Source organism: Streptomyces sp. JH14 (assembly GCF_029428675.1).
GTDB lineage: Bacteria > Actinomycetota > Actinomycetes > Streptomycetales > Streptomycetaceae > Streptomyces.
In genome coordinates this window covers 4,521,605-4,577,360 of the sequence record NZ_JAJNEL010000001.1, presented here as the reverse complement: position 1 = coordinate 4,577,360, position 55,756 = coordinate 4,521,605, and the positions used below count along the sequence as shown (strand labels likewise).

General features: G+C 71.0%; 53 protein-coding genes (2 of these 53 cut by a window edge). 25 read left to right on the top strand and 28 right to left on the bottom strand.

Annotated elements, in window-relative coordinates; all coding sequences use genetic code 11:
• The 4 genes from LRD69_RS20790 to LRD69_RS20775 all read right to left on the bottom strand — a co-directional run.
• Positions 1–477 carry the start of a gluconate:H+ symporter gene (locus LRD69_RS20790; RefSeq protein ID WP_277328059.1) on the bottom strand. It extends 999 nt beyond the left edge of the window, so only the first 477 of its 1,476 coding nucleotides appear in the window; the start codon lies at positions 475–477; its stop codon lies off the left edge, out of view.
• Between the two features lie 135 nt (positions 478–612).
• Positions 613–1,023, bottom strand: a complete 411-nt coding sequence (locus tag LRD69_RS20785) for a RidA family protein (RefSeq protein ID WP_277328058.1) — start codon at positions 1,021–1,023, stop codon at positions 613–615.
• A 6-nt stretch (positions 1,024–1,029) separates the two neighbouring features.
• Complete coding sequence (locus LRD69_RS20780) at positions 1,030–1,794, bottom strand: IclR family transcriptional regulator (RefSeq protein WP_277328057.1); 765 nt, start codon at positions 1,792–1,794, stop codon at positions 1,030–1,032.
• A complete protein-coding gene (locus LRD69_RS20775; protein ID WP_277328056.1) occupies positions 1,791–2,978 on the bottom strand; it encodes a sugar kinase in 1,188 nt (395 codons plus the stop codon). Before LRD69_RS20775 ends, LRD69_RS20780 begins: the two co-directional genes overlap by 4 nt.
• A gap of 136 nt (positions 2,979–3,114) precedes the next feature.
• Between LRD69_RS20775 and LRD69_RS20770 the strand changes: the two genes are divergently transcribed.
• Together LRD69_RS20770 and LRD69_RS20765 are read left to right on the top strand one after the other, a co-directional pair.
• Positions 3,115–4,419, top strand: a complete 1,305-nt coding sequence (locus LRD69_RS20770; protein WP_277328055.1) for an alanine racemase — start codon at positions 3,115–3,117, stop codon at positions 4,417–4,419.
• A 121-nt stretch (positions 4,420–4,540) separates the two neighbouring features.
• A complete protein-coding gene (locus LRD69_RS20765) occupies positions 4,541–6,154 on the top strand; it encodes a D-aminoacylase (protein WP_346771916.1) in 1,614 nt (537 codons plus the stop codon).
• Between the two features lie 275 nt (positions 6,155–6,429).
• Here LRD69_RS20765 and LRD69_RS20760 read toward each other — a convergent pair whose 3' ends face one another.
• From LRD69_RS20760 to LRD69_RS20750, 3 genes are all read right to left on the bottom strand, one after another.
• On the bottom strand, positions 6,430–8,523 hold the full coding sequence (locus LRD69_RS20760) for a glycosyltransferase (RefSeq protein ID WP_277328054.1): 2,094 nt from the start codon (positions 8,521–8,523) through the stop codon (positions 6,430–6,432).
• Positions 8,520–8,978: a hypothetical protein gene (locus LRD69_RS20755; protein WP_277328053.1), complete on the bottom strand. Its 459-nt coding sequence runs from the start codon at positions 8,976–8,978 to the stop codon at positions 8,520–8,522. The genes LRD69_RS20760 and LRD69_RS20755 overlap by 4 nt, the downstream gene beginning before the upstream one ends.
• Before the next feature lie 83 nt (positions 8,979–9,061).
• Positions 9,062–9,931, bottom strand: a complete 870-nt coding sequence (locus tag LRD69_RS20750; RefSeq protein ID WP_277328052.1) for a serine protease — start codon at positions 9,929–9,931, stop codon at positions 9,062–9,064.
• A gap of 279 nt (positions 9,932–10,210) precedes the next feature.
• Here LRD69_RS20750 and LRD69_RS20745 point away from each other — a divergent pair, with 279 nt between their 5' ends.
• Positions 10,211–10,576, top strand: a complete 366-nt coding sequence (locus LRD69_RS20745) for a DUF1801 domain-containing protein (protein ID WP_277328051.1) — start codon at positions 10,211–10,213, stop codon at positions 10,574–10,576.
• A gap of 12 nt (positions 10,577–10,588) precedes the next feature.
• Here the strand turns inward: LRD69_RS20745 and LRD69_RS20740 are convergent, their stop codons facing one another.
• The gene (locus tag LRD69_RS20740) at positions 10,589–11,464 is read right to left on the bottom strand and encodes a DUF3626 domain-containing protein (protein WP_277328050.1); all 876 of its coding nucleotides are present in this window, start codon (positions 11,462–11,464) and stop codon (positions 10,589–10,591) included.
• A 98-nt stretch (positions 11,465–11,562) separates the two neighbouring features.
• Here LRD69_RS20740 and LRD69_RS20735 point away from each other — a divergent pair, with 98 nt between their 5' ends.
• The 7 genes from LRD69_RS20735 to LRD69_RS20705 all read left to right on the top strand — a co-directional run bounded on the left by LRD69_RS20735 (position 11,563) and on the right by LRD69_RS20705 (position 19,382).
• Positions 11,563–12,396: an arylamine N-acetyltransferase gene (locus LRD69_RS20735; RefSeq protein WP_277328049.1), complete on the top strand. Its 834-nt coding sequence runs from the start codon at positions 11,563–11,565 to the stop codon at positions 12,394–12,396.
• Positions 12,397–12,716: 320 nt separating this feature from the next.
• Complete coding sequence (locus LRD69_RS20730; RefSeq protein WP_277328048.1) at positions 12,717–13,928, top strand: pyridoxal phosphate-dependent aminotransferase; 1,212 nt, start codon at positions 12,717–12,719, stop codon at positions 13,926–13,928.
• Between the two features lie 89 nt (positions 13,929–14,017).
• On the top strand, positions 14,018–14,437 hold the full coding sequence (locus tag LRD69_RS20725) for a hypothetical protein (RefSeq protein WP_277328047.1): 420 nt from the start codon (positions 14,018–14,020) through the stop codon (positions 14,435–14,437).
• A 383-nt stretch (positions 14,438–14,820) separates the two neighbouring features.
• On the top strand, positions 14,821–15,930 hold the full coding sequence (locus LRD69_RS20720) for a substrate-binding domain-containing protein (RefSeq protein WP_277328046.1): 1,110 nt from the start codon (positions 14,821–14,823) through the stop codon (positions 15,928–15,930).
• A gap of 29 nt (positions 15,931–15,959) precedes the next feature.
• Positions 15,960–17,150, top strand: a complete 1,191-nt coding sequence (locus LRD69_RS20715) for a toxic anion resistance protein (protein WP_277328045.1) — start codon at positions 15,960–15,962, stop codon at positions 17,148–17,150.
• Complete coding sequence (locus LRD69_RS20710) at positions 17,147–18,763, top strand: substrate-binding and VWA domain-containing protein (protein ID WP_277328044.1); 1,617 nt, start codon at positions 17,147–17,149, stop codon at positions 18,761–18,763. The genes LRD69_RS20715 and LRD69_RS20710 overlap by 4 nt, the downstream gene beginning before the upstream one ends.
• A 16-nt stretch (positions 18,764–18,779) precedes the next feature.
• Positions 18,780–19,382 carry a hypothetical protein gene (locus tag LRD69_RS20705; protein WP_277329810.1) on the top strand — a complete coding sequence of 201 codons (603 nt, stop codon included), beginning with the start codon at positions 18,780–18,782 and terminating at the stop codon, positions 19,380–19,382.
• 218 nt (positions 19,383–19,600) lie between these two features.
• On the opposite strand, the gene LRD69_RS20700 is transcribed toward LRD69_RS20705, so the two are convergent.
• Positions 19,601–21,427, bottom strand: coding sequence for a phosphoenolpyruvate carboxykinase (GTP) (locus tag LRD69_RS20700; RefSeq protein WP_277328043.1), 1,827 nt, complete (start codon positions 21,425–21,427; stop codon positions 19,601–19,603).
• Between the two features lie 212 nt (positions 21,428–21,639).
• Here LRD69_RS20700 and LRD69_RS20695 point away from each other — a divergent pair, with 212 nt between their 5' ends.
• Positions 21,640–22,398, top strand: a complete 759-nt coding sequence (locus LRD69_RS20695) for a hemolysin III family protein (protein ID WP_277328042.1) — start codon at positions 21,640–21,642, stop codon at positions 22,396–22,398.
• 66 nt (positions 22,399–22,464) lie between these two features.
• Here LRD69_RS20695 and LRD69_RS20690 read toward each other — a convergent pair whose 3' ends face one another.
• Positions 22,465–24,504, bottom strand: coding sequence for a thioredoxin domain-containing protein (locus LRD69_RS20690; RefSeq protein WP_277328041.1), 2,040 nt, complete (start codon positions 24,502–24,504; stop codon positions 22,465–22,467).
• A gap of 161 nt (positions 24,505–24,665) precedes the next feature.
• On the opposite strand from LRD69_RS20690, the gene LRD69_RS20685 reads away from it, so the two are divergent.
• Positions 24,666–27,923, top strand: a complete 3,258-nt coding sequence (locus LRD69_RS20685; protein ID WP_277328040.1) for a tetratricopeptide repeat protein — start codon at positions 24,666–24,668, stop codon at positions 27,921–27,923.
• 67 nt (positions 27,924–27,990) lie between these two features.
• On the opposite strand, the gene LRD69_RS20680 is transcribed toward LRD69_RS20685, so the two are convergent.
• Both LRD69_RS20680 and mca read right to left on the bottom strand, forming a co-directional pair.
• Positions 27,991–28,230, bottom strand: coding sequence for a hypothetical protein (locus tag LRD69_RS20680; protein ID WP_277328039.1), 240 nt, complete (start codon positions 28,228–28,230; stop codon positions 27,991–27,993).
• A 1-nt stretch (position 28,231) separates the two neighbouring features.
• A complete protein-coding gene (gene mca / locus LRD69_RS20675; RefSeq protein ID WP_277328038.1) occupies positions 28,232–29,113 on the bottom strand; it encodes a mycothiol conjugate amidase Mca in 882 nt (293 codons plus the stop codon).
• A 153-nt stretch (positions 29,114–29,266) separates the two neighbouring features.
• On the opposite strand from mca, the gene LRD69_RS20670 reads away from it, so the two are divergent.
• Both LRD69_RS20670 and greA read left to right on the top strand, forming a co-directional pair.
• Positions 29,267–29,680 (top strand): DUF4307 domain-containing protein, encoded by a 414-nt coding sequence (locus LRD69_RS20670; protein WP_277328037.1) that lies wholly within the window; start codon positions 29,267–29,269, stop codon positions 29,678–29,680.
• Positions 29,681–29,883: 203 nt separating this feature from the next.
• A complete protein-coding gene (gene greA / locus LRD69_RS20665) occupies positions 29,884–30,381 on the top strand; it encodes a transcription elongation factor GreA (protein ID WP_277328036.1) in 498 nt (165 codons plus the stop codon).
• 66 nt (positions 30,382–30,447) lie between these two features.
• On the opposite strand, the gene LRD69_RS20660 is transcribed toward greA, so the two are convergent.
• The 3 genes from LRD69_RS20660 to ilvA form a co-directional block, all read right to left on the bottom strand.
• Positions 30,448–31,299 (bottom strand): ABC transporter permease, encoded by an 852-nt coding sequence (locus LRD69_RS20660; protein WP_277328035.1) that lies wholly within the window; start codon positions 31,297–31,299, stop codon positions 30,448–30,450.
• Positions 31,296–32,321 (bottom strand): ATP-binding cassette domain-containing protein, encoded by a 1,026-nt coding sequence (locus tag LRD69_RS20655; RefSeq protein ID WP_277328034.1) that lies wholly within the window; start codon positions 32,319–32,321, stop codon positions 31,296–31,298. Before LRD69_RS20655 ends, LRD69_RS20660 begins: the two co-directional genes overlap by 4 nt.
• A gap of 97 nt (positions 32,322–32,418) precedes the next feature.
• Positions 32,419–33,648, bottom strand: coding sequence for a threonine ammonia-lyase (gene ilvA, locus LRD69_RS20650; protein ID WP_277328033.1), 1,230 nt, complete (start codon positions 33,646–33,648; stop codon positions 32,419–32,421).
• A gap of 156 nt (positions 33,649–33,804) precedes the next feature.
• On the opposite strand from ilvA, the gene LRD69_RS20645 reads away from it, so the two are divergent.
• The 3 genes from LRD69_RS20645 (at position 33,805) to LRD69_RS20635 (ending at position 35,151) form a co-directional block, all read left to right on the top strand.
• Positions 33,805–34,332: a MarR family transcriptional regulator gene (locus tag LRD69_RS20645; RefSeq protein WP_277328032.1), complete on the top strand. Its 528-nt coding sequence runs from the start codon at positions 33,805–33,807 to the stop codon at positions 34,330–34,332.
• 76 nt (positions 34,333–34,408) lie between these two features.
• Positions 34,409–34,903 (top strand): sigma factor-like helix-turn-helix DNA-binding protein, encoded by a 495-nt coding sequence (locus LRD69_RS20640; protein WP_277328031.1) that lies wholly within the window; start codon positions 34,409–34,411, stop codon positions 34,901–34,903.
• Positions 34,900–35,151, top strand: coding sequence for a hypothetical protein (locus LRD69_RS20635; protein WP_277328030.1), 252 nt, complete (start codon positions 34,900–34,902; stop codon positions 35,149–35,151). Before LRD69_RS20640 ends, LRD69_RS20635 begins: the two co-directional genes overlap by 4 nt.
• A gap of 297 nt (positions 35,152–35,448) precedes the next feature.
• Here LRD69_RS20635 and LRD69_RS20630 read toward each other — a convergent pair whose 3' ends face one another.
• Positions 35,449–36,594 carry a cystathionine gamma-synthase gene (locus LRD69_RS20630; protein ID WP_277328029.1) on the bottom strand — a complete coding sequence of 382 codons (1,146 nt, stop codon included), beginning with the start codon at positions 36,592–36,594 and terminating at the stop codon, positions 35,449–35,451.
• Positions 36,595–36,661: 67 nt separating this feature from the next.
• Between LRD69_RS20630 and LRD69_RS20625 the strand changes: the two genes are divergently transcribed.
• Both LRD69_RS20625 and msrA read left to right on the top strand, forming a co-directional pair.
• On the top strand, positions 36,662–37,765 hold the full coding sequence (locus LRD69_RS20625; protein ID WP_277328028.1) for a hypothetical protein: 1,104 nt from the start codon (positions 36,662–36,664) through the stop codon (positions 37,763–37,765).
• Positions 37,766–37,939: 174 nt separating this feature from the next.
• Positions 37,940–38,605: a peptide-methionine (S)-S-oxide reductase MsrA gene (gene msrA / locus LRD69_RS20620; protein WP_277328027.1), complete on the top strand. Its 666-nt coding sequence runs from the start codon at positions 37,940–37,942 to the stop codon at positions 38,603–38,605.
• A gap of 286 nt (positions 38,606–38,891) precedes the next feature.
• On the opposite strand, the gene LRD69_RS20615 is transcribed toward msrA, so the two are convergent.
• From LRD69_RS20615 to LRD69_RS20590, 6 genes are all read right to left on the bottom strand, one after another.
• Positions 38,892–39,248, bottom strand: coding sequence for a DUF1330 domain-containing protein (locus LRD69_RS20615; RefSeq protein ID WP_277328026.1), 357 nt, complete (start codon positions 39,246–39,248; stop codon positions 38,892–38,894).
• Between the two features lie 122 nt (positions 39,249–39,370).
• The gene (locus LRD69_RS20610; protein ID WP_277328025.1) at positions 39,371–39,883 is read right to left on the bottom strand and encodes a hypothetical protein; all 513 of its coding nucleotides are present in this window, start codon (positions 39,881–39,883) and stop codon (positions 39,371–39,373) included.
• Between the two features lie 111 nt (positions 39,884–39,994).
• Positions 39,995–40,678, bottom strand: coding sequence for an ABC transporter ATP-binding protein (locus tag LRD69_RS20605; protein ID WP_277328024.1), 684 nt, complete (start codon positions 40,676–40,678; stop codon positions 39,995–39,997).
• Positions 40,679–40,723: 45 nt separating this feature from the next.
• A complete protein-coding gene (locus LRD69_RS20600; RefSeq protein WP_277328023.1) occupies positions 40,724–42,166 on the bottom strand; it encodes an ABC transporter permease in 1,443 nt (480 codons plus the stop codon).
• Between the two features lie 180 nt (positions 42,167–42,346).
• Positions 42,347–43,618, bottom strand: coding sequence for an Ig-like domain-containing protein (locus tag LRD69_RS20595; RefSeq protein ID WP_277328022.1), 1,272 nt, complete (start codon positions 43,616–43,618; stop codon positions 42,347–42,349).
• 218 nt (positions 43,619–43,836) lie between these two features.
• Entirely contained in the window at positions 43,837–44,223 is a 387-nt protein-coding gene (locus LRD69_RS20590; RefSeq protein WP_277328021.1) for a hypothetical protein, read from the bottom strand.
• A gap of 109 nt (positions 44,224–44,332) precedes the next feature.
• Between LRD69_RS20590 and LRD69_RS20585 the strand changes: the two genes are divergently transcribed.
• Positions 44,333–44,623, top strand: a complete 291-nt coding sequence (locus LRD69_RS20585; RefSeq protein WP_277328020.1) for a hypothetical protein — start codon at positions 44,333–44,335, stop codon at positions 44,621–44,623.
• A 121-nt stretch (positions 44,624–44,744) separates the two neighbouring features.
• Here the strand turns inward: LRD69_RS20585 and hutH are convergent, their stop codons facing one another.
• The 5 genes from hutH to LRD69_RS20560 form a co-directional block, all read right to left on the bottom strand.
• A complete protein-coding gene (gene hutH / locus LRD69_RS20580) occupies positions 44,745–46,295 on the bottom strand; it encodes a histidine ammonia-lyase (RefSeq protein ID WP_277328019.1) in 1,551 nt (516 codons plus the stop codon).
• A 100-nt stretch (positions 46,296–46,395) separates the two neighbouring features.
• Positions 46,396–47,589 (bottom strand): GGDEF domain-containing protein, encoded by a 1,194-nt coding sequence (locus LRD69_RS20575; RefSeq protein ID WP_277328018.1) that lies wholly within the window; start codon positions 47,587–47,589, stop codon positions 46,396–46,398.
• Between the two features lie 85 nt (positions 47,590–47,674).
• Complete coding sequence (locus tag LRD69_RS20570) at positions 47,675–48,487, bottom strand: enoyl-CoA hydratase-related protein (RefSeq protein ID WP_277328017.1); 813 nt, start codon at positions 48,485–48,487, stop codon at positions 47,675–47,677.
• 73 nt (positions 48,488–48,560) lie between these two features.
• Positions 48,561–49,733, bottom strand: a complete 1,173-nt coding sequence (locus LRD69_RS20565) for an adenylate/guanylate cyclase domain-containing protein (RefSeq protein ID WP_277328016.1) — start codon at positions 49,731–49,733, stop codon at positions 48,561–48,563.
• A gap of 436 nt (positions 49,734–50,169) precedes the next feature.
• Positions 50,170–51,036, bottom strand: a complete 867-nt coding sequence (locus LRD69_RS20560) for a biotin--[acetyl-CoA-carboxylase] ligase (protein ID WP_277328015.1) — start codon at positions 51,034–51,036, stop codon at positions 50,170–50,172.
• 190 nt (positions 51,037–51,226) lie between these two features.
• Here LRD69_RS20560 and LRD69_RS20555 point away from each other — a divergent pair, with 190 nt between their 5' ends.
• The 4 genes from LRD69_RS20555 (at position 51,227) to LRD69_RS20540 (ending at position 54,020) form a co-directional block, all read left to right on the top strand.
• The gene (locus LRD69_RS20555) at positions 51,227–52,810 is read left to right on the top strand and encodes an acyl-CoA carboxylase subunit beta (RefSeq protein WP_277328014.1); all 1,584 of its coding nucleotides are present in this window, start codon (positions 51,227–51,229) and stop codon (positions 52,808–52,810) included.
• Between the two features lie 14 nt (positions 52,811–52,824).
• A complete protein-coding gene (locus LRD69_RS20550) occupies positions 52,825–53,031 on the top strand; it encodes an acyl-CoA carboxylase subunit epsilon (protein WP_277328013.1) in 207 nt (68 codons plus the stop codon).
• 183 nt (positions 53,032–53,214) lie between these two features.
• Positions 53,215–53,343, top strand: a complete 129-nt coding sequence (locus LRD69_RS20545; protein ID WP_277328012.1) for a hypothetical protein — start codon at positions 53,215–53,217, stop codon at positions 53,341–53,343.
• 65 nt (positions 53,344–53,408) lie between these two features.
• A complete protein-coding gene (locus tag LRD69_RS20540) occupies positions 53,409–54,020 on the top strand; it encodes a nucleoside triphosphate pyrophosphatase (protein ID WP_277328011.1) in 612 nt (203 codons plus the stop codon).
• Between the two features lie 177 nt (positions 54,021–54,197).
• Here LRD69_RS20540 and LRD69_RS20535 read toward each other — a convergent pair whose 3' ends face one another.
• Positions 54,198–54,665, bottom strand: a complete 468-nt coding sequence (locus LRD69_RS20535) for a hypothetical protein (RefSeq protein WP_277329809.1) — start codon at positions 54,663–54,665, stop codon at positions 54,198–54,200.
• A gap of 412 nt (positions 54,666–55,077) precedes the next feature.
• On the opposite strand from LRD69_RS20535, the gene LRD69_RS20530 reads away from it, so the two are divergent.
• Positions 55,078–55,756: the beginning of a biotin carboxylase N-terminal domain-containing protein gene (locus LRD69_RS20530; protein ID WP_277328010.1), read on the top strand. Its footprint extends 1,076 nt past the window's final position; 679 of the gene's 1,755 nt are visible here — the first part of the coding sequence; its start codon is at positions 55,078–55,080; its stop codon lies beyond the right edge, outside the window.

Sequence of the window (55,756 nt, the reverse complement as noted above, 5' to 3'; positions counted from 1 at the left end):
CGGCGCGAGGACGAAGATGCCGACGTCGAAGAAGACCGGGATACCGAAGATGAGGCCGGTCAGGCCCATGGCGAGCGGGGCGCGCCGCTCGCCGAAGAGATTCAGCAGCCGGGCGCTCAGCACCTCGGCACCGCCGGAGACTTCCAGGATCGCGCCGAGCATCGTACCGAGGCCGATGATGATCGCGACATGGCCGAGGATGCCGCCCATGCCGGACTCGATGACGGAGACGGCGGCGGATTTCTGCACCGTGCCGAAGAGCTCGGTGACGGAGAGGCCGGTGCCCAGGCCGACGGCTATGGAGACGGCGAGCAGCGCGACGAACGGCTGCAGCCTGATCTTGATGATCAGGAAGAGGAGGAGCGCGATACCGAGGGCGGCGACGGTCAGCAGACCGCCGGTGCCGTCGATCAGCAGGAGGAGTCCACCGGTGTGGGGTGGTATCTCGACCGGAGGTGGCGTGGCGGCGAGCAGCATGGGACGGCTCCGTGGTGGGGGGATCCTTCGGGCAGGGTGGAGCGCGGCACGGCGCCCCGGTCGTGCGGGGCGCCGTGCCGTACGGCGTGGTGGTGCGGTGCGGCAAGCGGATCAGCTGTGGACCGGCCGCCTCGTTCAGCTCAGGACGGCGAGCGCGTCGATCTCGATCAGCAGGCCCTTGGGGAGGCCGACGTAGACCGTCGTACGGGCGGCGGGGGCCTCCTTGAGGTTCTGCTCGCCGAAGTACGCGTTGTAGATCTCGTTCATCTCCGCGAAGTGGTCCACGTCCGTGAGGTAGACGCGCATCATCATCACGTCGTCCCAGCTCGCGCCGCCCTCCTCCAGGATCGCCTTGACGTTGGCGAACGTCTGGAGGGTCTGCTCACGCAGCGTCGGACCGGCCGGGGTCGGCGCCTGGCCCTCGACGGCGGGCAGGAAGCCGACCTGGCCGGCGACCTGGAGGATGTTCCCCTTCTTCACGCCGTGCGAGAACTTGGCGGGCGGGGTCGTGTGGGTGCTGGGGGTGAGCGCGGTCTTCTCGGTCATGACGGTTCAGGCCTTCTTGGGTTGGGGGGTGGGCGTGCCGGAGTACTCCCGGCTGATGGCGTCGGCGGTGCGGCGCACCAGCGGGAGCAGGGTGAGGAGTTCCTCGGCCGTGACGACGACGTTGGGTGCGGACACCGACATGGCGGCGACTACCCGGCCGTCCGCGCCGCGGATGGGGGCGCCGATGCAGTTGATGGACTCCTCGTGGCCGCCGAGATCGGTGGCCCAGCCCTGTTCGCGGACGGCGGCGAGCTCCTTGAGGAAGGCGCCGGCGTTCGGGATCGAACGGGACGTGTACATGGGGTAGTCGAGCTTCTCGGCGATCGCGCGCCGCTCGGGCTCGGCCAGATCGGCGAGCAGCAGCTTGGCGACGGCGGCGACCGTGATCGCGACGGGCTTGCCGACCCGGGAGTACATCCTGACCGGGTAGCGGCTCTCGACCTTGTCGATGTAGAGGACCTCGTGCTCCTCGTACACCGCGAGATGGACGGTGTGCCCGCACTGCTCGTTCAGCCCGACGAGGTGGGGGTGCGCGATCTCGCGTACGTCGAGATTCTCGACGGCCTCCTGCGCGAGGGCGAACAGTCGGGCGCCGAGGCGGTAGCGCTGGTCCTCCTGGCGGTAGACGAGCCCGTGCTCGTGGAGCGTACGGAGCAGGCGCAGCGCGGTGGACTTGTGCACACCGAGGCGGTCGGCGACCTGGCCGAGGTCGGCGGGGCCCTGGGCCAGGAGCGGGAGGATGCTCAGCGCGCGGTCGACGGTCTGGCTCATGTCGGTTGTACCTCCTGCGTGACCGGGGTCCGGGTGACCGGGGCCTGGCCGGCTGCCGTCCAGCCGGGGCCGAGACGCAGTCTCCCCCAGGCGTCGTCGTCGAGAGCGACGAGGCGGTCGGCATGTGCGCGGGAGGGAGGGGCGGTGAGGTCGCCGGGGACGGTGAGGACGGCGGCGGCCATGAGGTGGCCGTGCCGGGTGCGCTCGCGGACGGGGAGGTCGCGGAGGGTGGCGGAGAGGAAGCCGGCGGCGAAGGCGTCACCGGCGCCGACGGCCGCGACGACGTCCACGTGGAGCGCGGGCACGGTGGTGACGGTGTCGGGGGTGGCAGCGGCGGCGTCCTGGGCCTGCCCCCTGCCCGCCCCTTCCCGGCCCGGGGCTCCGCTCCCGGTGGCTTCGGCCCGTCCGGCGGTCGCGGACCGGGGTTCGGGGCCGGCCCCCGAGAAGACCGTAGCGCCGTCGCTGCCCCGCTTGACCACCAGCAGAGACGGCTCCGGCAGCGCCGCACGGATCGCGTCCGCACCGCACAGCCCCCACGCCTCCTGCGCCTCGTCCTCACCGACGAAGACCAGATCGGCGCGGCGCGCCAGGTCGAGCAGGACCTGCGGGCCGGCCTCGCTGCCGCGCCACAGTCCCGGACGGTAGTTCACGTCGAACGAGATCAGCGGGCGTCCCGGGCGGGGCTCGGTCAGGAAGTGGAGCAGGGACAGGCAGTCCTCGGACAGGGCCGCCGTGATGCCGGACAGGTGCAGGATGCGGCCGCGGAGCACGTCACCGGCCGGGACGTTCGCCGGGGACATCGCGGACGCCGCCGAACCGGCCCGGTAGTACGCGACCTCGTGCGTGTCCGTCGCCCGGTCGGCCGCCGTACGGAAGTAGATGCCCGTGGGGCGGGCCGGGTCCCGCCGGACGGCCGAGGTGTCCACTCCGTACGCGGAGATCGCCTCGACCAGATGGTCGCCGAAGCCGTCCGCCCCGACGCGGCCGACCCACTTCGCCCGGTGGCCCGCCGCCGCCAGCGCGCAGGCGACGTTGGACTCCGCGCCACCGATCGCGCGGCCGAAGGACGGCACGTCGGCGAGGCGGCCGGGCTGCGAGGGCAGGAACGTCACCATGGACTCGCCGAGGCAGACGACATCGCTGGCCGTGACGGCGTGGGCCGCCCCCGCTCCGGGTCCGGGCACACTGGGCTCCTCGCTGATCTGCGTGCAGCGCCGGCTCATCATTGACCCGGCGTCGGCTCGGATGTTAGACAGCGTTGAGCGATATGCGCAATGACTGTTGCATATGTTGCAACGCATACTTCTTGAGGAGGCTCCCTTGGCCGCCGACCACCCGGGCACCCCGGCTGAACCCACCGCACTCGCCGGACTCGCCGACGAACCGGTCGACCACCGTTTCAAGTCGCTCCCGCCCGACGCGGAGGGCCTGACCGTCGGAGCACTCGCCGCCGAACGCCGCAACCTCTTCACGGGCGGGTTCACCACCCCGGTCCTCGCCCTCTCCGCCGACTCCGTCGAGCACAACCTCGCTCTCCTGGAGACGTACGCGGAGCGCCACGGCCTCGCGTTCGCCCCGCACGGCAAGACCTCGATGTCCCCGCAGCTCTTCGCGGACCAGCTGAAGCGCGGCGCGTGGGGCATCACCGCGGCCGTGCCGCACCAGGCACGGGTCTACCGGGCGTACGGCATCCAGCGGATCTTCCTCGCCAACGAGGTCGTCGACGCGGTGGCCCTGCGCTGGCTCGCCCGCGAGCTGGAGGCCGACCCGGAGTTCCGCTTCGTCTGCTACGTGGACTCGGTACGCGGTGTCGAGCTGATGGACGAGGCCCTGCGCGCCGCGTCCGCCACGCGTGCGGTGGATGTCGTGGTGGAGCTGGGCGCGGGCGAGGGCGCGCGCACCGGTGCCCGTACCGAGGCCGACTGCACGGCCGTCGCCGACGCCGTCGCGGCGACGGAGACCCTGCGACTGGTGGGTGTCGCCGGCTACGAGGGCGAGGTGCCGAACGCGTCGCCCGAGCGCGTACGGGACTGGCTGCGCCGGCTCGTCGCTCTGGCGGCGGACCTCGACAAGGCGGGCCGGTTCGCCGGTGCGGACGAGATCCTGGTCAGCGCGGGTGGCAGCGCGTGGTTCGACGCGGTGGCCGACGTCTTCGCGGAGATTCCCGAACTCTCCGCCCCTGTGGTGAAGTTGCTGCGTTCCGGCGCGTACGTCTCGCACGACGACGGTCACTACCGGCGGATCACTCCGTTCAACCGGACGCCCGAGGAGGGGGCACTGCAGCCGGCCTTCCGGCTGTGGGCGCAGGTCGTGTCGCGTCCCTCAGCCGAGCAGGCGTTCCTCAACGCGGGGAAGCGGGATGCGGCGTACGACCTCGACCTGCCCGAGGCGCAGGTGATCCGGTCGGGGCGGGACGGCTCGGTGCGGCAGGCGTCGGGAGTCACGGTCACGGGGCTGTCCGACCAGCACACGTGGGTGCGGACCGAGGCGGGCGCGGAGCTGGAGGTCGGCGACTGGGTGGGGATGGGGCTTTCGCATCCGTGCACGAGCTTCGACAAGTGGCAGTTGATTCCGCTGGTCGAGGCGGACGGCACGGTCACGGACTACATCCGCACGTTCTTCTGATCCCTGCGGGGCAGATTCCCCGCCCCGCCCCTTCCCGTGACCGGGGCTCCGCCCCGGGGGCAGCGCCCCCGGGGCGGGAGGGCGGGGCGGGGAACGCGCACCGCCTGAAAGGCAACCCACCATGGACCTGGTCGTCCGCAACGCCACCGTCATCGACGGCACCGGCACCCCCTCCTACCGTGCCGATGTCGCGATCGACGACGCCCGGATCGCCGAGATCCACCCCAGCGGTGCCCCCGGCCCCCGCCCCACCGCCACCCGCACCCTCGACGCCACCGGGCTCGCCCTCGCCCCCGGCTTCATCGACATGCACGCCCACAGCGACCTCGCCCTCCTCCGGGACCCGGATCACAGCGCGAAGGCCGCCCAGGGCGTCACGCTCGAAGTCCTGGGCCAGGACGGCCTGTCGTACGCCCCGGTCGACGACCGCACCCTCGCCGAGGTGCGGAAGGCGATCACCGGCTGGAACGGCGACGGTTCGGACCTCGACCTCGACTGGCGCACCGTCGGCGAGTACCTGGACCGCCTCGACCGCAACTTCGGCGGCCAGGGCATCGCGGTCAACGCCGCGTACCTCATCCCGCAGGGAACGGTCCGCATGTACGCGGTCGGCTGGGACGACCGCCCCGCCACCGACGCCGAGCTGACCCGGATGAAGGAGCTCGTCGCCCAGGGCATGGCGGAGGGCGCGGTCGGCATGTCGTCCGGCCTCACCTACACCCCCGGCATGTACGCCAAGGACGCCGAACTCACCGAACTGTGCCGGGTCGTGGCCGAGCACGGCGGCTACTACTGCCCGCACCACCGCTCGTACGGTGCGGGCGCCCTCGCCGCGTACGAGGAGATGATCCAGCTCACCCGGGACGCCGGCTGCCCCCTCCATCTCGCCCACGCCACCATGAACTTCGGCGTCAACAAGGGCAGGGCTCCCGAACTGATCGGCCTCCTGGACGACGCCCTCGCGGCCGGCGCCGACATCTCCCTCGACACGTACCCCTACACCCCCGGCTCCACGACGCTCGTCGCGATGCTGCCGAGCTGGGCGAGCGAGGGCGGCCCGGAGTCGATCCTCACGCGTCTCGCGGGCGAGGCGACGGCCGAACGAATCCGGCACCACCTGGAGGAGCTCGGCTCGGACGGCTGCCACGGCGTGCCGATCGAGTGGGACACGATCGAGATCTCCGGCGTCAGCGTGCCGGAGCTGGCCGAACATGTCGGCCGTACGGTCGCCGAGTCCGCGCGGCTGCGCGGCGAGGAGCCGTGGGTCACCGCCCGCCGCCTGCTCCTCGACGACCGGCTCGGCACGACGATCCTCCAGCACGTGGGCCACGAGGAGAACGTCCGGCAGATCATGCGTCACCGCGTCCACACGGGCGGCAGCGACGGCATCCTCCAGGGCGACAAGCCGCACCCCCGCGCGTACGGCACGTTCCCGCAGTATCTCGGCCGTTACGTACGGGAGTTGGGCATCCTCTCGCTGGAGGAGTGCGTCGCCCACCTCACCTCGCGCCCGGCGGCGCGGCTGCGCCTGGCCGACCGGGGGTACGTCCGCGAGGGCTACCGCGCCGACCTCGTCCTCTTCGACCCGCAGACGGTCGCGGCGGGCTCGACGTTCGAGAACCCGCGTACATTGCCGGTGGGCATCCCGCACGTGCTGATCGACGGCCGCTTCGTAATCGAGGACGGCAGGCGGACGTCCGTACTGGCGGGGCGGGCGGTCCGGTCGACGCCGTAGCCCTCCATTGAGGGGTACCGATCGACCGACGGCCGTCCGGTTCGAGGAGTTGCTCGCTCCGGCCCAGGCGGCCGACAGGTATCCGCCCGAACTCGAGGGAACGCCGCTCGACGAGTGGCCGCATGCGGTGGACCGGCGTGTACGTCGTCCTGTACACCGACCCCACGCCGACCCGCCTGGGGATCTCCGGGCGACCGGCGATCGTGGGCCGCGCCGCACACGCGCTTGTGCTGTGTGCCTGACATGTGACGTCAGCTCCTGGAGCCCGGATCCGTTCAACTGCCAACCGGTTGGCGCTCGAGCGTGTCCGCGGCGGAGCCGGTGCGGTGCATGCGCTGCCAGCCCAGGCGGTTGCCGAGGAGCGCCGTCACCACCGACTGGACCACGACCAGATACATCAGTTGCCGGTACACAAAGATCTGGAGCGGAAGGCTCCACAGCGGTTCGAACTTCTCCCGGTCGAGCCGCAGCGCGTACACCGCGCTGAAGACCTGGACGGCGGTGAATCCAAGCCACACCAGGCCCGCCTGCCCCGCGGACTGGAACAGGAGACCGTACAGGGCGAACACATCGACCAGCGGGGCCAGCAGCGGCAGCAGCGTCTGGAAGAGCGCCAGATAGGTCAGCCCTCGCCGGCCCAGCTTGCCCGCAGGACCCCGTTCGACCAGGGCCCTGCGGTGCTTCCACATCGCCTGAAGCGTCCCGTAGCACCAGCGGTAGCGCTGCTTCCAGAGCTGGCGCACGGACGCGGGCGCCTCGGTCCACGCGACGGCCGACTCCTCGTAGACCACCCGCCAGCCGGTCCGGCAGAGAGCCATCGTGAGGTCGGTGTCCTCGGCGAGCGTGTCCTCGCTGACCCCGCCGACGCCCATCAGCGCGTCCCGGCGGAAGGCTCCGATCGCGCCGGGCACAGTCGGCATGCACTCCATGACATCGAACATCCGACGGTCGAGATTGAAGCCGATGACGTACTCGAGATGCTGCCAGCGGCCCAGGACACCCTGCCTGTTACCGACCTTCGTATTGCCGCTGACCGCGCCGACGCGCGGATCGGCGAGCGGCTGGATCAGATTGCGAATCGCCTCGGGCTCGAAGACCGTGTCGCCGTCGATCATGACCACAATGTCGAAATGGGCCCAGGCCAGGCCGGTGTTCAGAGCGCTCGCCTTGCCGGCGTTGGGCTGGCGGACCACCATCACCCGAGAGTCGGGTATCGACTCGGCGATTTCGTACGTACGGTCGCTGGAACCGTCGTCCACCACGATGACCTGGACGTACTCATGGGTGGACGCCAGCAGCGAACGCACGGTCGCCTCGATGCCCGCCTCCTCGTTGTACGCGGGGACGATCACCGAGACCGGCTCGGTCAGGGGTGGCAGACGCTGCGCACCCCGGCGCCTGCTCCGCTTCGCGCGTACGCGCAGCACATGCATCCGCGCGACGGTCAGCAGCAGGACGAGCCGCAGCACGGTGATCGCGCCGGCGACGGCGAGCAGCCAGGTCATCGCATCGGTGAAGGCCCGGGAGACCTGCTGGGCCAGGACGACCGCCCTGCCCTTCCAGTAGGTCGGTCCGGACACCTCGTACATGGCCGTGGGCCGGCCCAGGCCCATACTGACGGTCGTGTATGCGGGTGCGCCGGCCGCTTTCCGGAACAGCTCGGCCGTCTCCGTCACCGCCTCGGCCGAGCCGCTGAACTGGCGTACGGCGCCCTGCTTCGGTTCGCGTCCGGCGCCGTCCGCGGCCACCAGGACATAGCCGTCGATGATGGCGCGCCGCCCGGCCTCCCACTGCTCGCCGCAGAAGCTCGCCGTGGTCGTCGTGTGGGGCAGGCGCAGCAGCGGAGTGCCGATGCCCGCGGTGCCGGCCAGGGTGTTCTGGGCGAGGGAGAGTTCGAGTCCGGCGCGGATCCCGGAGACGGAGCCGAGGTCGGCATCGGTGTAGGTGTGCGAACCGATCTCGTGACCCTCGTCCTTGATCCGCCGTACGAGCTCGGGATGGGCGGTGGCCTCGGTGCCGGTGAGGAAGAAGGTCGCCTTGGCGTGGTGCGCACGCAACAGGTCGAGCAGGCGTGGGGTCCAGGCAGGGTTCGGGCCGCCGTCATAGGTGAGGGCGACCGTGCCGGGCGGCATCTTCGAGCTGCGGACTCCCCCGGTCTTCGGATCCAGTTGGACCACGGGCCCGCCGGAGAAGATGTCCGCCGGCCCGGGGGTGGCGCAGGCGGTGGAGCCCCGGCCGGGGCCCGGGGTCGGGGCTATCTCGTGGCGGCCGTATCCGCTGAACAGCAGGGCTGTCGCCGCGGCTGCCAGCGTGAGGGAGAGCAGCACCCAGTGGGCTCGGGGTTCGCGACGCTGCGCGTGCCGGGTCACGGGCGGTTCCCCTTGTTGGTGGCCGCGGGGGCCGGCGTGCCGTGACCGTGGTTGCCGTCCGATTTACCTGGCGCGGATGTCGCGCTCGCGCTCGGTGCCGGGGCGGGCGCCGAGCTGCCGACCGTCGCGTCGGAGGAGCTGGGTGCGGGACCGCCGGACTTGGCTTCAGGACTCCGGGAAGCGGTGACCGGGTCGACGGACGCCTTGCGGCGGGAGGCGTCCGTCGACGAGGGCGAGGGCGAGGGCTCGGCCCGCGCGGGCGGCTTCTCGCCGCCGCTCCCGTCCCAGGGCAATGGGCCGCCCACCGGGCCGGAACCGAACAGTCCGGCGACGACGACGCCGACGAAAAGCAGACACACGACACCGATCAGTGCTGCCGCGTACCTCATCCGACGCCCACGACGCCCGGAGGCGTCGACGAAGACCGCGCTGTGCTGACCGCTGGGGTGACTCATGGCCGTGGATTGTACGGAGCGCAGCCCTCCGGCCGAAAACCGACTCCGATACCGCCACATATTGCCGGATCGTGTGCGTTTCTCTACGGCTTGGGCAGAGTGCACCCGGCCAGGTTGAGGTCGATCTTGCTCGCGGTACCGATGCACGGCACGATGCCGTACGTCTCCTGGGCGTAGTTGATGCCCTGGCGGACCGTCACATTGCCGTTCTCATCGACCTCGCACGGGTTGTTGTCCGTGCACCGCTGCCCGTCCTCGTTACCGGTGTTGTTGACGGCGACGACCTTGCCGGTCGCGTTGTCGATCACCGGGGAGCCGGACGTGCCGCCGATGGTCTGGCAGGCGGAGGTGTAGCGGACGGAGTCCTTCCAGGTCCACTCGCCCTCCTCGAGGCGGTAGACGAAGCCGTCGACGCTGCAGCTGTACGTGCGTTTCCAGTAGCCGGAGACGACCGTGATCGCGGTGCCCTGGACCGGGTGCGCGGCGTTGAGCTCCAACGCCTTGATGCCGTAGGTGCTCTCGATCTGGGCGTAGGTGCGGGTGAGTTGGTACAGCGAGATGTCGGTGTCGGTCATCGTCCCGTACGCGATCTTGCTGGCGCGCAGGGTGCCGACGCCGCTGCCCGCCGCGTTCAGCAGGGTGAAGCTGCGGGAGGACGACCGGTTGAGGACGACCTCGCCCGGCCCCGGGAAGCCGGTCTCCATGCAGTGCCCGTTGGAGAGCACGAGGGCCGGGTCGGACGGCAGCGAGCCGGGTGCACGGACGACGGAGCCGGAGCAGTTGCTGAGCGCGACTGTCCCGGCGAAGTTGACGGCCTTGGCCTTGACCGCCTGCGGCGCTGCGGCCCTGGTGGTGGGCGCGGCCGCGTCGTGGCTCGTGGCCGCGACCGCGGGGGCCGTTCCCGCTCCGAGGAGCAGAACAGCAAGGAGTGCGCCGACGAGAGGCTTTTTCATGTGGGGGTCCCCTCTGTGACCTCTGCGACCGAAGGGTTCCTTCGGTTTTGTCATGCGCATTGTTAGGGGCGCGCCCCTGCCGGGCAAGAGCCTGTTTTCGGCCTGAGGGCTGTCCCGTCATCCCTGGTGGATCAGCGCGCGGCGTCGGATGCGGTGCATCGCAAGGCGGAGGGGCGTCCTCATACCGGTTGTATTCGGGCGTTCCGACAACGCGGCGAAATGCCGTAGCTGTCGCCGTGCGCCCGCCAGGGATTAAGGGAGAGCCCTTAGGGTCGTCGCATGGTGCAGAGCAGGGCTGAAGATGTCGACGGCTACCTGGCCGAGATCCCGCAGGAACGCCGCGAGGCCCTGACCAGGCTGCGGCAGATGTGCCGTCAGGAACTGAAGGGCTACGTCGAGAAGACGGCGTACGGGATGCCCGCCTACGAGCGGGACGGCGTCGGCGAGATCGCCTTCGCCAGCCAGAAGAACTACATCTCCCTCTACCTGATGCGCTCCGACGTCCGCGACGCGTTCGAGGAAAGGCTGGCAGGACAGGACATGGGCAAGGGCTGCCTGCGCTTCCGCAAGCCGGAGACCATCGACTTCGACCTGGTGCGCGACCTGCTGGGGGCCACCGCCGCCGGGCCGGGCACGGTCTGCTGACGGACCGTCCGGTCAGCGGCACGCCGGGACGGAATCCGGTGCCGGAGTCCCGGCCGGGGCGCCGAAGCGGGCCAGGCAGTGCCAGACCATCTTCAGCGACTGCGTCTCGTAGCGGCCCGTGCGGGCGGCGTCCCCGATGATCCGCGGATCGAGCACGCCGCCCTGCGCGATCTCCGCGCCGAGAGCGACGAACTCCTGCCCCCGGTAGTCCGGATGGCGGCGCAGCTCGTCCACCGTCAGCCGGAATCCGGCGTGCCACTCCGTGGGGCACGGCAGCCGGCGGGCCGCGGCCTCGACGTCGGTGCCCCGGTAGCCCGGATCGAGGACCAGGGCTTCCATGTCGCGGTCCAGCACGACAGGACCGTGCACCTGCGCCTCGATGTAGTCGTTGAGCGCGTCCTGGGTGTCGGCCTCGGCCAGCTCGATGAGCCGCATACGGGCCGCGACGCCGAAGTCCGACGGTTCGGCGGCGCTGTCCGGGTAGCAGAAGGTGGCACGCCGCAGGGCTGCCGCGGACAGCCGGAAGTGCGCGGAACCAAACCGCGGGGCGGCGCCGACTCCCTTGCCGCGGAAGTTCAACGCCCCGTACACCGGCCGCTGTTCACCGGGCATGGCGTCGTACGCACCGCCGAAGATCCGGCTCTCCCAGCGCCACCGGTCACCGCCGGGGTACGCCGTCAGACCGCCGTTGCCGGTGCCGGTGACGAACTGCGAGCGGTAGACGCCGTCCTCGGCCAGCGCGACCAGGATCGGGCGGTCCCCCGCCATGCGGTCGGGGTGGAAGTTCAGGGTGAGCGGCAGGGCGGGGTCGAGCGGCGGTCCCGAGGACAGCGAGGCGACATGGTGCAGTGCGCGCGCCTGGGCCGACGAGACGTCGAGGTCGGTCACCGGTGCAGTCTGCCGGAAGGCGATCCGCCGTCGCACGCGGATTGTGCGGCGCGCCGCGCCCGTGGCAGCCCGCCGCCCCGATTGCGTACGGTCGGACCATGACCACCGACAGCGCCCGCGCTCTCGACCTCGACGCGTACGCCGCCCGCATCGGCTGGACCGGTGAGCGCCGCCCCACCGCGGAGGCGCTGCGCTCCGTGCACCGCGCCCACGCGCTGGGCATCCCGTTCGAGAACCTGGACCCCGTGCTCGGCAGTGCCCCCTCGCTCGCGCTCGCGGATCTGGAGGCGAAGCTCGTACGCAGTGAGCGCGGCGGGTACTGCTACGAGCAGAACACCCTCCTCGCCGCCGCGCTGACCGCGCTCGGTTTCCGGATCACGCTGCTCTGCGCGCGCGTGCTGCTGGGAGCCGCGCCCGGGGACGTACGGCCGCGCACCCACATGCTCATCCGGGCCGAGGTGCCGGGCGAGCCGACCCCGTATCTCGCCGATGTCGGATTCGGTGCGAACACGTCGCTGCTGGAGCCGATCCCGCTGGTGGCGGACGTGGAACTGCACGACGCCCCGCGCCGTCACCGGCTCGTGCACGCGCCGTACGACGGCCCGCTGGAGCTGTGGAAGCTGCAGGCCAAGGGCGCGGGCGGGGAGTGGGAGGACCAGTACGCGTTCACGCTGGAGCCGTTCGAGGCGCCGGACTACGAGGTCATCAACTGGCACATCGCGACCAACCCGCGCTCCCCGTTCCAGCACCGGCCGTACGTCCAGCGCACCACCCCGGACGCGCATCTCGCACTGATGGGCCGCAGGCTCGTGGAAACGGCGGCCGACGGCACGCGCAAGGAGCGTGAGCTGGCGGACGGCGACGAGGTGCTGCGGGTCCTCGCGGCCGACTTCGGCATCCGGCTCCCGGAGGGCGCCCGCCTGCCGGACTGAACGTGCCGGTCGGCGGCGGGCCGAGGCCGCGCCCCGTCGGGACCGCCGCCCGCCCGGCCGGACGGCTCGTTCTCCGGTGATCGGCCAACCGGTCGGGGCCCCGGCCGCGGCCACCACCCCCTCACGTGGCGCATCTCACCGGTCCGGTCCGCCACACCCCCATTCCAAGCCCCTCCCCGCCCATGACCGGCGTTCCCACTGTCCAGGGGCGGGGCGGGCATGGCGATGGAAGACGGGGCAGGCACGCGGCGCGACCCGGGTGGGTCAACCTGCGGGCGAACCCCGCGCAGCCGGTGAAACACCGCCGTAAGCTCGCAGACATGCAGGTGATCCAGTCCACGAAGCTCGCCAACGTCTGTTACGAAATCCGGGGCCCCGTGCTCGAGGAGGCGATGCGGCTGGAAACAGCCGGGCACCGCATCCTCAAGCTGAACACCGGCAACCCTGCCGCGTTCGGGTTCGAGTGCCCGCCCGAGATTCTCGAGGACATACTGCGCAACCTCTCCGGGGCGCACGGTTACGGCGACGCGAAGGGGCTGCTGTCCGCCCGTCGCGGGGTGATGCAGCACTACCAGACCAAGGGCATCGACCTCGATGTCGAGGACATCTACCTGGGCAACGGCGTCTCCGAACTGATCCAGATGTCGATGCAGGCGCTGCTCGACGACGGCGACGAGGTGCTCGTGCCCGCGCCGGACTACCCGCTGTGGACCGCCTCCGTGTCGCTGGCCGGAGGTACGGCCGTGCACTACCGGTGCGACGAGCAGGCCGACTGGATGCCGGATCTCGCCGACATCGAGCGCAAGATCACCGACCGCACCAAGGCGATCGTGATCATCAACCCGAACAATCCGACGGGCGCGGTCTACGACGACGCGATGCTGCTCGAGCTGACGGAGATCGCCCGCCGGCACAACCTGGTCGTCTGCTCCGACGAGATCTACGACCGGATCCTGTACGACGGCGCCACGCACACACCGACCGCGGCCATTGCGCCCGATCTGATGGTGCTGACGTTCAACGGGCTCTCCAAGAACTACCGGGTGGCCGGCTACCGGTCGGGCTGGCTCGCGGTCTGCGGCCCGAAGGCCCACGCCGCCTCGTACATCGAGGGGCTGACGATCCTCGCCAATATGCGGCTCTGCGCCAATATGCCGTCGCAGTACGCGGTGGCCACGGCGCTCGGCGGGCGGCAGTCGATCGACGACCTGGTGCTGCCGGGCGGCCGGATCCTGGAGCAGCGGGACGTCGCGTACGACCTGCTGACGCAGATCCCGGGGATCACGTGCGTGAAGCCGAAGGGGGCCCTGTATCTCTTCCCCCGGCTCGACCCCAAGGTCTACAAGATCAAGGACGACCGGCAGATGGTCCTCGACCTGCTGCGGGCCGAGAAGATCATGGTCGTGCAGGGTACGGGGTTCAACTGGCCGGAACCCGATCACTTCCGGATCGTGACGCTGCCGTCGACCAAGGATCTGACGGACGCGGTCGGCCGGATCGGGAACTTCCTGGACGGGTACAGCCAACCCTGACCAGGGCGGCGGCGCGCACTTTCGGATCACAGACAACTTTAGACTGAATCCAAGCTAGGATGGTCCCAGGCAACACCAGGAGGCCATCCATGTACGAACCGATCCGCACCAAATCGGTCCACACACCGGCCGACCACGCCGACGACTTCCCGCACCGTTCCCGCGAGGAGGAGCTGGACATCCAGCTCGCCGGACACCTGGCCGCGCTCCTCGCGGTCACCGACGAGCTCGGTCTCGGCGAGGCGGGCGACCGTATCGCCGGCCAGGTCGCCAGACTGCGCGGCACGCCGCCCGCCCGGCACGCCGGCCGGACCGGCGCACCCGCACTCGCGCTCCACCGCCGTGCCCATGCCCTCGCGGGCCGCGCACTGGTGGTGGCCGCGTCCCGCGCCGACACGACGGCCGCGATCCTCGCGGCCGAACAGATGGACACGCACACGGCGGCGGTCACCGCTGCCACCACCCCCAACGCGCCCACCGGCCCCGTCCGGCTGGTCGGCGCCCTCTGACGGCCCCGGTCCGCGGGCCGCCAAGGCGCGTGGACCGGGCGCCAACCACCTGCGGCGCTCACGGGGCCGAGCCGGCCCCCGGGCCGGTCCGGCTCGTGGCGGGAGACGTCGCAAGCGCGGCGCCGGCAGGCGCGTGCGACGGGGGCCGGTTCCATGGCCCCCTGGTTCTCCGTACCGCGGCTCCCCGCGCGTACCGAGGAAGGGAGCGCCGCCCCGAACGGCGTCACGGCGAGCATCACGATGACGGTGTTCCGGGGCGCCCCGCGACGTTCGGTGGCGCACCGTGGACCGCCACGCGATCGACACACCGAAGAGAACCGGCCGTTCCCGTTGCGTACTGGGATGCGCACTTCACCTTCCGTCCACCCAACTCCGCCCGGAATGTGGGTTTCCGCGAGCACCCTGCTTCCGTGAGACGCATCGTGGGAATCGTCCTGGCGGTGCTGCTGATCGGCGGAGTGGCAGCAGCCGTCGCAGCAGGCCGCAACAGCAGGGACACGAGCACGGCAACGAAGACCGTGCGTGGAGTGATCGGATCGGAGAAGGCGGAGTTCTTCGCCGATCCCGAAGTGGTGAAGGCCCTTGCCGCCAGGGGATTCACCGTGAAGACGGAGACGTCCGGATCCTGGGCCATGGATCAACTGTCCCTGAAGGGCTACGACTTCGCCTTCCCCGGCTCGAAGGCACCCGCCGACGAACTGCAGCGCAGGTCCACCGTCAAGGGCGGGCCGATCCGGCCCTTCTACTCGCCGCTCGTCGTCGTCGCACACCGCAGCGCCGCACAGGTGCTGGCGGACAACGGGCTGGCGGCGCTGAGCAACAGGTCCAGCGGGAAGCTGCTCATGGCCCCGTATCTGAAGGCCGCGCAGGCGGACCGGACCTGGCAGCAACTCAAAGGGGCTCAGAAACACACCGAGTTGACCGGCACGGTGTTCATCGCGAGCACCGACCCCGTCGCGTCCAACTCCGGCGCGCTCTACCTTGCCGCCGCCTCGTACGTCGCCGACGGCGGCCGGGTCGCCGCCGACAAGGCCGCGATCGACCGCACCGCACCGCTGCTGAAGAAGCTGATCCGGGTGCAGGGGGCACAACAGACGAGCAGTGACGCGCCGTTCCGCGACTTCATCAGCGGAGTCGGCAACCCGCTGGTCCTGGTGTACGAGTCGCAGGTCGCCTCACTGCTCCTGCAGAACCAGCAGCAGGAACTCGGGGATCTCGTCGTCCTCTACCCCGACACCACCGTCTCCAGCGACCACACCCTCGTACCGCTGACCGACTCGGGACGGCAGCTCGGTGAGCTGCTCTCCACCGACCCCGGACTGCGCAAGCTGGCCGTGCGCCACGGCTTCCGGCCCCAGGGCGCGGCGGCCGAGTTCATCGCCGCGACCGCCGGCCACACCGACTACATCGACCAACAGCTGACCGGGATCCGCCAGGCGCCCGTGCCCACCGCAACGGTGCTGCGCACGATGGCCCAGCGGACCCGCGGCTGACGACATACGCCTTCCGGGAGACCTCACCCATGACCGAAGCCGAGCCGCAGCCGCTCGTCCTCACCCCGCCCGAACCCGTCGCCCCCGTCCGCACCGAACAGGCCGCCGGACTCGTCCCGGTCGACGACGCCGTCCGTACGGAGATGACGCGGCGCGCCACCGAGTACGTCGGCGGTCTCGCCGGCCTCGACGCCCGCTCCCCCGAGTTCACCACCAGGATCGGGGAGATCGCCGCCCTCGGGCAGGGCGACATCCGCAGCGCCGCGCAGCAGTCCAACCGGATGCTGGACCGCACGGTCCGCGAGCTCTCCGCCGGGCGCTCCGGGGACGCCGACGCGCAGTCGCGGGTCGGCGCCTCGCTCGTCGAACTGCGCCGCACCGTCGAGGACCTCGACCCGCGCGACACCCCCGGCCGCGGCGCCCGCCGGCTGCTGGCGAAACTGCCCGGCGGCAACCGGCTCCGCGACCATGTCGCGAAGTACGCGTCCGCTCAGTCCACCCTCAACAGGATCGTGGGCTCGCTCCGCGGCGGCCAGGACGAACTGCGCCGCGACAACGCGGCCCTCCACACCGAGCGCACCCGGCTCTGGGAGACGATGGGCAAACTCCAGGAGTACGTGGTCCTCACCGAGGCCCTGGACGGCGCCGTCGAGCAGCGCATCCGCGCGACGGAGACCGCCGACCCCGCGCAGGCGGACGCGTTGCGGGCCGATGTGCTGTTCCCCGTACGGCAGAAGCACCAGGATCTGCTGACCCAGCTCGCAGTCTGCGCGCAGGGGTATCTGGCCATGGACGTCGTACGCCGCAACAACGAGGAGCTGATCAGGGGCGCCGACCGGGCCGCGACCACGACCGTGTCCGCGCTGCGGATCGCCGTGATGCTGGCGTCGGCGCTGGAGAGCCAGCGCAAGGTCACGGAGCAGGTGCAGGTGCTGCGCTCCACGACCGAGGACCTCATCCGCGGCAATGCGGAGATGCTCGCCACGCAGAGCGGGGAGATCCAGCGGATCGCCGCCGATCCGGCGGTGGGCGCCGAGACGCTGCGGACGGCGTTCCAGCAGATCTACCGGACGCTGGACGCGATCGACACGTACAAGGTGCAGGCGACCGAGTCGATGGCGGCGACCGTCGAATCACTGACCGCCGAACTCCAGCAGGCGAGCACCCACTTGGCGCGCAGCCGGTCCGCCGGGGTGCTCGAGGGCGGCGGTCTCGGATGACGGGCCGGCCGAGAGGGCTGCGGCGCCGGCTCTCGCGCACACTGGCGTCGCTGCTGGCCGCCGCGGTCCTCGGACCGGTCGCGGCATGTTCGGCGGCGGACGGTCCCGCGGTGTCCGGCAAGAAGGACGACGGCGCCCCCCGCACCGGGACACTGCGCGTGCTCGCGTCCAGTGAACTCGCCGACATGAAAACCTTGTTGGAGCAGGCACGGCGGGCGACCGGGATCACGGTCCGGCCCACCTGGACCGGGACGCTCGACGCCGTCCGGCAGCTGGGGTCCGGAGAGGCGGACGGGGCGTACGACGCGGTGTGGCTGTCGTCCGACGACTATCTGCGGCTTCACCCCGACGCGGCGAAGCGGATCACCTCCGAAACCCCGCTGATGGCTTCACCGGTCGCCCTCGGCGTCAAGCCGTCGGTGGTGGAGCGGCTGGGCTGGAACCCGTCGGACGTCACCTGGTCGCAGGTGCACCGGGCGGTCGCCGAAGGACGGCTGACGTACGGGATGACCGACCCGGACCGCTCCAACTCCGGCTTCTCCGCCCTGGTTTCGGTGGCTTCGGCCCTGTCCGGCGCCCAGTCCGCGCTGACCGACGCCGACGTCCGCAAGGCAAGCGGGAAACTGAAGGAATTCTTCGGCGGGCAGCGGCTGACCTCCGGGTCGTCCGGCTGGCTGGCCACCGCGTACGCCCGGCGCGGCACCGTCGACGCGCTGATCAACTACGAGTCCGTACTGCTCTCCCTCAACCGGGACAGCCACACCGGACTGACCGTGATCCGCCCGCGCGACGGCGTGGTGACGGCCGACTACCCGCTGAGCCTGCTCGCCTCCGCCTCGCCCGAAGCGAAGGATTCGGTGCGCGCCCTGACCTCGTACTTCCGCTCCCCCGCCGTGCAGCAGCAGCTGACCCGGGAGACATTCCGCCGTCCGGTCGTCGCCTCCGTGCGGCCGGCGTCGCCGCTCGCCGCCGAGCCCCGCCGGGAACTTCCGTTCCCCGGCACGCGATCCGTCGCGGACGGGCTGCTCCACAGCTACGAGAACAAGCTCCGGCGGCCCTCACGCACCGTGTACGTCCTGGACACGTCCGGGTCGATGCGGGGCGAACGGCTGCGGAAGCTGAAGGCGGCGCTGACCGGGCTGACCGGGGACTTCCGGGAACGGGAGGAGGTCACCCTGTTGCCGTTCGGGTCGTCGGTGAAGCGGGCGCGCACCCATACGGTCGATCCCGCCGATCCGCAGGCCGGGCTCGCGGCCATCAAGGCGGACACCGCCGCCCTGACCGCGAGCGGCGAGACCGCGATCTTCTCGAGCCTGGAGTCGGCCTACGACCGGCTGGGGCCGGACACCGAGTCCGCGTTCACGTCGATCGTCCTGATGACCGACGGCGAGAACACGACGGGCCACTCGGCCGACGACTTCACCGCCTTCTACCGCTCGCTCCCCGTGGCGCGCCGTGTCACCCCCGTCTTCCCGGTCGTCTTCGGCGACTCGGACCGTGCGGAACTGGACGCGATCGCCACCCTGACCGGCGGGCGGCTCTTCGACGCGACGAAGGACCGGGGGCCGGGCTCCCTGGACGGGGCATTCGAGGAGATCCGTGGCTACCAGTAGAGCGCCGGGCCGGGTCATGGCGTACATCGAGTCCCGCAAGAACCTGACGGGGAGCGCCTGCGGGATCGTCGGGCTCGCCCTCACCTTCACCGGACTCGCGGGCGCGTACTGGCCGGTGGTGATCGCCGGACTGTATGCCGCGGGCGCGCTGATCGCTCCGCCCGAGCGGCTGCCCGCCCCCGAGTTCCCCGACCCGTCGTCCCGGCTGGCTTCGCTGCGGACCGACTTCGCGACCCTGCGGGAGTATCTGGGCGGGGTGGACCTGCCGCCCGCCGCGTCCGGGCGACTGGTCGAGCTGACGGAACTTCTGGAAGGGCTGCTCGCACCCGGCTGGGTCTCCGAAGCCCTCGCCACCGACCCGGAAGGAATCCACGCCCTGGCGCGCGCCGTCCACCAGGACATCCCGGAGTCCGTCGACACCTACCTGCGCACCCGCTGGTGGACACGGCTCACACCGGGCACCGAGCCGCCCGAGCGCGCCCTCGAACAGCAACTGTCCCTGCTGCACCGGGAGGCTGAGTCGCTGGCCGCGGGACTGCGGGAGGCCGAGGCGCGCAGGCAGCAGACGCACACGCGGTATCTGGAGGACCGGGGACGGTCGGACCGGGGCGGCATGTGAAGGAACGGTGAAGCGCTGCAAAGGTGTTGTGCGCAGGCATCTGGCGATGCGTGGACGTTCCTGATAAAAGGGCCGGGAAAGGGCGGCCCCCGGAACCGTAAGGGGATTCCGGGGGCCGTACCGCAGCGGGCCGTTGACCCCACAGGTCAGGATGGATGTCGGGAGGCCCGGCCGCGGAGTGTGCGGGGGCGCACTCCAGGAGTGCGCCCCGGTGGGTGTCAGCCCAGGCGCTGGACCAGCGCGCGGTACTCGTCCCACAGCTCCTTCGGCGTGTGGTCACCGAAGGTGTTGAGGTGCTCGGGGACCAGCGCCGCCTCCTCGCGCCAGACCTCCTTGTCGACCGTGAGCAGGAAGTCCACCTCGGACTCGGACAGGTCCAGGCCGTTGGTGTCCAGGGCGCCCTTGGCGGGCAGGATGCCGATCGGCGTCTCGACGCCCTCGGCCTTGCCCTCCAGACGCTCGACGATCCACTTCAGGACACGGCTGTTCTCGCCGAAGCCCGGCCACACGAACTTGCCCGCCTCGTTCTTGCGGAACCAGTTCACGTAGTAGATCTTCGGCAGCTTGGACTGGTCGGGCTTGTCGGCGCCGACCTTGATCCAGTGGTTCATGTAGTCGCCCATGTTGTAGCCGCAGAACGGCAGCATGGCGAACGGGTCGCGGCGCAGCTCGCCGACCTTGCCCTCGGCGGCGGCGGTCTTCTCGGAGGCCACGTTGGCACCGAGGAAGACACCGTGCTGCCAGTCGAAGGACTCGGTGACCAGCGGAACGGCCGAGGCGCGGCGGCCACCGAAGAGGATCGCCGAGATCGGCACGCCCTTCGGGTCCTCCCACTCCGGCGCGATGATCGGGCACTGCCCGGCCGGCACGGTGAAGCGGGCGTTGGGGTGGGCGGCGGGCGTGTCGGACGCGGGCGTCCAGTCGTTGCCCTTCCAGTCCGTGAGGTGGGCGGGGGCCGTCTCGGTCATGCCCTCCCACCACACGTCGCCGTCGTCGGTCAGCGCGACGTTCGTGAAGACGGAGTTGCCCCACATCGTCTTCATGGCATTGGCGTTGGTGTGCTCGCCGGTACCGGGCGCGACACCGAAGAAGCCGGCCTCCGGGTTGATCGCGTAGAGGCGGCCGTCCTCACCGAACCGCATCCAGGCGATGTCGTCGCCGATGGTCTCGACGGTCCAGCCGGAGATCGTGGGCTCCAGCATGGCGAGGTTGGTCTTCCCGCAGGCGCTCGGGAACGCGGCGGCGACGTACTTCGACTCACCCTGCGGCGGCGTGAGCTTGAGGATCAGCATGTGCTCGGCGAGCCAGCCCTCGTCGCGGGCCATCACCGACGCGATGCGGAGCGCGTAGCACTTCTTGCCCAGCAGCGCATTGCCGCCGTAGCCCGATCCGTACGACCAGATCTCGCGGTCCTCGGGGAAGTGCGAAATGTACTTGGTGGAGTTGCACGGCCACGGAACGTCCTCCTGGCCCTCGGCCAGGGGCGCGCCCAGCGTGTGGACGGCCTTGACGAAGAAGCCGTCGGTGCCGAGCTCGTCGAGGACGGCCTGGCCCATGCGCGTCATCGTGCGCATCGACACCGCGACGTAGGCGGAGTCGGTGATCTCGACGCCGATCGCGGAGAGCGGCGAGCCGACGGGGCCCATGCAGAACGGCACGACGTACATCGTGCGACCGCGCATGGAACCGCGGAAGACACCGTTCTCACCGGTGAATATCTCCCGCATCTCGGCGGGGGCCTTCCAGTGGTTCGTCGGGCCCGCGTCCTCCTCCTTCTCGGAGCAGATGAACGTGCGGTCCTCGACCCGGGCGACATCGGTCGGGTCGGAAGCGGCGTAGTAGGAGTTCGGCCGCTTCGTCTCGTCGAGCTTGATGAACGTGCCGTTGGCCACGAGTTCCCCGCACAGGCGCTCGTACTCGGCCTCGGAACCGTCGCACCAGACCACCCGGTCCGGCTCGGTGATAGCTGCGATCTCGTTCACCCAGGAGACGAGCTCCTGGTGCTGGGTGGGAACAGTGAGGGGAGCCGCGATGTCGCGCGCCACGATCGCTCCTTGGTGAGGGTGTCTTCTGGGCAAGTGCCCCGTGGGGGCTACGACCCGGATGCTTCTACCCCTTTTAATTCCCTTGGCGCTCATCCGGTGCCGACCTTACTCATTTGATCATCCGACCGATCCGCCCATATGTCCAGGGGGCCGCACACGTGAGCATCGCCACTCATGTCGGTTACCTACGGTTGCGTAGGTAGCATGCCGACATGACTGCTGCCGACGCCTCCGCGCACGAACCAGCCGAAGCCACCACAGCGGGAACGGCGCACGAGAAGGCCACCGACGCAGCGGTGTCGGCCGAGGTCACACCCGGCGACGCGGCGTCACTCCCCGTGAAGCCGCGGCTGCGCGGCTGGCTGCACGCCGGAATGTTCCCCGCGGTGCTCATCGCCGGCATCACGCTCATCGCCCTCACCGACAGCACCGTCGGCCGCATCGCCTGCGCCGTCTACACCCTCACCGCATGCATGCTGTTCGGCGTGAGCGCGATCTACCACCGCGGCACATGGGGACCGCGCGGCGAAGCCGTCCTGCGCAGACTCGACCACGCCAATATCTTCCTGATCATCGCGGGCACCTACACCCCGCTGACGCTGCTCCTCCTCCCCGAATCGACCGGACGGCCGCTGCTCTGGGCGGTATGGGCGGCAGCAGTGGCCGGAATCGCCTTCCGGGTGTTCTGGGTCGGCGCACCGCGCTGGCTCTACACCCCCTGCTACCTCGCCATGGGATGGGCCGCTGTCTTTTTCCTGCCCGACTTCATGCGCACCGGCGGGATCGCGGTCCTCGTCCTGGTCGTCGTCGGCGGACTGCTCTACAGCGCCGGCGGCGTCATCTACGGCATCAAGCGCCCCAACCCGTCACCACGGTGGTTCGGCTTCCACGAGGTCTTCCACTCGTTCACCCTGGTGGCGTTCGTCGTGCACTACGTCGGCATCTCGCTGGTGGCCTACAACCACAGCTGACCGGGGCAGCCCCGAACGGCGGCCCCGGCCCTCGGACCGTGGCCGCCGGGTTCCGCCTCGCCCGTATCAGCTCCCGGCCGACTCCGTCCGCTCCCCTCCGAGCTTCCGCGCCAGCTCCCCCGCATCGGTCGTCGGCGCATCACAGACGAAATGCCGGCAGACGTACGCCGTCGGCGCCCCGCCCACCAGCGGCCGGTCCACCAGCAACGGAAACTCCCCGCCGCCCGACGTGCCCGCCGCGACCACCGCTCCCGGTGCCCGCCCCAGCAGCGCCGTGCGGTGCAGTTCGCCGCCCACCGGCCCGGCGACCGCCACCTCGCGCGGACCGTCGAGCAGCGCCTCGGCGACCGCCAGCCCCCACCCGATGAACCGCGGCGCCCGCGGCCCGAGCGCCTTCACCACACCCAGCGCCCCCTCCGCGGCAGCACGATGAGCTTCCGAGCCGGTGTGCGCCGCGTACGAGAGGAGCGCCCCCGCCGCCGCCGTCCAGCCCGCCGGAGTCGCACTGTCGGTCGGGTCCTGCGGGCGGCGGATCAGCTGTTCCGCATCGTCCGCCGTGTCGTACAGCTGCCCGCCCTCACCGGTGAAGTGCGCCAGCACGATATCGAGCAGAAAGCCCGCGAACTCCAGCCAGACGCCCTCGCCGGTGACGGCCGCCAGCGCGAGGAAACCCTCCGCGACATCGCCGTAGTCCTCCAGCACCCCGGCATTGGCTCCCGCCCGGCCGTCCCGGGACGTACGGGCCAGCCGGGCGACGTCCCCCATGTGGACCCGGACCAGCAGGTCCGCCGCCTCGGTGGCCCGCTCGATCAGATCGGGCCGCTCGAAATACGCCCCGGTCTCGGCGAGCGCGGCGATCGCCAGCCCGTTCCACGCGGCTACCACCTTGTCGTCCCGCCCCGGCCGCGCCCGCTCCTCACGCGCAGCGAGCAGCCGGGCCCGCACGTCGGCAGCCCTCGCCCCGTCCACCGCGGACGCCTCGCCCGGCAGTTGGAGCACCGAGGACCCCTCCTCGAAGGTTCCCTCCTCCGTCACCCCGAAGTACGCGGCGGCGAACGCGGCGTCCTCCTCCCCCAGCACCTCGCGCAACTGCGCGGGCGTCCACACGTAATACGCGCCCTCGACGTGCTTGCCGTCCACGTCCTCGCTGTCCGCGTCGAGCGCGGAAGCGAATCCGCCCTCCGCCGTCCGCAGCTCCCGCACCATGAAATCGGCGGTCTCCAGGGCGACCCGCCGGGCCAGTTCCGACCCCGTGGCCCGCCACAGATGGGCGTAGACCCGGCAGAGCAGTGCGTTGTCGTAGAGCATTTTTTCGAAGTGCGGTACGACCCATTCCCGGTCCACCGAATACCGCGCGAACCCGCCGGCGAGCTGGTCGTACATCCCGCCCCTGGCCATCGCCCCACAGGTGTCGACGGCCATCTGGAGAGCACCCTCGGCGCCGGTGCGGGCATGGTGGCGCAGCAGGAACTCGATCGTCATGGACGGCGGGAACTTGGGGGCGCCGCCGAAACCGCCGTGCTTCTCGTCGTAGTCGCGGCTCAGCCCGAGCAGCGCCTGCGCCAGTTCCGACTCGTCGGGCAGCCCCTCCCCACCGTGCGCCAGCGAGCGCCCTGCCAGGTCGTGGACGATGCGCCCGGCGACCTCGGTGACCTCGCCGCGGCGTTCGTTCCAGGCGGACACGACGCCTTCGAGGACCTGCCGGAAGGAAGGCATGCCGTGCCGGGGCTCGGGCGGGAAGTACGTACCGAAGTAGAAGGGCTCGGCGTCGGCGGTCAGAAAGACGGTCATCGGCCAGCCGCCCTGCCCCGTCGCCGCCTGCACCGCCTCCATGTAGACGGCGTCGACGTCGGGCCGCTCCTCGCGGTCGACCTTCACGTTGACGAAGTGCTCGTTCATGTATGCCGCGGTCGCCTCGTCCTCGAACGACTCGTGCGCCATGACATGGCACCAATGGCAGCTCGCATAGCCGACGCTCAATACCACCGGCACGTTCCGGCTGCGTGCCTCCTCGAACGCCTCGGGCGACCAAGGCCACCAGTCGACCGGATTGTCCGCGTGCTGGAGGAGGTAGGGCGAGGTGGACTGCGCAAGTCGATTGGCCATGCCCCCATCCTCGCGCACCGGGCGAAGCCGCCGCCGCACGCCACGGGCCGGGGCCATGACTCTCACCCGGGCCCGGCCCGGTGGATACCCGCGCTCTCTCGCGCTCGGCCGCCCCACGCAGGACACTTGTCCCGAACCGATGCTCTCGGAGGGGGACGGACATGCGGGACAGCCACCGGGCCGAAGCCGAACGGCTGTTGGTACGCGCCGTGGAGGAGGAGGTACGCCGATCGGGCGGGCGGGCCGATCTCGGGACGCTGATGGCGCGGGGGCGGGCCGCGCTCGACTCGCTGGCCGCCGGTGCGGGCGAGGAGTACGCCGCGTACGTCCAGGCGCTCGACGCGACGGAGGTCGGGCAGAAGCCGCTGTCGCAGCGGTTCAGCAGGGCGACGATGGGAACTCCGCTGCTGGTCACGGGTGTTGCGGCGGTCGCCGCGTTCGGTGCGGATGTCGCGCTCGGCACGGCGGCCGGCCTTGCGATCGGTGCGGGCGCCACCGTCGCCGTCGCGGGCGCCGCGGCCACGGTCGCCAAGGTGACCGCCTCGCACTGGCCCGCCGCCCACCGGCAGGCGGCTGCCCTGGGGCAGCCCGGTGGTCCCGAGCAGTTGCGGCTGCAGTGGCTGGCGGCGCTGGAGGTGCGGGGCATCCGCCCGTTCCTGGACCAGCAGCGGATGCTGACCGCGTCGTCCCGTACGCCGAAGAAGAGGGCGGCCTCCGTCGTGCCGCAGCTGCGCGGCGGGGACCGCAGTGCGGCGGCCCGCACCCGGTCGTTGCTCGGCCAGTCCTTCGGCCATCTGCCCGCCGCCGACGGGCCGTTCGCCGGGCGCCGGACCGAGCTGGCGCAGATCGCCCGGTGGGTGCACGCGGCCCGGGCGTCGACGGAGACGAAGCCGACCGTCGTCGTGCTGCACGGGGTGCCCGGCTCGGGCCGCACCACGCTCGCCGTGCGGGCGGCGCACGAGTTGAAGGACCAGTTCCGGGGCGCGTGCGTGGTGGATCTGCGCTCGGACGTCGCCGGCGAGAACCCGCTGCCGACGCGTGACGCGCTGCTGCATCTGCTGAACCGGCTGGGTGCACCCCGCGAGCAGCTGCTGTTCCGGGACGGTGCCTCCTCCGGCCGGGCGGAGTCGGGGGTTCGGGGAAGTTCCTCCGCCGAGCAGCAGGTGCGGCGGCTGGGCGAGCTGTACCACCAGCATCTGACGGGTACGCCGGTGACGGTCGTCCTCGACGACGCGGGCGACCCGGAGCAGGTCCGCATGCTGATCCCGGAGCGCTCCGACAGCCTGGTCCTCGTCACGGCGCGTGCGCCCCTGGAGCTGCCTGCCGGCCTTGCGGCCTGGGTGCATCAGCTGCCGGTGGGGCCGCTGGACGCGGCGGGCGCCGAGGAGCTGCTGCGCGAGGCGGCTGCGGAGCCGGAGCAGGGGCCGTACGACGCGCAGTCGACCGACGTCGTCACCGAGCTGTGCGGTGGTCTGCCGTTGGCATTGCGGACGGCGGGCTCCTCGCTCGGGGTGCGTACCCGCAGCGAGCTGGCCACCGATCTCGGCGCGTACGGTCCGGTCGCCCCGGTCGAGCGGGCTCTGTGGCTGCGCTACACCGACCAGTCCGAGCAGGCGCGGCGGCTGCTGCGCCGGCTCGCGCTGGCCGGGCGCGCCAGCCTGGGTGCGGCGGCGGCCGCGGCGTTGCTGTCCGCGGACGAGCAGGAGGCGCAGGGGCTGCTGACGGCGCTGTGCCGGGCGGGGCTCCTGGACCATGTGCGGGGCTCGCGCTACCGGCTGCACGATCTTGTGCGGGGCTTCGCTCTGGCCCGGTTGCTGGACGAGGAGGGAGCGGCGGACCGCACGGCCGCGCAGGAGCGGCTGATCCACAACTATGCGGAGCTGGCGGGGGCGGTGATCCGGATGGTGGACGGCAAGATGTCCACCCGGGCCGGGCAGTTCGGCTCGCACGGGTTCGCTTCGCTGGACGCGGCGCTGCACTGGCTGGACGACGAGTCGAGTTTCATCACGTCCGCGCTGCGGCATGCGGAGGGTGTCGACCAGGGCGCGGTCCTGGATCTGCTGGGTGCGCTGTGCGACTACTGCCTGCTGCGCGGCGACCTCTACCGGCTGGGCGAGATAAGCGAGTTGACACAGGCCGTCGACAAGGGGCTGCTGGAGCGGTCGGTCCAGTGGCGTACCGGCATCGCGGCCCGGCAGCTCGGTGAGCTGGACAAGGCCCGCACCACGCTGTCCTCGGTCGTCGGGCTGTACCGCGAGGCGCAGAACGAGGCGGGTACGGCGCTGGCGCTCTGCTCGCTGGGCATCACGCTGCATCACCAGGGCAATCTGACCGAGGCGTCGGCGCGGCTGGGCGAGGCGATCGAGCTGCAGGCCTCGGACGAGCAGGCCGAGGACCGGGCGTGGTCACTGCATGCGCTGGCCGCCGTCGAGCGCGACCGCGCGCATCTCGCCGAGGCGCTGGCCCTCCTGGACACGGCGCTGGCCCTGCACCGGGAGGGAGAGTCGCTGCACGGCGAGGCGTGGGCGCAGTTCCAGCTGGGTCAGGTGCTGCTGCGGATGGGCGAGGTGGACCGGGCCGAGGAGGCGCTGCGTACGGCCCTGGATCTGTACGGCCGTACGCGTGACGAGCGTGGCGAGGCGTGGGCGATGACCCAGCTGGCCCGTGCGCGACTGCTCGACGGCGATGCGGATGCGGCGGTCGACGGGTTGCGCGGGGCGTTGTCACGGCACCGCGACAACGAGGACGCACGCGGCGAGGCGTGGACGCTGTACTACCTGGGTCAGGCGCTGGAGGAGACCGGCGACATCGATCGGGCGGTGCGGGAGCTGGAGCGGGCGCGCACGATGTTCTCGCGGATGCGGGACGTGTACGGGCTGGCGTGCGCCCGGCACCACTCGGGCCGGGTCACGCGTGACCAGCGGGCCGCGCAGACCGGCAACCTGCGCAATTCCGGTTTCGCCCGGCAGCTTCTGGTCGATGCGCGGGCCGACTTCCGGCGTATCGGCGTCCCCCACGGCGAGGCGTGGACATGTCTGGAGCTGGCTCTGATCGACGCGGGCAACAACCGTGCGCCGCAGGCGCTGGCGCTGTGCGACGAGGCGGTGGGGCTGTTCGGTTCGTACGGCGACTCCCGGGGCGCCGACTGGGCCCGTTTCCTGCGCTGCACGCTGCTGCCGTATGCGTCGGCGGGCGGTACGGAGGTGGGCACGGTGGTGGCCCAGCAGGAGCTCGCCGATCTGCTCGCGGCCGGTCACCCGACCCGTGACGGCAAGCTGGAGGACTGTGCGGAGGCGTTCGCGGTGGTGCTGAACCGCGGGATCGACCTGGAGGACGGCTGGCAGGCGTGGCGGCTCGGCCTGACCCCCACGCGCCGCACCCGGGAAATCATGGGCGTGGCGGTGGAAGCAAGGCCGTAGCGCCACCTCGCGGGCCGGGCCGTTCGGGGCCGTCCCGCGAGGCGCGAACATGCTGCGCCGGAGGCCGCTACTTCGCGGCCCCGGCCCCCGCCCCGGACACGTCGGCCCCGGCCGACCCCCCGTCGGGATCCGGTGCCTCTTCGAAGTTCACCCTGCCCATGTGGCGGTTCATGGACTTCATCAGCAGCCACACGCCCACCGCGAGCGCCGCGAAGACGAGGAAGCCGAGGACGCCGGGTGTCACCTTGTTCTTGTCGAATTCCTCGGCGAGAGGAACGACGTGGGTCAGTGCCTGGGTCGCGTACATATCAGGCATTGTCGCGGATGCCCGCGAAGAGGTCGCTCTCGGGGAGGGACGTATCGACGAGAGACTTCGCCAGCTCGTACTCTTCGGTCGGCCAGACCTCCCGCTGGACGTCCATCGGAACCCGGAACCAGCCGCCGTCGGGGTCGATCTGGGTGGCGTGCGCGATGAGTGCCTTGTCCCGGATCTCGAAGAACTCCGCGCACGGGATGTGCGTGGTCAGCGTCCGCTCGACGCGCTCGAACTCCTTCCAGCGCTCCAGCCACTCGCCGTACGGCGACTCCAGGCCGCGGGCGAGCAGCGCCTCGTGCAGCGCGACCGTGCGCGGGCGGTTGAAGCCCTGGTTGTAGTAGAGCTTCTGCGGCTGCCAGGCCGGGCCGAACTCCGCCTCGGGGAACGTCTCGGTGTCCGCGGCGCCGTCGAACGCGATCATCGAGATCTTGTGGGTCATGATGTGGTCGGGGTGCGGGTATCCGCCGTTCTCGTCGTACGTGGTGATGACGTGCGGACGGAACGCGCGGATGCTGCGGACGAGACGCGCCGCCGCCTTCTCGTCGTCCTCCAGTGCGAAGCAGCCCTCGGGCAGCGGCGGCAGCGGGTCGCCCTCGGGAAGCCCGGAGTCGACGAAGCCGAGCCACTCCTGCTTGACGCCCAGGATCTCCCGGGCCTCGTCCATCTCCTTCTTGCGTACCTCGTGGATGTGCTCCTCGATGTACGCGTCGCCCTGGAGTTTCGGGTTGAGGATGGAGCCGCGCTCTCCGCCCGTGCAGGTCACGACCAGCACGTCCACCCCCTCGGACACATACTTGGCCATGGTGGCCGCGCCCTTGCTCGACTCGTCGTCGGGGTGGGCGTGCACGGCCATCAGTCGAAGCTGCTCAGTCAAGACTCGATCCTCAGTGATTGGTCGCCGTTGAGTGGTGCCCTCCCCGTGAGGACGTCCGTGCGGGGTGGCGGACGGGCACCGGGTGGCAGACTTCTATAGTGACCGAACCTGGGGGTGGAAAATTCCTCGGTCCCCGGTGCGGAAGGAACGATCATGACTGCGGTGCGTGAAGCACTTCCGGAGGGCCGCTACGGGCGCTCCGCGGACGAGCGCGGGGACCGCAGGCTCCGGATCATCGGCTCGGCGCTGGGCGTCGTCCTGCTCGGCGTGGTCGGCTGGATCGGTTACGCCTACGTGGCGGGCCAGGCCATCAGCGCCGAGGTGATCAAGTTCAAGATCGTCTCGGACGACCGGGTCGACATCCATCTGGAGGTCCGCAAGGACCGGGATGCCAAGGGTTACTGCACGATCCGCTCGCAGCGCGTGGACGGTGACGACGTGGCCCGCAAGGACATCCGCTTCGACGACCGCAGCGACCGGATCGACCGGATCGTCTCGCTGCGTACGACGTCCCGGGCGACCAGCGTCGAGCTGCTGGGCTGTACCGCCGACGGCGGGTCGCGTTGACCGCCCCGCACCGCCGCCGACCTGCACTTATCGGCCCTGACCTGCATTGACGCGGTCATAGCGGTTTTCCTTCTCCCCCTTTTACCGGGGAATTGTTAGGCTCGTGGTTTCGCCCACCCGTGGAGGCACATGCTTCTGGGTAGGGCGATGCTTTGTATTCCCAGTACCGACGCTTGAATTTCCAGTACCGACTAGGAGCACCTGTGACCCAGACCAGCGAAAACGTCACCTGGCTCACGCAGGAGGCGTACAACCAGCTCAAGGCCGAGCTGGCGTACCTGTCTGGTCCCGCGCGCACGGAGATCGCCGTAAAGATCGCGGCGGCCCGTGAGGAGGGTGACCTCCGGGAGAACGGCGGGTACCACGCGGCCAAGGAGGAGCAGGGCAAGATGGAGTTGCGGGTGCGCCAGCTCACCCAGCTCCTGGAGCATGCGAAGGTCGGCGAGGCCCCCGCCGACGACGGCGTGGTCGAGCCCGGCATGGTCGTCACCATCGCGTTCGACGGCGATCCCGACGACACCATGACGTTCCTGCTCGCCTCCCGCGAGTACGCGAGCGCGGACATCGAGACGTACTCCCCGCAGTCTCCGCTCGGTTCCGGCGTGAACGGCAAGAAGATGGGTGAGGACGCGGAGTACGAGCTGCCGAACGGCAAGACTGCCTCGGTGAAGATCCTCGAGGCGAAGCCGTACACGGGCTGACCCACCGCACCCGCAGCAGCAAGGAGCCCCGGCCGCGGGACGGCCGGGGCTCCTTGCTGCCCTCCCTCAGGCGGCCGCCGAGCGGTACTTGCGGACCGCCAGCGTCCGGAAGACCGCGATGATCAGCACGGACCAGATCAGCGAGGCCCAGACGGGATGCACCATCGGCCAGGCGTCCGACGGGGAGACGCCCGGGTTCCCGAAGAGTTCGCGGCAGGCCTGCACGGTCGCGCTGAACGGGTTCCATTCGGCGATCGGCTGGAGCCAGCCCGCCATGTTCTCGGTGGGCACGAAGGCGTTCGAGATGAACGTGACCGGAAAGAGCCAGATGAGGCCGCCCGAGGTGGCCGCTTCCGGGGTGCGGACCGAGAGACCGATCAGTGCCCCGATCCAGGAGAAGGCGTAGCCCAACAGGAGCAGCAGCGCGAAGCCGCCGAGCACCTTGCCGGCGTTCTCCTCGGTACGCCAGCCGACCAGCAGGGCGACGACCGCGAGGACGACCAGGGTGAGCGTCGTCTGGACGAGGTCGGCGAGCGTACGGCCGGTGAGCACCGCACCGCGCGCCATGGGCAGCGAGCGGAACCGGTCGATGAGGCCCTTGTGCATGTCGTCCGCGATACCGGCGCCGGCGCCGGCGGTGGCGAAGGTCACGGTCTGGGCGAAGATGCCCGCCATCAGGAAGTTGCGGTAGTCGGCGGGGCTGGTGGAACCGCCGATCATCATCGAACCGCCGAAGACGTAGCTGAACAGCACCACGAACATGATCGGCTGGATCAGCCCGAAGATGACCATCTCGGGGATCCGGGTCATCCGGATCAGGTTGCGCCGCGCGACCACGAGGGAGTCGCGGACCGAGCGGCCCAGGGAGCCGCCCGGGCGGGGGGCCGCGATGCGCAGCGTTTCCGTCGTGGCAGTCACTTCGCGGCCTCCTGTCCGGCCTTCCGGCCGGTCTGCGCCCCGCGTCCGCGGGGGACGGTCCCGTTGTCGTCGGTCTCCGTCAGCTGGGCCACATGGCCGGTGAGCGAGAGGAACACGTCGTCGAGGGTGGGGCGGCGCAGACCGATGTCGTCGATCTCGACCCCTCGGGTGTCGAGGTCCCGGATGATCTCGGCGAGCAGTTTGGCGCCGCCGGAGACCGGGACGGTCAGTTTGCGGGTGTGCTGGGTGAGGGTGACCTCGCCCTTGCCCAGGTGGGCGAGGACCTCCCGGGCCGGATCGATCTGATCGGCCTGGTGGACGACGACCTCGACGCGCTCGCCGCCGGTCTGGGCCTTGAGCTGATCGGAGGTGCCGCGGGCGATGACGAGGCCGTGGTCGATGACGCAGATGTCGTGCGCCAGGCGGTCGGCCTCCTCCAGGTACTGGGTGGTCAGCAGGAGTGTCGTGCCGCCCGCGACGAGTTCCTCGATGACCTCCCACAGCTGCTGCCGGTTGCGCGGGTCGAGGCCGGTCGTCGGCTCGTCCATGAACATCACCGGCGGGGAGACGACGAGCGCCGCCGCCAGGTCGAGGCGGCGGCGCATCCCTCCGGAGTACGTCTTCGTCGGCCGGTCGGCCGCGTCGGCGAGGTTGAACCGTTCCAGCAGCTGCCCCGCGCGGGTCTTCGCGTCGCGCCGGCTCATCTGGTAGAGCTGGCCGACCATCTGCAGGTTCTCGCGGCCGGTCAGATACTCGTCGACCGCGGCGAACTGGCCGGAGAGCCCGATCGAACGGCGGACGTCGTCGGGTCGTTTCAGTACGTCGATGCCCGCCACGGCCGCCCTGCCGCTGTCGGGCCGGAGCAGCGTCGTCAGGACACGTACGGCGGTCGTCTTGCCGGCGCCGTTGGGGCCGAGGAGGCCCAGGACCGTGCCTTCCGGCACATCGAGATCGACACCGCCGAGTGCTCGTACATCGCCGAAGGTCTTGACCAGGCCTTCGGCATGGATGGCGCCTGGCATAAGGGTTCCCCCAGAGCGTTCGGGTGACTTCCCTCACAGATCCTAGGATTCTGCGCCTCGCGCCGCCCGGAGAACGCACACACCGGGGGCCCGTGTGTCAGACCGTCACCTCGTACCCCGCCTGCCGCAGCGCCACGGTGACCTCGTCGCAGTGGACCGGCCCCTTGGTCTCCAGATGCAGCTCGACCTCGACCTCTGTGAGCCCGAGCCGCGGATCGGTCCGCACATGACCGATGTCCAGGACGTTGGCGTCGGCGACCGACAGTGCGGCAAGCAGCGTGGCCAGTGCCCCCGGGCGGTCCGTGAGCCGTACCCGCAGGCTCAGGTAGCGGCCCGCCGACGCCATGCCGTGGGTCAGGATGCGCTGCATCAGCAGCGGGTCCACATTGCCGCCCGACAGCAGGGCGACCACCGGCCCCCGGAACGCCCCGGGGTCGCTGAGCAGCGCCGCCACCGGGCTCGCCCCGGCCGGTTCCACCACGAGCTTCGCCCGCTCCAGGCAGAGCAGCAGGGCGCTGGACAGTTCGGCCTCGGTGACCGTACGGACCTCGTCGACCAGCTCCTGGACGAGTCCGAACGGTACGTCGCCGGGGCGCCCCACCTTGATGCCGTCCGCCATGGTCTGCAGCCCGTCGATCGCGACGGGCCGGCCGGCCGCCAGGGAGGGCGGGTAGCAGGCGGCGCCCGCCGCCTGGACGCCGACGATCCGTACGTCGGGCCGGATCGCCTTGACCGCCACGGCGATGCCCGCGGCAAGGCCGCCGCCTCCGATCCCGACGACGATCGTGCGGACCTCGGGACACTGCTCGAGGATCTCCAGGCCCACGGTGCCCTGCCCCGCGATGATGTCCGGGTGGTCGAAGGGGTGGATGAACACCGCACCGGTCTTCTGGGCGTACTCCTGCGCGGCGGCGAGCGTCTCGTCGACGACATGGCCGTGCAGCCGGACCTGCGCGCCGTACTCGCGGGTCGCCGCGACCTTCGGCAGCGGTGCCCCGACCGGCATGAAGACCGTTGCGCGTACGCCGAGCAGTGCAGATGCGAGTGCCACACCCTGCGCATGGTTTCCGGCGCTCGCCGCGACGACACCGGCCGCGCGTTCCACCGGGGACAGGCCGGCGATCCGTACGTACGCGCCGCGCAGTTTGAACGAGCCGGTCCGCTGAAGGTTCTCGCACTTGAAGTGGACCGGTGAGCCGACCAGCTCGGACAGATGGCGGCTGCCTTCCATCGCGGTCACCCGGGCCACACCGTCGAGCATCTTCTGCGCGCCCCGGACGTCGTCGAGGATCACCGGGGGAAAGAGGTGTGACGTACGGAAGTTCATGACTGCAAGTCTCGCAGCTGGACGCGGTGCGGGTCGGCGCCCCGTCGTCGTCCCGCACCGTTGTCCACAGGTTTGTGCGGCACTGGTACGCGTTGCCCCGGGGCCGCGTACTCTGTCCCCCACCCATCCGACACTGCACGAAGAGAGCCCCTGGCCATGCCCCCTCAGGACATGACGACTGCTGCGTCTCCTTCCGGGGGCGCCGCCCCCGAAACCTCGGGCCCCGACCACCTCCTCGATGTGCTGCAGCACCAGGTGGCGGTGTTCGCCCGGCGTGCCGAGCAGACCCGCCTCGGTGGTGTCGGCCAGGTCCGCAATTCCATGGACCGGGCCGCGTATCTACTGCTCAACAGGCTGGACCGGGAAGGCCCGATGGGCGTCAAGGCGCTGGCCGCGGGCATGGGGATCGACTCCTCGACCGTGACCCGTCAGGTCGCACCGCTCGTCGACACCGGTCTGGTCAAGCGCACGTCGCACCCGGAGGACGGCCGGGCGGTCGTGCTCCAGCTCTCGCCGCGCGGGCATGCCCGGCTCAACGAGGTGCGGGCCTCGCGGCGTGAGCTGATGTCGCAGGTGACGCAGGAGTGGACGGCCGAGGAGCGGGACACGTTCTGTGACCTGCTGACGCGGTTCAACGAGGCGCTGGCCGCACGTCAGACGCATCAGCAGCCGACGGACGGCTGAGAGCCGCGGCGCCCGGGGCGCATTCGCCCGGTCCGGCCCCTTGACCAGGGGCCGTCGGCAGCGCTCCGATGTGGGTGTGCGAGAGCGGCAAGCGGGCCTTCAGCGGCGCCGCGCCCAGGAGTTCGAGGCCTTCGTGGCGGGCGCGGCGGGCCGGCTGCTGCACACTGCCACGCTGCTCACCGCCGAGCCCTCGCAGCCGCCCGGGGGCAACGACCGGGCGCTGCGTCTGCTGACCGCCGCGCTGGCGCGTACGTATGCGGGCTGGGACCGGTTGCACGGCGAGGATCCGTACGACCGCACCCGGCAGGAGCTGGCCGCCCGGTTCGCCCGGCAGACATGGCGCCATCAGCGGCCGCGCGGCGGTCTGCTGGACCCGCTGACCCCGCAGGAGCGGCTGGTCCTGGTGCTGCGGCTGTACGAGGGTGTCGCCGAGGAGCAGACCGCCGCGCTGCTGGGGCTGCCGGTCGACCGGGTCCGGGCGCTCTGCAACCGGTCGGTGGCCACCATGAGCGGCAGCCGCGAGCCCACTGCGCGACGCCGGACCCTGCGGCTGCTGCGGACGGCGCCATGACGCGTCCCGTCCGCAGGGAGGACCGGGTCCGGCGGATGCTGGACGGCCCGCATCCGCAGCTGCCCGCCGGTCTCGCGGAGCGGGCGGCGGTGCGCGGCAGCCGCCTGCTGCGCCGCCGGCGGGCGGCGCGGGCGCTGGCGCTGACGGTGCTGTTCGTGGCGGTGGCCGCGTTCGTGGTGTGGGCGGTGGCCGCCCAGCCGTGGCACGTGCCGCCGGCCGATACGACGCCGCCCCTGGAAGGCTGGTAGGCCCGCATCCACCCTGGAGTGGGGCGCCGCGCGGAGGTCAGCCCCTGACCGGACGGATCGCCCGGTGAAGCGCCGGGCATGCCGACGGGCCCGCCCGGCGTTTCGGGGGTCACCACCGCCCGGGAGGGACGGACGCTCAGGTCTTTCGTTTGGATCAGGCCGGCTCAGGGAGCGGGGCCGGGTGCGTGCGGCCGCAAGGCGGAGGAAGGAGCCGACGCGGAGCGTCGGGGACCGACGACAACGCGGCAGATGTGCGTGCCCGACCCCGCGAGCCCAGCATGATCCAAACGAGAGGCCCTAGCCGAGCGCCTGCGTCAGGTCCGCCAGCAGGTCGTCCGCCGACTCGATGCCGACCGACAGCCGGACCAGGTCGGCCGGCACCTCCAGCGCCGAGCCCGCCACCGAGGCGTGCGTCATGCGGCCCGGGTGCTCCAGAAGGGACTCGACGCCGCCGAGGGACTCGCCGAGCGTGAACAGCTTCGCCCGGTTGCAGACCTCGACCGCCGCCTCCTCCCCGCCCTCGACACGGAACGACACCATGCCGCCGAACGCCCTCATCTGCTTCGCGGCGATCTCGTGCCCCGGGTGCTCCGGCAGCCCCGGGTAGAGGACCTGGGTCACCTTAGGGTGCCGGAGCAGCAGCTCGGCGACCTTGGCGGCGTTCTCGCTGTGCCGGTCCATCCGCACCGGCAGCGTCTTGATGCCGCGCAGCACCAGCCAGGAGTCGAACGGTCCGGCGACCGCGCCCATCGCGTTCTGGTGGTAGGCCAGTTCCTCTCCGAGCTCCGCGTCCGCGGCGATCAGCGCACCGCCGACGACGTCCGAGTGACCACCCATGTACTTGGTCAGGGAGTGCACGACGACGTCCGCGCCGAGCGCGATCGGCTGCTGCAGGTAGGGGCTGGCGAAGGTGTTGTCGACGACCAGCCGGGCACCCGCGGTGCGGGCGACGTCCGCGACGGCCGCGATGTCCGTGATGCCGAGCAACGGGTTGGACGGGGTCTCGACCCAGATGACCTTCGTACGGTCGTTGACCGCGGCCCGGACCGCCGCCGGGTCGGAGGTGTCCGCGACGGAGAAGTCGACGCCCCAGCGCTTGACCACCTTGGCGAACAGCCGGAAGGTGCCGCCGTAGGCGTCGTTCGGGATGACGACGTGGGCGCCGGGGTACAGCAGCGTGCGCAGCAGGCAGTCCTCCGCCGCCAGCCCTGACGCGAAGGCGAGACCGCGGCGGCCGCCCTCGATGGCCGCCAGGTTCTCCTCCAGTGCGGTACGCGTCGGGTTGGCGCTGCGGCTGTACTCGTAGCCGCCGCGGAGCCCGCCGACGCCGTCCTGCTTGTACGTGGACACCTGATAGATGGGCGGAACCACGGCGCCGGTGAGGGGGTCGGCCGTGTTGCCCGAGTGGATCGCGAGAGTCTCGAAGCTGTGCTGGTCGCTCATGGAGCCAGAGCGTAGTTCGTCGCAGGGGCGATCCACGGCCACTGCGCGGTCCGGTGACAATGGGCGTATGGACATTCTCTGGTTCCTGATCGCGCTGTGCATGCTCGCCGCGGTCATCGGCCCCTTCGTGCTGCGCCGCCGGTCCGGCATCCACCAGGTCGCACCCGGCTCCCCGGACGCCGCCGACCCGGACACATACGGCTTCGTGCGCCAGGAGGAACTGGACATCCGGATGCCGGGGCCCGACCGGGACCTCCTCGATGTCCTCGATGTCGTGCAGCGCACCCAGGACTGGCGTGCGGCCTCGCAATTGCTCGCCGGTACGCCGAAGGAGGGCGAGGTTCGGTGGCAGCGGGTGCAGGCGTTCGCCGGTGCCGCCTCCCTCGAGCTGATGCAGGCCCCCGGGGTCGGCGGGGCGTGGCTGCGGTCGTGGCGGGCCGAAGCGCCGAAGGACGCGGGCGGTGCGGCCGTGCACGCCGAGTTCCTGGTCCAGCAGGCGTGGCGGTCGTCCACCGCGGGGACGGACGACTTCCGGATCATCCTGGAGGAGGCCCGTACGGTCTGCGGCGAGGCGGCTCTGCTGGCGCCCGGCGACCCGGTCCCGTACATCGTCGAACTGGCCGCCGCCCGCGGACTCGGCTACTCCCACGAGGAGTTCGACCAGCTCTGGCTGAAGATCATCGACCGGGCCCCGGCACACATGGGGGCACACATCGCGGCGCTGCACTTCTGGTGCGAGAAGTGGCACGGTTCCCGCGAGGAGGCCGACCGCTTCGCCACCTCCGCCGCCGCCCGCGCCCCGCAGGGTTCGCTGCTGGCCGCGCTGCCGCTGTTCGCGGTGTACGAGCATCTGCCCGAGGTCAACCTCGTCCAGGGCTTCTACCAGGGACTGGTGGTGACGAAGGCGGTCGAGGGCGCGCTCTTCGCGGTGCACGCGGCGCGCCCCGACGACCCGATGCTCGCCCATGTCCGGCATCTGCTCGTGCTGTTCCTGGTGCGGATGGAGCGCTGGTCGGAGGCGATGAACCAACTCGTCCACATCGACGGGCATGTGGGCGCGCTGCCGTGGACGCAGAACCCGGACCCGGCCGCCGAGTACGCGGTGTACCGGGCCCTCGCGGTCGCCGGGTACGAGGCGAACGGCGGCAGCCCGGCAACGCTGTCGCGGTAGCCCCCGGCGCCCGCTCCGATCCGCCGGCCGACACCGGTTTCCGGGCGGTTGCCGGGCACGGCGCAACGCCCGGCCCGACCGGGCCCCAGCCCCGCGCACCCCGAGGACGCCGGAATCCCCGGCGTCCTCGACGCGTTGTGATGGCTGCACGCCGAACCCCGGAGGAGCCCCCGCATGTTCCTGCAGCACCGCACCCCGCAGCTCCCCACCCCCGAGGAGGCCCTGCGCGGTCGCCCGACCCCCGAATTCTCCGTCCCGTCGCGCCACACGGTTCTCGGCAACCCGCTGCTCGGGCCCTACCCCGACGGCCTGGAGGTCGCGGACTTCGCGATGGGCTGTTTCTGGGGCGCCGAGCGAAAGTTCTGGCAGACGGACGGCGTCTGGACGACACTCGTCGGCTACCAGGGCGGATACACCGAGAACCCGGTGTACGAAGAGGTCTGCTCGGGCCTGACCGGCCACGCGGAAGCGGTCCGCGTCGTCTTCGACCCGAAGACCGTCACGTACGCCGAGCTGCTGAAGGTCTTCTGGGAGTCCCACGACCCGACGCAGGGCTTCCGCCAGGGCAATGACGTCGGTACGCAGTACCGCTCGGCGGTCTACACCCACTCCCCCGAGCAGGAGGCGGCGGCGACCGCGTCGCGCGAGGTGTACCAGAAGGTCCTCACCGGCTCCGGGCACGGCGGGATCACCACGGCGGTCCTCCCGGCGCAGGGACGCACGTTCTGGCCTGCGGAGGCGTACCACCAGCAGTACCTCGACAAGAACCCGGCGGGCTACTGCGGGATCGACGGGACGGGCGTCGCCTGCCCGGTCGGGGTCGCCGGGGCAGACGGCTGAGGCCTCTCTCCCCCGCAGCTACGGAGCCATCGAGGGCGCTGCTGACGCACAGGTGACCTGGGCGGACACGGTTTGAGGAACCTGCGGCGGAGACGGGGAAATCGACGTGGCCACGCTCTTCCGGCAGCTCAACGGCGGCCAGTAAGAGGTCGAACGGACAGGCGCGTGGTCATGGTCGGCGGTTCGGGCGTTCGTCCCAGCGGCCGACACCTGCGGCAACCTGATTCAGCTCGCCCCTACCGGCAGCGGGGCGTCGGTCGCCGTACGGCGACCCGGTCGTCCGCCGTCAGCCGCTGACCGGCGGGGCCGCCGCCCGCATCGCGGCAGCGGTCGCCGACGCGTCGTACCCCGGTCCGACGCCCTCGACGAACACCACGTCGCCCGCCATGTTCCGCGTGCGCAGCGGCAGAAGTTCCTGGTAGGCGGGTGACTCGTACCAGTCGCGGGCGGCCTTCAGGCCGGGGAAGGCGATGATGACGAGCGCCCCCGGCCACTCACCCTCGACCACCTCGACCCGCGTGCCGTGGACGAGGAAGCGACCGCCGAAGGGGTCCATGGTCGACTGGATGCGCTCGATGTAGGTGAGGACCTCCTCGCCGGGGTGGGCGGCGGGGTGCAGATGTCCTATGGCATACGCGGTCATGGTGTCGCCCTCCGGATCCGGGGTCTGCCGGCGTTCGGCCGGCCCGTGTGCACCATGCTGCCCGCGGGCGTACGGACCGTCGATTACCTCCGGAGTAGTGGCCCGCCCCCTGCGCGCGGGGCTCAGTCGCAGACGCCCAGGTCCTCTCGCATCAGCTCCCGCATCGTGTCGAGGAACGGACTCGCCGCCCCGAGGTTCTCCAGGGTCCGTGCCACGGTCTCGCCGTCGAGCACGAGGCCGCGATCCAGGCGCTTGACCGCCGCGTCGGTGTTCGCGAGGACCCGGTTGAGGTCGCGGGAGGCCTGCAGGATCCGCTCGGGCACGATCATCTGCGCCTCGGCGTAGCGGTCGCGGTGGTCGAGACGGGCCTCTTCGAGCTGCGCGCGTTCCTGCTCCATGTAGACGCCGTCCCTGATGCGGTGCAGGGCGTCCTTGAGGAGCGTGTGAAACTGCCGCGAGGCCCGGTTCATGGCGGTGTAGTGGGCACGTCGCTCCTCGAACTTCCGCTGCTCCCCCGCGAGTCGGACCTCCTCGGCGCGCTGGCGCGCGGTCAGCCGCTGGGCGAGCATCGGCGCGAACAGTGTCCCCAGCACACCGACGACTGCGGTGATCATGGCGGTGATGGCGGCGGTCATGGAGGCGAGATTAGTGCGATGAACGGACGCAGGGCGGGGTGGTGGCAACCACCGGGCACAGCCAGGTCGTTGCCACCACCCCGTGCCGGGGAGGCTCCGGCGTCCGGTACGTCAGGCCGCCGCGTTCTCGGTGACCGTGACGCGGCCCTTGCGGATGGTCGCCAGCCGCGGCGCCCTGCGGGCGATCGCGCTGTCGTGGGTGACCATGATGAACGTGAGCCCGTGCTCCTTCCACATGGTCTCCAGCACGTCCATGACCTCGTCGCGCATGGACTCGTCGAGGTTGCCGGTCGGCTCGTCGGCGAGCAGCACCTTCGGCTGCTTGACCAGGGCCCGGGCGATCGCCACGCGCTGCTGCTGGCCACCGGACATCTCGCCGGGAAGGTGCCCGAGCCGCTCACCGAGTCCGACGGAGTCCAGTGCCTCCGCGGCCCGCCTGCGCCGCTCCGACGCCTTGCCGCCGAGCGGGACGAGCGCCGTCTCGACGTTCTCCTGCGCGGTCAGCGTGGGGATGAGGTTGAAGCTCTGGAAGACGAAGCCGATGTTCTGGGCGCGCACCTTGGTGAGCTTGGCCTCGCTGAGCTTCGCGAGGTCCACACCGTCGAGTTCGACGCTGCCGGCCGTCGGGCGGTCCAGACCGCCGAGCATCTGCAGCAGCGTGGACTTGCCGCCGCCGGTGGGGCCCTGGATGACCAGGCGGCCACCGTCCTCGATGGTCAGATCGACACCGGCGAGCGCGTCGACGGTGGACTTGCCGCGGGTATAGCGCTTGGTGACGCCGCTGAGCGTGTACATGGGTCAACTCCTGCTGGGCTGAAGGGGAGGGGGCTCGCGGGCCGGCTATTCGACGCGGCGCAGCGCATCCGCGGGGCGCAGCCGTGAGGCCCGCCAGCCGCCGAACGCGCCGGCGATCAGCCCGCCCGCCACGGCCAGCGCGACGGCGATCAGGATGGTGGAGAGGGAGACGGGTGCGGTGAGTGCGATGTCGAGGGACTTGGACGCCGCCTGCCGGAGCGGGCCGCCCATTCCGCCGCCCATGCCGCCACCGCCGCCGCCCGAGCCGCCGAGCTGCGCGGTGAGGGTGGGGCTGACGGCGGTGACGGCGTACGCACCGGCGAGACCGACGGCGATGCCGAGGACACCACCGATCAGACCGTTGACGAGGGCCTCGCCGACGACCTGCCGGGTGACGCGGCCGCTCTTCCAGCCGAGCGCCTTCAGCGTGCCGAACTCCCGCACCCGGCGGCTGACCGCGGAGGAGGTGAGCAGCCCCGCCACCAGGAAGGCGGCGATGAGCACGGCGATCGACAGCCACTTGCCGACGCTGGAGGCCAGGTCGGAGGCGGTGGACAGGGAGCCGGAGACGGTGTCGGCGAGGTCTGCGGAGGTGGTGACGGTCGTGCCCGAGATGTTCTTCTGGATGGCGGACTTGACGCTGTCGATCTGCTGCGAGTCGGCGGCCTTGACGTAGACCGTGGTGACCTTGTCCTTGGAGTCGGCGAGGGTCTGCGCCTGCTTCAGCGGGATGTAGAGGTTGGCGGCCGCGTCGCCGCTGTCCGCCGTGGAGACTCCGACGATCTCGTACTTGGTCCCGGAGATGGTCACGGTCTTGCCGACCGAGAGCTTCTTCTCCTTGGCGTACGCGGCGTCGACGACCGCGACCTTCGCGTCGGTCTCGGTGGTCTTGAACGCACGCCCCGCGGTGATCTTCGACGAGGTCAGCGGGCCGAGGTCCTGCTTGGTGACGTCGGTGCCGTACACGGTGTACGAGTTGACGTCGAACGAGGCGCCGCCGCCCCTGACCTCACCCTGCGGCTGTGTGCCGCCCCCGCGGCCGCCGAATCCGCTGTTCCCGTTCTGCTTGAACTCTCCGCGCTTGAACTGGCCGTCCACCTTCAGGACGGTCAGACTCAGCCCGCCGACGGCGTCCGAGACGCCGCTCTGCTTGCCGACCTTGTCGACGGTGGTGGCGGCCAGGGTCTGGAAGCCCTGGACCATGACCCGGTCCGAGCTCTGGTTCGCGTCGTCGTCGTTGTCCTTGGCGTCGAACTCGAACCGGGGCCGCTGGCTGCCGGACCCCGGTGCGGCGGCGGCCTTGGTCACCGTCATGTCCGTACCGAGGCCGTACAGCGATTCCAGGACCTTGTCCTGGGCCTTGCTCATGCCGGAGGAGACCGAACTGACGATGATGACCAGCGCAATGCCGAGGGCGAGCCCCGAGGCGACGACGAGCGCCGCCTTTCTGCGGCGGCGCAGCTCGCGCCGGAGGTAGGTGAAGAACATGGCGCGAGGCTATGGACCGGTCGTGATGGCGAGTTAAGGCCTCGATGAGATCCCGATGAGAACCGCTGCGAACGCCACAGGGCGGTGGCGCCGGGATCCGATCGGATCCGGGGTGCCACCGCCCTGTGCGGAACGGGACTTCGGGGTGAGGAAGTTCCTCGGTGCGGGGTGCGGCCGGGGTCAGGCCGTGGCGTCCGCCGTCCACTGGGCCCAGCTCATGTTCCAGCCGTTGAGACCGTTGTCGGGCGTGATCGTCTTGTCCGGGGAGTTCTTGACGATGACCACGTCGCCGACGATGGAGTTGTTGTAGAACCAGGCGGCGGGCTGGTTGGCGTCGCCCGCACCCTTCACATCGGCGAGGCCGACGCAGCCGTGGCTGGTGTTGACGCTGCCGAAGACCGACGGCGCGCCCCAGTAGTTGCCGTGGATGAAGGTGCCCGACGTGGACAGCCGCATGGCGTGCGGCACGTCCTTGATGTCGTACTCACCCTTGCCGTCGTCGTCGGTGAAGCCGACCGTCGCACCGTTCATCCGGGTCTCCTTGAACTTCTCGGAGATCACCATCTGGCCGTTGTACGTCGGGTTGTCGGGCGAACCGGCGGAGATCGGGATCGTCTTGATCGTCTTGCCGTCCTGGGTGACGGTCATGGTGTGCGCCGCCGCGTCGACCGTCGAGACCTGGTTGCGGCCGACCTTGAAGGTGACCGTCTTCTGCTGCACGCCGTAGACGCCGTCCGCGCCCTCGACGCCGTCGAGCGCCAGCTTCAGCGTGACGGTGGAACCGCCCGTCCAGTAGTTCTCGGGACGCAGGTCGAGGCGCTGCGCGTTGAACCAGTGGCCGACGACCTGCTGGCCGCTGCTGGACGTCACGGTGATACCGGCCTGGACGGCCTTCTTGTCCGTGATCGGCTTGTTGAAGTTGATCGAGACCGGCATGCCGACGCCGACCGTGGAGCCGTCCTCGGGCGTGAAGTTCCCTATGAAGCTGTTGGCGGGCGACACGGTGGTGAACGACGAGTTCTCGTGCGCCTCGCGGCCCTTGCCGTCCTGGGCCGTCGCGCTGATCTTGTACGTGGTCGAGCGCTGCAGCTGCGCGGCCGGCTGCCAGCTCGTGCCGTCGGAGGACAGGGTGCCCTCGACGGCCGCGCCGGCCGACGTGGTCATGGCGACCTGGGTCAGCTTGCCCTTGGCGACCGTGACCTTGGCGTCGTTGTTGATGCTGGCGTTGGTCGCGCCGTTCTTCGGCGAGATGGTGATCTGCGCCTGGGAAGCCTCTTCGGCTGCCGCCTTGTCGACCTCCGCCGCCTGCGACTTCTTCGAGCTGTCGGCACTGCTGGCGCTCGCGTCGCCGCTGTCGCTGCAGCCGGTGACCACCAGCACGCCGCCGAGCAGTGCGGACGCGGCCATCAGGCCCCTGCGCCGCTTGCTGTCCGTCATCACACGCTTCTCCATCGTTGCCGAATCCGCTAATACCCCGAGCGGAACCGCCGTCCGGCGAGTCCCCGTCAATGCTTCAAGAACACCTGGCCAGCGTCCTGCGTTCCACACCTGCCAGATATGTGGGGAACACCACTCACGGACGCAGTCGTGACAACCGTGGTTCCCGGGGCCGGATACGCCTTCGGCCCGGCCCAACGAAGCGGGCCGGGCCGATGCGTTCAAAGGCCCCTTCAGGCTCGCAGCTCTGCGCCGCTGTCCTGGTTCCCCACCCCATGGTGCACGATGTCGTCACCTTCCTCGTCGTCGAAGTCCCAGTCGTCCGGTTCCTCGGGGTCGTAATCGATGATCTCGCTGCTCCAGGAAGCCTGGGCCAGTTCGACCCCCGGTACCTCGCCGACGAGGTCGAACGGGTCCACGAGGGAGGCGAGGGCCTCCGCGCCGTCTTCCCGTACCGCGGACTCCGCCTGCATGCGTTCGTCGGCGGACTCGCCGTCCGGCTCGCCGTACTCGGCCGCGATGCTCTCCAGCGCGGTGCCGCTGAGGGCCTCCGCGTCGGTGATCTCCAACACCATCTCGACGCGAAGACGAACAAACCGTGATGTCTCAGAAGTGCTCATAGGCGCGAGCGTAGAGCTAGCGGCAGCCCTGGCTTTTCTGCGACCCGCGGCTTTCATTAGCATCGGCGCACCCGGCTAACTCATCGCCGTCACAAGGGGGATCGATTCCGTGGCCATGGCCCGCCGCCCGCTCCTGACCGCCACTGCCGCGGGCACGCTGCTGTGCGCCCTGTGGTTCGTCCCGTCGGCGAACGCGACGGACGAACGATCCGGCGGCGCACCGAGCGGACCGGCCGCCGCGTCAGCCGAGGACGCGGCGGCCGGGCCGGTGCTCGCCGAGACCGGCGCCGGAATCGACACCACTGCGTATCTGATCGGTGGCAGCGCGTTCCTGGTGGTCGGTGCGGGCTTCGTCACCTGCTCCACGCGCCGTGCTCCGACGCGGTCCCCGATCGCCTGACGGGCCCGGGCTCCGGGTCCGCCAGGCGGTCTTCAGGTCCTGGGTGTGTTGTCCGGACAGGTTGGTGACGCGGCTGGCCGGGGTCCGACCTCCTGATCCCGCCTGATCCGGACGAAAGACCCTAGGCCAGCGTCCCGGTCACCGGCTCCACGGCCGCAACCAGCTTTCCGCCCCGCACGAACGCGTCCGCCGCGGCCAGGTCGGGCGAGAGGAAGCGGTCCGGTCCCGGGCCCTCGACGCCGGCCGCCCGCAGCGCCTCGATGGCGGCCAGGGACGCGGGCGCCGGGCTGAGCCCCTGTGCGGCGCGCAGTTCGATGGCGCGGGTCGCCGCGTACAGCTCGACGGCGACGATCCGGCCGAGGTTCTCGACGGCGGTACGGAGCTTGCGCGCCGCCGACCAGCCCATGGAGACGTGGTCCTCCTGCATGGCGGAGGACGGGATCGAGTCCGCCGATGCCGGGACCGCGAGCCGCTTCATCTCGCTGACCAGGGCGGCCTGCGTGTACTGGGCGATCATGAGGCCCGAGTCGACACCGGCGTCGTCGGCGAGGAACGGCGGCAGGCCGTGCGAGCGGTTCTTGTCCAGCAGCCGGTCCGTGCGGCGCTCGGTGATCGACCCGAGGTCGGCGGCGGCGATGGCCAGGAAGTCGAGTACGTACGCCACCGGGGCACCGTGGAAGTTGCCGTTGGACTCGACCCGGCCGTCCGGCAGGACGACGGGGTTGTCGACGGCGGAGGCCAGCTCGCGGTCGGCGACGATCCCGGCGTACGCGAGGGTGTCCCGCCCGGCGCCGTTGACCTGGGGCGCGCAGCGTACGGAGTAGGCGTCCTGGACGCGCGGCGCGTCGTCCTGGTGGTGGCCGGTGAGGCCGGACCCGGCGAGCACCCGCAGCATGTTTGCGGCGCTGGCGCCCTGGCCGGGGTGCGGCCGGATGGCGTGCAGCTCCGGGGCGAGGACCTTGTCCGTGCCGAGCAGCGCCTCCAGGCTGAGTGCGGCGGTGATGTCGGCGGAGGTGTAGAGGGTACGCAGGTCGGCGAGGGCCATCACGAGCATGCCGAGCATGCCGTCGGTGCCGTTGAGGAGGGCGAGACCCTCCTTCTCACGGAGCTCGACGGGGGTGATGCCGTGGGCGGCGAGCAGCTCACCGGCCGGGCGGACGACGCCGTCGGGGCCCTCCGCGTCGCCCTCGCCCATCAGCGTCAGGGCGCAGTGCGAGAGCGGCGCCAGGTCGCCGGAGCAGCCGAGCGAACCGTACTCGTGCACGACGGGGGTGATGCCTGCGTTCAGCACGTCGGCCATGGTCTGCGCGACCTCGGGGCGTACGCCGGTGCGACCGGAGCAGACCGTCTTCAGCCGCAGGAACATCAGCGCCCGGACGACCTCGCGCTCGACGCGCGGGCCCATGCCGGCCGCGTGCGAGCGGACGATGTTGCGCTGGAGCTGGGCCCGCAGCTCGGGGCTGATGTGACGGGTGGCGAGCGCGCCGAAGCCGGTGGAGACGCCGTAGACCGGTTCGGGTTTGGCGGCGAGCGCGTCCACGATCTCGCGGGCGGCTGCGAGCGCGCTCACGGCGGCTGCGGAGAGCTCGACGCGGGCGCCCGCGCGGGCCACGGCGATGACGTCCTCTGCGGTGGTACCGGACGTCCCCACCACGACTGTGTGCATATCCATATTCAGAAGCGTACGGACTGAATCCCTTCATGTCACTAGTGGTCGTGCAGTTGACCCCTTACCGATCCGTTCGCGGATCCGCCGGTGCCGCCGCCCTCGCCTACGGCCGGCTGCCGCGCAGCCTGCGGCGGTCGTGGGCGGACTTCGGCGGGGAGTCGGCAAGCCGGATGACCTCGCCGTCGCGCCCCGCCACCACCGGCTTCGGCGAGCGGGCCGCCTTCGCCCGGTACTGGGCCGCGTCCGCCAGGCGGAACAGCCGTCGGGCCGAGGTCACCGGCCCGATCGGATCACCGGTCGACGCGATCCCGCAGGCGACCCCGTCACCGTGCTCCAACTCGGCTGCCCGGTCGCAGAGTTCGGTGGCCACCTCGATCACCTCGTCCGCCTCGGGGCCCAGCGCCAGCAGGCAGAACTCGTCACCGCCGAGCCGGGCGGCCAGCGCGTCGGACAGCATCGCACCGCATCGGGAGAGCACCGAGCCGAAACGTTCCAGCAGCCGGTCGCCGACGGCGTGGCCCAGGGTGTCGTTGACCCCCTTCAGACCGTTCAGATCGCAGACGACCAGGCTGACCACCGAGCCGTCGGCGCGGTGCCGCTCCACCGCCTCGTCGAGCCGCGCATCGACGGCCCGGCGGTTGGCGAGTCCGGTCAGCGGGTCGGTGAAGGCGAGCTTGCGGACCTCTTCGAGGCGCTCCGTCTGGGAGATCCCGGCCGCGACGACGGCCGCCAGCACCGTCGCGAAGTCCGCGTCCTCCCGCCCGAACACCGGAGCCCCCACCGGGCGCGCCACATACAACTCGCCCCAGGCCCGGCCGTGCAGCACGATCGGCGCAACCACGCAGCAGCCGCGCCCGCGCCGCCGCAGGGCCGCGACGCGCTGATGGCGGTACACGCCCCCGTAACCGTGCGCACCCGCCACCGCCATGCCGGGCAGGGCGGCGTCCTCGGCATCCGCCGCCCCGGCCGGACCGTCGGCGGTCTCCACCCAGGCGTCCGGCTCACCGCCGCCGGCCCAGCGCTCGTGCAGGAACTCGGTGATCTCCGGGAACTGGTGCACCGGATACGTCTCGTCGTCGGGGAACTCGTCCTCCCCCTCCGCCCGCTCGCCCGCGTTCACCAGCACCCTCAGCCGGCCCGGCCCGCGCTCCCACACCGAGAGTGCGGCGAAGCTGCCGCCCAACGCCTCGCACGCCCCGAGCGCGGCCGCCCGCCAGGTCTCCGGCGGGGTATGCGCCGCCGCCATTGCCTGTGCAAGCGAAACCACGGCCCGCAGCCGCGCATCTTCACCACCCATCGTTACATCGTATGTAGATTTGTGGAGTTTTGATCAAATTAAGGAACGGAACCCTCCGCGCTGCGCGCCGAAGGGGCACGCACCGTCACTCGCCGGGCCAGTTCGGCTTGCGCTTCTCGTTGAACGCGGCGACGCCCTCCGCCCGGTCCCCGGAGAAGGCCACCGACCGCCAGGCCGCGTCCTCCACCTCCAGACCGGCCCGCAGATCGAGCCCGTGCCCGAGCCGCAGCGCACGCTTCGCGGCACGCAGACCCACCGGCGAGTTGGCGGCGATCCGGCCGGCCAGCGCCAGCGCCTGCGTCCGGTCCTGCCCCGCCTCCACCAGCTCGTCGACCAGACCCAGCTCCCGGGCCTCGGCCGCTTCCACCCGTCGGGCGGTGAAGACCAGCTCGGCGGCGCGCGCCGCACCGATCCGGCGCGGCAGCAACTGCGTACCGCCGCCGCCCGGGATGACTCCGACCGAGACCTCGGGCAGCCCCACCACGGCCGTACGGTCGGCGACGATCAGATCGCAGGACAGCGCCAGCTCGAAACCGCCGCCGAGGGCGAACCCGTGCACGGCGGCGACCGTCGGCATCGGCAGGTCGAGCACACCGGTGTAGGCGGCACGGGCGGTCGGCCGCTGACGCATCAGCTCGGCGTCCGTGAACGAGTTCCGCTCCTTGAGGTCCGCACCCACGCAGAAGGCGCGCTCATGGCTGGACGTCAGGACGGTGACCCGGACACCCGGGTCGGCGGCGAGCGCGGCGCAGGCCGCACCGAGCGAGCGGGCCATCTCCGTCGACACCGCGTTCATCGCCTTGGGCCGGTCCAGGACCAGCTCGGCGACATGTTCCTGGCCCTCGTGGACCCGTACGACGACGAACTCCCCGAACCGCTGCTCGGACGTGACGGTCATGGCTGCACCCCTCCGGTTAACGAGCGTTACCGCAGGATCCTAGGCCGCGCCCCGGAAGACGGTGGCGCAGCCGTCAGTGGGCGCTCCGCCGCGCCAGCAGCCACGGTTCCACCACGCCGAGCCCGCGCACCGGCCGCTGCCACATCGGCTGCAGCCCGAACCGGTACTTCGGCACGGCCAGCGGCTCCACGCCCTCCTCGCGCTCCTTCTCCGCCGCCGCGGCCTCCTCGGCCGCCTGCGCCTCCGAGGCGGGGGCATCGCCCGTACGCGTCAGCTCCTCGGCGAACGCGCCGTCCACCAGCACCGCGTCCTTCGGCGCTATCGACGTCAGCCGGCTGGCGAGGTTCACCGTCGTACCGAAGACATCGCCCATCCGCGTCGTGACCGTGCCGAACGCGATGCCGACACGCAGCGCCGGCATCGTCTCGTCCTGGGTCATCGCCTCGATCAGGCGCAGCGCGATCTCGGCCGCCGTGCCCGCGTCGTCGGCGGCGAAGAGCACCTCGTCGCCGAGGGTCTTGATGAGCCGGCCGCCGTGCGCGGCGACCAGGTCGGCGGCGGTCGTCTCGAACGACTCGACGAGCTCGCCGAGCTCCTCCTCCTCCAGCCGCCGGGTCAGCCGGGTGAAACCGACCAGGTCCGCGAAGCCGACGGCGAGCCTGCGGTCGACCATCTCGTCGTCGTCCGCGGCCTGCACCACGCGGCCGGTCGCGGCGGCGAGCTGGCGCCGCCAGACGTAGATGAGGAACTCCTGCAGCTCCGGCAGGAGCAGCTCGACCAGCGGGTACGTGACCTCGGTACGGGTCATGCCGGGCTCGGGCGGCTCGGTCAGCCCCTCGAGGAAGGAATCGATCTGCCACTCCGCCAGCCGGGCGGTGGTCTGCCCGGTGGACCGGGCGACCTGCACCGCCATCGGCTCGCTGAGCAGCCCGGCCTCGACCAGGCCGGCGAGCCGGCGCAGCGCCAGTACGTCCGCCTCGGTGAGCGCCTTGGCCTGCCCGATGTCGGCGAACCCCATGGCCCGCCAGAACCGGGACGCCAGGTCCATCGAGACTCCGGCGGTACGGGCGGCCTGGAACGGGGTATAGCGACGGTCGGCGCCCAGAATCAGCTGTTCCAGCCGGATCGCAAGGGGATCGTCGGTCGGTTCGGCCGTGTGGTCGACTTCGTGATGCGGTGTCGCGTGGACCGAGGGCTCCGGCCGGGGCTCCGCGCCCGCACCGGAGGTCGTGTCGTCGACGGTCACCAGCCGCCTCCTGCCCGTTCCCTGCGCACTGCCCTGCCGATCTGTCGGTGGATCGCCTCAACGATACGGCAGATGTGCGCTACCTCACGTCCCCAGGGCGCCCGGGTACGGGGTTGGCCGGGTGCAGGGGCCGCGGGGGGTGCTCCTCGGTGGGCGGTTTCCACGGGGTGGAGGTCCGGGAGCACCCGGAGAACGGCTGGTGGCGGGCCGGGTACGCGGGGCGGGGGCCCGTGGGTCGTCGCCATCGGGCAGGAAAGGGCCGGGTACGCGGGGCGGGGCTCCGTGCGGGGCCGCCATCGGGCAGGGGGGCCGGGCGCGGCCCGGGAACAGCCGGTGGCGGGCCGGGCGCGTGCGGTGTGGCCCCTGGGGTGCCTTCCACCGGGCAGGGGCCGGGAGCGGCCCGGGGACGGCAAGCGGGGGCCCGGGCCGGGTGTGCTCAGGTGAGGGTGTCGTCCGTACCGCGCAGGTGGATGATGTCGGCCGCCGACAGCGGCTCCTGGACGCCGTCGGCGGTGGACAGGACCAGGCGGCCGTCGCCGTCGATCGCCACCGCCTCGCCGACGACCGACCGGTCGCCGGGCAGCTGGGCCCGTACCGTCCTGCCCAGCGTCGCGCAGCCTGCCGCGTACGCCGCCTGCAGGCCGCTCCGCGCCGCGTCACCGCCTGCCGCACGCCACTCGCCGTACCAGTGGTCCAGTGAGCGCAGCACGCCGCGCAGGAGCGTCTCCCGGTCCGTGGAGACCGCCCCGGCCAGCGACAGCGAGGCGGCCGTCGGGGCGGGCAGTTCGGCCGCGCGCAGGGTGACATTGACACCGATGCCGATGACGACGCCGTTCCCGGCCCGTTCCGCCAGGATGCCGCCCGCCTTGCGTTCCTCTCCCGCGACATCGACCAGCAGGTCGTTGGGCCATTTGAGTGCCGTGTCGACGCCTGCCGCCTTTGCCAGACCGGTGGCGGTCGCGACACCGGCGAGCAGCGGCAGCCAGCCCCAACGGTGGACCGGCACGTCGTCGCCGGGGACGAGGTAGACGGAGAAGAACAGCCCCGAGCGGGCCGGCGCCGTCCAGGACCGGTCGAGGCGGCCGCGGCCCGCGGTCTGCTCCTCAGCGACCAGGACGGTGCCCTCGACGAGCTCCGCCGCCCGTGCGGCGAGGTCGGTGTTGGTGGACCCGGTGGAGTCCACGACGTCGAGCGAGGTCCACAGCGCGCCCGGCCGCAGCAGCCCACGGCGCAGCGCGGGGACGTTCAGAGGCGGCCGGTCCAGGTCCGACCAGCGGTTCGGTGACGCATCCGGAGGTGTCATGCAAGCCACCCTAGGTGTGGCAAACGACGCACTGCCGAACCGTATCCGCGCCGATACGCTACGGATCAGTAGCTGTTCAGAGTCCGACCGGCAGCTGCCGGACCGGCAGTCGCCGCGCACACGGCCTCGCGCGCAGCCGCAGAACCCACCAGTAAGTCGTCCCCGTGACCAGGCAGGGAGCCGCCACCCGATGTCCGAGCCGGAAGAGATCGACATCCACACCACCGCGGGCAAGATCGCGGACCTGCAGCGCCGTATCGACGAGGCGACCCACGCCGGATCCGCACGCGCGGTCGAAAAGCAGCACGCCAAGGGCAAGTTGACCGCCCGTGAGCGGGTCGATCTCCTGCTCGACGAGGGCTCCTTCGTGGAGCTCGACGAGTTCGCCCGGCACCGTTCCACCAACTTCGGCATCGAGAAGAACCGCCCGTACGGAGACGGTGTCGTCACCGGCTACGGCACGGTCGACGGCCGCCCCGTCTGCGTGTACTCGCAGGACTTCACCATCTTCGGCGGGTCGCTCGGCGAGGTCTACGGTGAGAAAATCGTCAAGGTGATGGACTTCGCACTGAAGACCGGCTGCCCCGTCATCGGCATCAACGACGGCGGCGGCGCCCGCATCCAGGAAGGTGTCGCGGCGCTCGGCCTGTTCGCCGAGATCTTCCGCCGCAATGTGCACGCCTCGGGTGTCGTCCCGCAGATCTCGCTGATCGTCGGACCGTGCGCGGGCGGCGCGGTCTACTCCCCCGCGATCACCGACTTCACGGTCATGGTCGACAAGACCTCGCACATGTTCATCACCGGCCCCGACGTCATCAAGACGGTCACCGGCGAGGACGTCGGCTTCGAGGAGCTGGGCGGAGCCCGCACGCACAACACCACCTCCGGTGTGGCGCACCACATGGCGGGCGACGAGAAGGACGCCATCGAGTACGTCAAGTCGCTGCTGTCGTACCTCCCGTCGAACAACCTCTCCGAGGCACCCGCCTTCCCGGAAACGGCGGATCTCGCGACGACCGACGAGGACCGCGAGCTCGACACCCTCATCCCCGACTCGGCGAACCAGCCCTACGACATGCACACCGCCATCGAGCACGTGCTGGACGACGGCGAGTTCCTGGAGACGCAGGCCCTGTTCGCGCCGAACATCATCACCGGCTTCGGGCGCGTCGAGGGCTACCCCGTCGGCATCGTCGCCAACCAGCCGATGCAGTTCGCGGGCTGTCTGGACATCAACGCGAGCGAGAAGGCCGCACGCTTCGTCCGCACCTGCGACGCCTTCAACGTCCCCGTGCTGACCTTCGTCGACGTCCCCGGCTTCCTGCCCGGCGTCGACCAGGAGTACGGCGGCATCATCCGCCGCGGCGCCAAACTGATCTACGCCTACGCGGAGGCGACCGTCCCGCTGATCACCGTGATCACCCGCAAGGCGTTCGGCGGCGCGTACGACGTCATGGGCTCCAAGCACCTGGGCGCGGACATCAACCTCGCCTGGCCGACCGCGCAGATCGCGGTGATGGGCGCCCAGGGCGCGGTGAACATCCTGCACCGCCGCACCATCGCAGCCGCGGACGACATCGAGGCCACCCGCGCCGAGCTGATCGCCGACTACGAGGACACCCTGCTCAACCCGTACGTGGCGGCCGAGCGCGGCTACGTCGACGCGGTGATCATGCCGTCCGACACCCGGGCCCACGTGGTCAAGGGCCTGCGCCAGCTGCGCACCAAGCGCGAATCCCTGCCCCCGAAGAAGCACGGCAACATCCCCCTCTAGAAAGGGTCCTGACCATGATCAAGGTCATACGGGGCAACCCGACCCCGGAGGAACTGGCCGCCGCACTCGCGGTGGTCCAGGCACGCGCCGCGGCCACGGCCGCCGTACCGCCCGACGGGCCGGACCTGCCCGAGCAATGGTCCGACCCCGGCCGCATCGCGCGCCACGACCGGCCCCGCCCCGGCCCACGCGCCTGGGCACGGACCTACTGGCCCGTGTAGGGCCTTTCCGGCCCTGGCCCGTCGGGGTCGATGAGCGTCTTCGACAGGTCCGGAAACCCCGGTGGGGTTCCGGGCCTGTCGCCATGTCGCCATATCACCACGGAGCGATCTGGTCCGTGCGCACGGGGCGGCTGAGTACCCGTACTCAGGCGGCCCGGCAGCGGCCGCAGCAGGATCGGGACCATGCTGTGGTCGGACCCCGAGAACAAGCCCCCCAAAGAGCTGCGCGACGCCCAGGACATGATGCGGCGGGTGGGCCTCGTGCTCGCGTGCGCAATGGTGATCGCGATGTTCGTACTGGGCACGCGCTGAGGCCGTGCCCGGTGCCGGACCTGCCTGCGGGCGCGTGGTCCTGTGACGCGCCCGGTGCTTCTACGATGACCGGCATGACTGATCAGCGCCGACTCGTGCTCGCCTCCGCCTCCCCCGCCCGCCTCGCCCTGCTGCGTCAGGCCGGGTTCGCGCCGGAGGTGATCGTCAGCGGGGTGGACGAGGACGCACTGTCCGCCCCGACACCCGCCGAGCTGGCACTTGTGCTCGCCGAGGCCAAGGCCGCCACCGTGGCCGCCCGGCCCGAGGCGGCGGGCGCCCTCGTCATCGGATGCGACTCGGTTCTCGAGCTCGACGGCAAGGCGCTCGGCAAGCCGGCCGACAGCGAGGAGGCCACGGCCCGCTGGAAATCCATGCGCGGCCGGACCGGCGTCCTGCAGACGGGCCACAGTGTGTTCGACACCGCGACCGGGCGCGCGGCCTCCGCGACCGCGTCCACCCTCGTCCGGTTCGGCGAGCCGACGGACGCCGAGATCTCCGCGTACGTCGCTTCGGGTGAACCGCTCCATGTCGCGGGCGCCTTCACGCTGGACGGCCGCTCGGCCCCGTTCGTCGACTCCATCGAGGGCGACCACGGCAACGTCATCGGCCTCTCCCTGCCGCTGCTGCGCCGGCTGCTGGGCCAACTGGGTTTCTCGGTCACCGATCTGTGGGTCTGAAACCCCCGAACGGGCTAAGGGCGGTCCCAGCATCCCCGGCGGGCGCACGACCACAGCCGCGGCACCTCGCCGCGTTGCCGGAACACCCGAACACGCGCCGTACGAGCACGATCCCCCGCCGTGCGGTGCGCCACATCCGACGCCGCGGCTGATCCACCAGGGATGACGGGACGGCCCCTACGCGGGCGCCGGAGCACTCTCTGCGGCGTCGCCGTTGTCGTCCGGGGCGGCGGTTTCGCTTCCGGTTCCGCTCACGCTTCCGTTACCGTACGCGACCAGCGTGAGCACGATCATGGCGAGCACGACCATCATGAAGGCGAACGCGGCCCAGCCGACCAGGCCCACCGTCAGCGCGCCCAGCACCCCGTGCAGCACGGCGCAGCTGATGAGCGCGATCCGTCCGACGCGCCCGGGAATCCGGTCGCGGATGCCGGTCAGCAGCAGGACCAGGCCGCACAGCAGCAGGTAGAGGCCGGCGACACCGCCCATCACCCATGCCCCGGTGGACATGGCGGCCGGGTCCAGCCCGGCGAGCGACATGTGCTGGTTGTCGACGACCGTCGCCAGGATGCCGTTGAGCAGCACCATGCCCACTGCCTCCCCCAGCAGCACGATCGCGGCCACGAACGCCACCGGTCTGCGCACCACGGCGCTCACCCCTTGTTACCTGTAGTAAGTGCGGTAGCGCGGACCCTACTAACCGGTAATCATTCGGACAAGAGTTCCGGCGGTACTGATCGCCCCGCTCCGGCCTCTCGCGGCCCGGATGCGCTCCACTTGTCACGCCCCGCGTGCGTCGCGCAAAGAAATACCCGCCCATTAGTAGGTTCTCCACAAAGAAACGCCGGAACCCGAGCCTCGATCGAACAGAGACCTGGACCACACCTCGTGGCTACTGTGCGGTCATCGATCCCGGCGTACCGTGGTGTCACAAGGGATTTCGCGCCTCGAGCAAGCCTCGAATCACGCTCCGTGTGGGCAAGCTCACCAATGGGGACGGGTCGTAAGGCCGTGTCGGTAGTCCCTAAACTCAGCTTGTTTCAAGGAGGGAGCCATCGTGCGCAAGGTGCTCATCGCCAACCGTGGCGAAATCGCTGTCCGTGTTGCTCGGGCGTGCCGGGATGCCGGGATCGGGAGCGTGGCCGTCTACGCGGACCCGGACCGGGACGCTCTGCATGTACGTGCGGCCGACGAGGCATTCGCTCTGGGCGGTGACACCCCGGCAGCCAGCTACCTGGACATGGCCAAGGTGCTGCAGGCGGCCAAGGACTCGGGTGCGGACGCCATCCACCCGGGTTACGGGTTCCTGTCGGAGAACGCCGAGTTCGCGCAGGCGGTGCTGGATGCGGGGCTGACGTGGATCGGCCCGCCGCCGCAGGCGATCCGGGACCTGGGCGACAAGGTCGCCGCCCGGCACATCGCCCAGCGCGCCGGCGCCCCGCTGGTCGCAGGCACGCCGGATCCGGTGTCGGGTTCCGCGGAGGTCGTGGAGTTCGCGAAGGAACACGGGCTGCCGATCGCGATCAAGGCGGCGTTCGGCGGCGGCGGTCGCGGGCTGAAGGTCGCGCGGACGCTGGAGGAGATCCCGGAGCTGTACGACTCGGCGGTGCGTGAGGCGGTCGCGGCGTTCGGGCGAGGCGAGTGCTTCGTGGAGCGCTACCTGGACAAGCCGCGGCACGTGGAGACGCAGTGCCTGGCCGACAGCCACGGCAATGTCGTCGTCGTGTCGACGCGTG

Bases quoted from the DNA above. Each gene is read 5' to 3' on its own strand.
- LRD69_RS20785 (WP_277328058.1), bottom strand. From the start codon at position 1,023: ATGACCGAGAAGACCGCGCTCACCCCCAGCACCCACACGACCCCGCCC.
- LRD69_RS20780 (WP_277328057.1), bottom strand. From the start codon at position 1,794: ATGAGCCAGACCGTCGACCGCGCGCTGAGCATCCTCCCGCTCCTGGCC.
- LRD69_RS20765 (WP_346771916.1), top strand. From the start codon at position 4,541: ATGGACCTGGTCGTCCGCAACGCCACCGTCATCGACGGCACCGGCACC.
- LRD69_RS20755 (WP_277328053.1), bottom strand. From the start codon at position 8,978: ATGAGTCACCCCAGCGGTCAGCACAGCGCGGTCTTCGTCGACGCCTCC.
- LRD69_RS20750 (WP_277328052.1), bottom strand. From the start codon at position 9,931: ATGAAAAAGCCTCTCGTCGGCGCACTCCTTGCTGTTCTGCTCCTCGGA.
- LRD69_RS20745 (WP_277328051.1), top strand. From the start codon at position 10,211: ATGGTGCAGAGCAGGGCTGAAGATGTCGACGGCTACCTGGCCGAGATC.
- LRD69_RS20735 (WP_277328049.1), top strand. From the start codon at position 11,563: ATGACCACCGACAGCGCCCGCGCTCTCGACCTCGACGCGTACGCCGCC.
- LRD69_RS20730 (WP_277328048.1), top strand. From the start codon at position 12,717: ATGCAGGTGATCCAGTCCACGAAGCTCGCCAACGTCTGTTACGAAATC.
- LRD69_RS20725 (WP_277328047.1), top strand. From the start codon at position 14,018: ATGTACGAACCGATCCGCACCAAATCGGTCCACACACCGGCCGACCAC.
- LRD69_RS20715 (WP_277328045.1), top strand. From the start codon at position 15,960: ATGACCGAAGCCGAGCCGCAGCCGCTCGTCCTCACCCCGCCCGAACCC.
- LRD69_RS20710 (WP_277328044.1), top strand. From the start codon at position 17,147: ATGACGGGCCGGCCGAGAGGGCTGCGGCGCCGGCTCTCGCGCACACTG.
- LRD69_RS20705 (WP_277329810.1), top strand. From the start codon at position 18,780: ATGGCGTACATCGAGTCCCGCAAGAACCTGACGGGGAGCGCCTGCGGG.
- LRD69_RS20695 (WP_277328042.1), top strand. From the start codon at position 21,640: ATGACTGCTGCCGACGCCTCCGCGCACGAACCAGCCGAAGCCACCACA.
- LRD69_RS20690 (WP_277328041.1), bottom strand. From the start codon at position 24,504: ATGGCCAATCGACTTGCGCAGTCCACCTCGCCCTACCTCCTCCAGCAC.
- LRD69_RS20685 (WP_277328040.1), top strand. From the start codon at position 24,666: ATGCGGGACAGCCACCGGGCCGAAGCCGAACGGCTGTTGGTACGCGCC.
- LRD69_RS20680 (WP_277328039.1), bottom strand. From the start codon at position 28,230: ATGTACGCGACCCAGGCACTGACCCACGTCGTTCCTCTCGCCGAGGAA.
- LRD69_RS20670 (WP_277328037.1), top strand. From the start codon at position 29,267: ATGACTGCGGTGCGTGAAGCACTTCCGGAGGGCCGCTACGGGCGCTCC.
- LRD69_RS20655 (WP_277328034.1), bottom strand. From the start codon at position 32,321: ATGCCAGGCGCCATCCATGCCGAAGGCCTGGTCAAGACCTTCGGCGAT.
- ilvA (WP_277328033.1), bottom strand. From the start codon at position 33,648: ATGAACTTCCGTACGTCACACCTCTTTCCCCCGGTGATCCTCGACGAC.
- LRD69_RS20645 (WP_277328032.1), top strand. From the start codon at position 33,805: ATGCCCCCTCAGGACATGACGACTGCTGCGTCTCCTTCCGGGGGCGCC.
- LRD69_RS20635 (WP_277328030.1), top strand. From the start codon at position 34,900: ATGACGCGTCCCGTCCGCAGGGAGGACCGGGTCCGGCGGATGCTGGAC.
- LRD69_RS20630 (WP_277328029.1), bottom strand. From the start codon at position 36,594: ATGAGCGACCAGCACAGCTTCGAGACTCTCGCGATCCACTCGGGCAAC.
- LRD69_RS20625 (WP_277328028.1), top strand. From the start codon at position 36,662: ATGGACATTCTCTGGTTCCTGATCGCGCTGTGCATGCTCGCCGCGGTC.
- msrA (WP_277328027.1), top strand. From the start codon at position 37,940: ATGTTCCTGCAGCACCGCACCCCGCAGCTCCCCACCCCCGAGGAGGCC.
- LRD69_RS20615 (WP_277328026.1), bottom strand. From the start codon at position 39,248: ATGACCGCGTATGCCATAGGACATCTGCACCCCGCCGCCCACCCCGGC.
- LRD69_RS20610 (WP_277328025.1), bottom strand. From the start codon at position 39,883: ATGACCGCCGCCATCACCGCCATGATCACCGCAGTCGTCGGTGTGCTG.
- LRD69_RS20605 (WP_277328024.1), bottom strand. From the start codon at position 40,678: ATGTACACGCTCAGCGGCGTCACCAAGCGCTATACCCGCGGCAAGTCC.
- LRD69_RS20600 (WP_277328023.1), bottom strand. From the start codon at position 42,166: ATGTTCTTCACCTACCTCCGGCGCGAGCTGCGCCGCCGCAGAAAGGCG.
- LRD69_RS20595 (WP_277328022.1), bottom strand. From the start codon at position 43,618: ATGGAGAAGCGTGTGATGACGGACAGCAAGCGGCGCAGGGGCCTGATG.
- LRD69_RS20590 (WP_277328021.1), bottom strand. From the start codon at position 44,223: ATGAGCACTTCTGAGACATCACGGTTTGTTCGTCTTCGCGTCGAGATG.
- hutH (WP_277328019.1), bottom strand. From the start codon at position 46,295: ATGGATATGCACACAGTCGTGGTGGGGACGTCCGGTACCACCGCAGAG.
- LRD69_RS20575 (WP_277328018.1), bottom strand. From the start codon at position 47,589: ATGGGTGGTGAAGATGCGCGGCTGCGGGCCGTGGTTTCGCTTGCACAG.
- LRD69_RS20570 (WP_277328017.1), bottom strand. From the start codon at position 48,487: ATGACCGTCACGTCCGAGCAGCGGTTCGGGGAGTTCGTCGTCGTACGG.
- LRD69_RS20560 (WP_277328015.1), bottom strand. From the start codon at position 51,036: ATGACACCTCCGGATGCGTCACCGAACCGCTGGTCGGACCTGGACCGG.
- LRD69_RS20555 (WP_277328014.1), top strand. From the start codon at position 51,227: ATGTCCGAGCCGGAAGAGATCGACATCCACACCACCGCGGGCAAGATC.
- LRD69_RS20550 (WP_277328013.1), top strand. From the start codon at position 52,825: ATGATCAAGGTCATACGGGGCAACCCGACCCCGGAGGAACTGGCCGCC.
- LRD69_RS20545 (WP_277328012.1), top strand. From the start codon at position 53,215: ATGCTGTGGTCGGACCCCGAGAACAAGCCCCCCAAAGAGCTGCGCGAC.
- LRD69_RS20540 (WP_277328011.1), top strand. From the start codon at position 53,409: ATGACCGGCATGACTGATCAGCGCCGACTCGTGCTCGCCTCCGCCTCC.